Raw genomic sequence first — 57,671 nt, 5'->3', positions numbered from 1 at the left:
GAGTCATCGGCATGGCCTTGTTGCTGCTGGCGTTCGCATTCGGCTGGGTCAAACCGGCGGCGCTGCAACTGGGGGCCGGATTGCTGATGGCCGAGATGCTGCTGTTCTTTATTCCAGCGTTGATGAGCCTGCTCGACTACGGCGCGCTGTTACGCAATGACGGCTGGCGAATTCTGTTGGTGATCGGCGCCAGTACCCTGATGGTGATGCTGGTGACTGCGTTCACCGTAGAGCTGGCTGTGCGTCTGAGGCGGTCCCATGAAGCTTGAATGGATGCCGATGTTCTGGCTCGCCTTCACTCTGCTGGCGTACCTGTTCAGTCGCTGGATTTATCGGCGCACCGGGCGCTATCTGCTGTCGCCACTGATTCTGGTGCCGGCACTGCTGCTGGCGCTCGCCGTGCCGCTGCACACCGCGTATGCCGAATATTCGAGCAACACCCATTGGTTGATGCTGGTGCTCGGGCCGGTGACGGTCGCCTTCGCCGTGCCGATCTGGCAACAGCGGCGCTTGTTGGTGCGGCACTGGTCAGCGCTGTTGCTGGGTATGCTCGCCGGCAGCGCGGCGTCGATCGCCACCTCGTTCGGACTGGCCAGGGCGCTGGCGCTGGACACCTCAGTCACGATGTCGCTGGTGCCGCGCTCGATCACCACGCCATTCGCCATGCCGTTGGCGCAGGATCTGGGCGGTGTGCCCGAGCTCACCGCGGTGTTCGTGATGTTCACTGGCGTGTTCGGCGCGATGCTCGGCGGCGTGTTGCTCAAGTGGTTGCCGCTGCGCAGTGCGCTGGCGCGTGGTGCGTTGTTTGGGGTTGGCGCGCATGGGGCCGGGGTCAGTCGGGCGCATGAAGTGGGCGGTGAGGAAGGCTCGGTGGCGGGGCTGGTGATGGTGCTGACCGGGCTGCTCAATCTGTTCGCCGCGCCTTTGTTGGCGTCGTTGCTTTGACATGGATCCAAGCTGTTTGCATTGCTGACCCGCTCAGTCATCAAGCTGGCTGGCAATGCAACTACGTGAATTGTGGGAGCTGACTAGACTGCTGACACGTGCAAAACAATAAGAACGCAGAGGTGCATACAGTGAGCGTAGCCCCCGTCCAATCGTCCCTTGATGTCAAAGACCAGGTCAGTGCCGCGGAATGGCAGACCCGGGTCGATCTGGCCGCCTGCTATCGACTGGTGGCGCTGCATGGCTGGGATGACCTGATCTTCACCCACATTTCCGCCAAGGTTCCGGGCACCGAAGACTTCCTGATCAACCCGTTCGGGTTGATGTTCCATGAGATCACCGCCTCGAGCCTGGTCAAAGTCGATCAGGCCGGCAACAAGCTCATGGACAGTCCCTACGAAATCAATCCCGCCGGTTACACCATTCACAGCGCCGTGCACGAGGTACGGCACGATGTGGTTTGTGTGCTGCATACGCACACCGCGTCCGGTGTAGCCGTTTCCGCGCAAAAACAGGGTGTGTTGCCGATCAGCCAGCAGTCGCTGTTCGTGCTGTCGAGCCTGGCCTATCACGCCTACGAAGGCGTGGCGCTGAATCACGAAGAGAAGGCGCGCTTGCAGGCCGACCTGGGCGATAACAATTTCCTGATGCTGCACAACCATGGTCTGTTGACCTGTGGCGGCACCATCGCCGACACCTTTCTGATGATGTTCACCTTCCAGCGCGCCTGCGACATTCAGGTCATGGCGCAAACCGGCGGTGCTGAACTGATCGCCATCGAACCGCAAATCCTCGCGGGCGCCAAGGCGATGATCGCCGGCGTGACCAAAAGTGCTCAAGGCATGGGCGGCGCGCTGGCTTGGCCGGCACTGCTGCGCAAACTCGATAAACAAGACCCCGGATATAAACTCTAATGCCTCTTGCCGAGATTCCTCTGTGTGTCTGGCGCAAACGCAGCCGGACGTTTGTCTTTCGCGGCCAGTCGATCCGTTACTGGACGGCGGGGCAGGGTGAGCCGCTGCTGATGATCCACGGTTTCCCGACGGCCAGTTGGGACTGGCACTACCTGTGGCAGCCGCTGGCCCAGCGTTACCGAGTGATCGCCTGCGACATGCTCGGTTTCGGTGATTCGGCCAAACCGCTGAATCACAGCTACAGCCTGCTGGAACAGGCCGATCTGCAACAGGCGCTGTTGGCGCATCTTCAGGTCGAGCAACCGGTGCACCTGCTGGCCCACGATTATGGCGACAGCGTTGCCCAGGAACTGCTCGCCCGGCATTACGAAAATCGTATCGAGGTCGCCAGTTGTGTCTTTCTCAATGGCGGCCTGTTCCCGGAAACCCATAGACCGGTGTTGATGCAAAAGCTGCTGCTCAGTCCGGTGGGCTGGATGATCGGGCGTGCGTTTACCCGTGATGCATTGGTGAAAAGTTTTCGGCAGATTTTCGGCCCGCAGACCCGGCCCAGCGAAAGCGAACTGGATGATTTCTGGAGTCTGATCGAGACCCATCGCGGCCCGCGCATCCTGCACAAATTGATCGGCTATATCCCGGAGCGTCGGGTGCAACGTGACCGCTGGGTGTCGGCGATGCAACGTGGTGAGGTGCCGTTGCGAGTGATCGATGGCGAAGTCGATCCGATCTCCGGTGCGCACATGGTCGAGCGTTACCGCAAGCTGATTACCGATGCCGACACCGTACTGTTGCCGGGCATCGGCCACTATCCGCAGATCGAAGCGCCGGTGCAGGTGCTCAAACATTATCTGGCGTTTCGTGAGCGCCTGGAGTTGCCGCCGCGCAAGGTCGCGTGTTCCTGAAAGATCAAGAGATCGCAGCCTGCGCCAGTTCCTGCACCGATCTTCTGTAGGAGCTGCCGCAGGCTGCGATCTTTTGATTTTGCTGTTCATCATCCCCCAGCCTTATCGCCCACCATTCAGCCCCAGCCCTGTTCGTTGTGACCTAACGCCCCGTGCCTGACACTCGGGATTATTGTCCCTCAGGCCAGCTGGAGTTCCCGCGATGAATGAGTCCGTACGTTTCGAAGATAAAGTCGTGATCGTCACTGGGGCCGGTGGTGGCCTCGGTCGGGCGCACGCTTTGCTGTTCGCCCGGCACGGCGCCAGAGTGCTGGTCAACGACCTCGGCGGCTCGACCCAGGGAGAAGGTGCCAACGCTTCCGCCGCCGACCGTGTGGTGGCGGAAATTCGCGAAGCCGGCGGCATCGCCGAGGCCAACCACGATTCGGTCACTGACGGCGACAAACTGGTGCAAAACGCCCTCGATGTCTTTGGCCGTGTCGACGTGGTGGTGAACAACGCCGGGATCCTGCGCGACAAGACCTTTCACAAGATGGACGACGCCGACTGGGATCTGGTCTATCGCGTCCACGTCGAGGGCGCCTATAAAGTCACCCGCGCCGCCTGGCCGCACCTGCGCGAGCAAAGCTACGGTCGAGTGATCTTCACGGCTTCGACTTCGGGCATCTATGGCAACTTCGGCCAGTCCAACTATGGCATGGCCAAACTTGGCCTCTACGGGCTGACCCGAACCCTGGCCATCGAAGGACGCAAGAACAACATTCTGGTCAACGCCATCGCCCCCACCGGTGGCACGCGCATGACCGAAGGCCTGATCCCGCCGCAAGTGTTCGAACAGCTCAAACCGGAACTGGTCAGCCCGCTGGTGGTGTACCTGGCCAGCGAGCAGTGCCAGGAGACCTCCGGCCTGTTTGAAGTCGGTGGCGGCTGGATGGGCAAGGTGCGCTGGGAACGCAGCCTCGGCGCCGGGTTCGATCCCTGCAGCGGCTTCTCCCCGGAAGATGTCGCGGCGCACTGGCAACAGATCTGCGATTTCGAGGGCGCGGCGCATCCGAAGGACAATATTGAAGCGTTGAAGGAGATGATGGGGAATTTGCAGAAGTATTCGCTTTAACAGGAAAAATAACGAGCAGGCACAAAGTGTTTGCTCGTTTTTTTATTTATAAGTTTGAATCCGGGCTTTCCATTGGCAGCACGCCGTGCCTTGACGGTCGGCAATACGATCCTTGTCGCCAGGCGATGCTTGAGTCGTTCAAGTTACGACAAGGCCTGAATTCAAAGTCTGAACACTCCATAAATTAAAGCTTGTTTGATTGAGTGCGCTTTCGAATTTTCTTTAATCGCAGGGTTGCGTACTTCTACGCAATAAGAAGTGTTCGATGGGTTTTTCGGAGCTTTCTTTCAGGAGGGTACGCTTGCTTTTTGTCAGGCATAAAAAAGGCCGCTGCAAACGCAGCGGCCAAGGTAAGACGTTGGATCAAGGAGCTACAAATCAACGTCAGTGAACACCGGGGCAATCAATCCGAAGATTCGATTGATCTGAAAACGGTCAGCGATGGCGCGAGGGGCTCAGCAGCCAAGGCTTCCTGCTTCACGGCGCCTGCCGTGAAAGCCCGCTCAGAATAAGGGGTTCGATCCGAAGGAAAAATAGCGATTCCGGACATGCACTGTTACGGGGCATGCAACAGTCCAAAGACTCATTGAGGGCACTGCCCCTTCGTCAGAGGGCATCCGCGTGCAGTCCATGTCGTGGCACCACTGAGGGGCCGACGCTTATTTTGATCAATATATTGCCGCAGCAATGCTGTTTCTTTTGCACGATGTGAAGTTGTCGACCCTGGCGCATCGATTCAATGGGATGGCTGAATAACCAATACAGGGCAGAGGCACTAGACGTCAGTCGAGTGCGGTGTGGGTCAAATCACATTTATGTTTCGACATTAACGCTGTGTCATATGCGGTCATGTTCTCTGGATTTTGGTATTGGTTGTGAGGTTGGGAGTTGGTTTGTCCTTATTTAGATTGGGTTGCCAATTTTTGGAATTGGTTGATCGACTTCTCATAAGGGCATTTCAATGAACGTCATGAACACACATATTTCCACTCAAGACAGCACTGCGCCGACATGGCTGAGCCGTGTAGGGGCGGAAGAGAAACTTAAGTACTGCGAGCTGGAACAGCAGTGGGTCGATAGCCAGGTCGAGCTGGATCGGCAATTGGAGGACGCCGCAAGTTTGCGCGCTTTCGCCCGTTCACTGATGAGTCGGGAGTTGGAGCAGGACTTCGGCAACCCACTGGATCCCGATTTGATCGTCACTCACAGCCGTTATGTATTCCAGGCGGCGGGGCGCACGGTGATTCAGGAGGACAGGCGCTCGTTGACGGATCTGTTGCTGCAAGGCCTGCATGAGCCGGGCATGCGCGGGCGAATCAGCTTTTCCGGGGACGGACTGCCCGCGGGTCTGAACCAGCCATGGCTGGAAAAAATCGTCACCAGCAGTGTTCGCGCCGAATACGGTGTCCGCTTGCGCAAGGCGTACGAACGCCAGGGCGTGCTGGCAGCCTTGAACAGTCTCATCCGAGATCAATTGCTGCTGAGTGCTTTTGCCGCGAAGTGTCAGGGACATTTGAGTGACGCCAACTTGCAGCGGATTCAAAGAGCCGTCGCCGGGGACGCGGCGCTGACGATTGCCCCTTTGCAGCTGCGTGCGGACGTCCGCGCGCTCAAGGATCTGGTGGCCGTCGGCAGTCGCGGCGCGGGCGAGGATAGCTGGCTGCTGTATGCCCCGGGGTCGCCCGACGGTCGGGACTGGTATGAGAAACACACCTTCCGAATCCTCAATCTTGAAGTAGCGGCCTGGGCGGCCACCGAGCGTGGACGTGACTATCTGACCTGGCAGTCCCATGCCCTGGATCGCCAGCAAATCACTGGTTACCTCAAGCAGGCTTCTCAGCGCGGCGATGCCTGGATCGGCCTGACGCTCGCGCCCGCGCACTCTGGCGGTGCCGCAGTGCTCGATCCTCTGGTTTTCACCGAGCGCGCCTGGCGGGTGTCGCAGGAAGAAGGTCAGACGCCATACGGCTACCGCACGGCGGATGAAACGTTGCGTCAGGGCTTCACCCGGATCAACTGCGAACTCAAGGCGCTGCAGACCATCCAGATACGCCAGTGCGGTTTTGCATCCTATGAAAAGTTTTGCCGTGATCTGATCAAGGCGCGGGTAGAAGAAGTCTTGTTGCAACGGGGCCAGCAGGTTGCCATCGACCCGGACCTGATCGAGGTGCAGATCGACGAGCGACAGAGGATGACCTTGCATGAGTTGATCGTGGGTGAGGTCGCGTTTTATGCCGATCAAACGGGGCAGCCGCTATACCCGCGTTTCGTGCTGCTGGACGGGCACCCGCCGTTCACTGGGCTGGACATCCGTGACATCGCCAGTTGGTCGAGAACCTTGCGTCCGGGGGAACAATACATCGGTCAGCTACGCGCCGTTGACCTCAATCCAGCCAATTCCGAGGGGCTGCTCAAGCGAGGCATTGCACTGGCCATCCTGCAACGACGGATGCGGGTGGCGATCATGCAGGGACAGTTCAACGGGCAACTGCCGCAGGCGCACGTTGAGGCCTTGCTCGGGGTAGTCAACCTGTACGTCGAAAATGATCCGCGACAGATCACTCGGCAGGCCGACGCCTTCGGCAACGTCGGGCACAGTGTTCTGCATCAGTTGCATCTGTTGTTGCGGCCGGTAGTGGGGGTCTATGTGTTCAGGCTGCGTCTGCAGGGGCAGGTCGTCGAATACCTGTTTACCCCCGACGCTCCGGATGGCCGCGAGTTGCGACCGTTCAACGAGTTTGTCAGCGCGGTCAAGACACAAGGCCTGGGCGACTACCTGCATCAGCGGCTCTACGTGAAGCATCAGCTGCAGGTGGGGAGCTATCTGCGTGAGCTTGAAGAATCGTCCAGAGCCACGCAGGCCCCAACGCTCAATGGCAGGATTCACATCACCGATTTCAACGAGTGTTACGAAAGCGTTCTGCACAAGGTGATTGCCGATGTGGATGAGAAGACCCGAAGCCTCAAGGAAATCATCGGCGGTCTGCTGTTCGACGCGGTGGTCGCGGCGGCGGGAGCCATCAGTATTGTGTTCGCGCCCGTCGGCATCGCCCTCACGGCCGTGCTGTTCACCAAAGCGATGGTGCAAGGGTTCGAGGCTTATGGGTTGGGCGACCGGGCGCGCGCCATCGGGCATTTCAAGGACGCGCTGATCGAGTTGGCATCCCTGGGCAAGGCCGGGTTCACCAAGGCGTCGGTGACCCAAGTGCAGAAAAACGTCATCGGGCTGATAGGCGATGCTTACGTGATCGAGAAGCTGGTGGCCGAAGCGTCCGGTCAGACTCGATTGCCCAAACGCTTGCTGGAGGTGATTCAAGAGATCCTTGATGACCCGCAGAGCACCACCAGCAAAACCACCCTCGCCTGATTGCGAGGCATGGCCGGCGGCGCTTCAGGGATGGAGGTCGTCGGCCTGATAGCCCATTCGCCAACTGACGGCTCGCGCTGCCGCCAGCAAACGCTGGGCAGCCGGGCCGTTTTCATCGGCGTGGAACAGCGAAGTCGGGCCGACGATGGTGAGCACGGCGGCGATCTGCCCGACCGCGTTGAACACCGGCGCCGACAGCGCGTCCACACCGGGCATCAGCAAGCCATGCACATGATGCAGGCTGCGCGCGCGGATCTGTTCGCACAGATCCGAATAGGTTTTTCCATCGGCCAGCGGATGATTGGCGACGGCGGTTTCCTGCTCGCGCAATTCATCGGTTTCGCGATGTGGCAGGTAGGCGCTGAACACCAGCCCGGTGGACGAACTGAGCAGCGGTAATACCGAACCCAACTGCGTCACCACCGTCACCGCGCGCACCGCCGGCTCGATGTGCACCACGGTCGCGCCCTGATTGCCCCACACCGCGAGAAAACAGGTTTCGTTCAGTTCGTCGCGCAACTCGGACAGGGGCAGGGCGGCGACTTTGAGTACGTCCATACTGTTCAGGGCTGCAAGGCCCACGCGCAACGCTTCACGACCAAGGCCGTAATGGTTGGTGGCGGCGTTTTGCTCGGCGAAGCCGCTGGCGATCAGGGCCTGGAGATAGCGGTGCACCTTGCTGGCCGGCATCTGCACATGTTCGGCCAGACGCGACAGCGAGGTGGACGGCGACAACTCGGCCAAAGCCTTGAGAATGTCGGTGCCGACCTCGGCGGAGCGGACTTTCTGTTTGCCGTTACTGTCGCTGGTTTTTTCCATGGTGCGGCCGGGTTCCGAAACGAATGGGCGTCTTTATAGCTTGACGCTGGATAGCGAGCAAATTACGTTATGCGTAATCGAATTACGATAATAACAACCCCGGCGTGCGCAAACCTCTGAGCCAGAGCGATGGGCCACTGCCGACTCCCTGTTCAGGAGGCTCCATGAACCTCGATTCAAACGCGTCGGAGCTGGCGTACCAGTCCGGTTTCGGCAACGAATTCAGCAGTGAAGCGTTGCCCGGCGCCTTGCCCATCGGCCAGAACTCCCCGCAAAAAGCCCCCTACGGCCTCTACACCGAATTGCTCTCCGGCACCGCATTCACCATGACCCGCAGTGAAGCCCGGCGCACCTGGATGTATCGCATTCAGCCGTCGGCCAATCACCCGGCGTTCGTCAAACTGGAGCGGCAACTGGCCGGCGGTCCGCTGGGTGAAGTGACGCCCAATCGCCTGCGCTGGAATCCGCTGCAGATCCCCGCCGAGCCGACCGATTTCATCGACGGTCTGGTCGGCATGGTCGCCAATTCGGCGGCGGAAAAACCTGCCGGCATCAGCATCTATCACTACACCGCCAACCGTTCGATGGAGCGGGTGTTCTACAACGCCGACGGCGAACTGCTGCTGGTGCCGCAACTCGGGCGGCTGCGGATTGCCACCGAACTCGGTGTGCTCGAAGTCGCGCCGCTGGAAATCGCCGTGCTGCCGCGTGGCCTGAAATTCCGCGTCGAGCTGCTTGATCCGCAAGCGCGCGGGTACGTTGCCGAGAACCACGGCGCGCCGCTGCGCCTGCCGGATCTGGGGCCGATCGGCAGCAACGGTCTGGCCAATCCGCGGGACTTCCTCGCCCCGGTCGCCGCCTACGAAAACCTGCAGCAGCCGACCACGCTGGTGCAGAAATTCCTCGGTCAGTTGTGGGGCACCGAGCTCGATCATTCGCCGTTGAACGTGGTGGCCTGGCACGGCAACAACGTGCCGTACAAATACGACCTGCGCCGTTTCAATACCATCGGCACCGTGAGCTTCGATCACCCGGATCCGTCGATCTTCACCGTGCTGACTTCGCCGACCAGCGTGCACGGTCTGGCCAACCTCGACTTCGTGATCTTCCCGCCACGCTGGATGGTCGCCGAGAACACCTTCCGTCCACCGTGGTTCCACCGCAATCTGATGAACGAATTCATGGGCCTGATCCAGGGCGAGTACGACGCCAAGGCTGAAGGTTTCGTGCCCGGCGGTGCGTCCCTGCACAGCTGCATGAGCGCCCACGGCCCGGATGGCGAAACCTGCACCAAAGCGATCAACGCCGACCTCAAGCCTGCGAAGATCGACAACACCATGGCCTTCATGTTCGAGACCAGTCAGGTGCTGCGCCCAAGCCGCTTCGCCCTCGACTGCCCGCAACTGCAATCCAATTACGACGCCTGCTGGGCCACGCTGCCCGCCACGTTCGACCCGACACGGAGATAACCCATGACTCAGACTTCCATCACCCGCAGTTGGGTTGCTTCGGCCAACGGCCACGCGGATTTCCCGTTGCAGAACCTGCCGCTGGGGGTGTTCAGCCTCAATGGCGCGGCGCCGCGCGCAGGCGTGGCGATCGGCGAGCACATTTTCGATCTGCAAGTGGCGCTCGAAGCCGGGCTGTTCGACGGCGCGGCACGCAGCGCGGTCGAAGCCATGCACGGCGGTCTGCTGAACGCCTTCTTCGAGCTCGGTCGCGAAGCTCGCGTAGCCTTGCGCAGCCGCTTGCTGGAATTGTTCAGCGAGGGCAGCAGCCATCGCGGCGCCATCGAAGCCCAAGGCGCAAAACTGCTGCCACTGGCTGCCGATTGCCAGTTGCACCTGCCGGCGCGCATCAGCGATTACACCGACTTCTACGTGGGCATCGAGCACGCGCAGAACGTCGGCAAACTGTTCCGTCCGGACAACCCGCTGCTGCCAAACTACAAATACGTACCGATCGGTTATCACGGTCGCGCCTCCACGGTGCGCGCCTCCGGCACCGACGTGCGTCGTCCGAAAGGCCAGACCCTGACGGCCGGTGCGAGCGAGCCAACCTTCGGCCCTTGCGCACGTCTGGACTACGAACTGGAGCTGGGCATCTGGATCGGCCAGGGCAACGAAATGGGCGAGCCAATTGCCATCGGTGATGCCGCCGAACACATCGCCGGTTTCTGCCTGCTCAATGACTGGTCGGCCCGCGATATCCAGGCTTGGGAATACCAGCCGCTCGGCCCGTTCCTCTCCAAGAGCTTCATCACCAGTGTGTCGCCGTGGGTGGTGACGGCCGAAGCACTGGAGCCATTCCGCACCCGACAACCTGCGCGCCCGGAAGGTGATCCACAGCCGCTGCCATACCTGTTCGACAAACGCGATCAGGACGCTGGCGCATTCGATATTGAACTGGAAGTGCTGCTGCTCACCGAAGCCATGCGCGAGCAGAATCTGCCGGCCCATCGCCTGACTCTGAGCAACACCCGCTACATGTACTGGACCGTCGCGCAAATGGTCGCGCATCACAGCGTCAACGGCTGCCAGTTGCAGGCCGGTGACCTGTTCGGTTCGGGGACTTTGTCCGGCCCGCAAAGCGGTCAGTTCGGCAGCCTGCTGGAAATCACCGAAGGCGGTAAAAAGCCGATCGAACTGGCCTCCGGCGAAGTGCGCAAATTCCTTGAGGACGGCGACGAAATCATTCTGCGTGCGCGCTGCGCCCGTGACGGTTTCGCCTCGATCGGCTTCGGTGAATGCCGCGGCAAAGTGCTGGCGGCGCGCTGACAGGAGCGGATCATGGATCTCTACACCTATTACCGCTCGACCTCGTCATACCGGGTGCGCATTGCTCTGGCGCTGAAAGGGCTCGACTACACCGCGTTGCCGGTCAACCTGATCGCGCCGTCCGGGGGCGAGCATCGGCAGGCGGCGTATCTGGCGATCAATCCGCAGGGCCGGGTGCCGGCCTTGCGCACCGATGACGGCGAGTTGCTGATTCAGTCGCCGGCGATCATCGAGTACCTGGAAGAGCGTTATCCACAGTTGCCACTGCTGCCCGAAGACCTTGCCGCCCGTGCCCATGTGCGCGGCGTGGCGGCGGTGATCGGCTGCGATGTGCATCCGCTGCATAACGTCAGCGTGCTCAATCGCCTGCGCCAGTTGGGCCACGAAGAGCCGCAGGTGGTGGAGTGGATCGCGCACTGGATCAGTCAGGGGCTGGCGACCGTCGAGCAATTGATCGGTGACAGCGGTTTCTGTTTCGGCGAGTGGCCGTGTGTGGCTGACGTTTATCTGATTCCGCAGTTGTATGCGGCCGAGCGGTTCGGCGTGAGTCTTGAGGCTTATCCGCGGATTCGGCGGGTGGCGGGGTTGGCGGCTGAGCATCCGGCGTTCATCAAGGCGCATCCGGCCAACCAGCCGGATACACCGTAAGACCCTGTGGGAGCGGGCTTGCTCGCGAAAGCGAAGTGTCAGCTACGGGGATGTTGACTGACACACCGCTTTCGCGAGCAAGCCCGCTCCCACCTGTAGTCCGTGTTGCACCTAAAAAATCATAAAAACAAAACAGGTACCTTGCGATGCACAACCAGATTGCCAGCTTCCGCGCGGCACTCGACGCCCGTCCTGTGTCCCGCTATCAGTGGTTGCTCTTGATCCTGCTCGCCTTGCTGCTGGTCACCGACGGTTACGACGCCCAGGTGCTCGGTTACGTGGTGCCGGCCCTGGCCCAGGACTGGGGCCTGGAAAAAGCCGCGTTCGGGCCTGTTTTCAGTGCCAACCTGTTGGGCCTGACCCTTGGTTCGCTGGCCGTGACACCACTGGCCGACCGCTTCGGTGTGCGGCGAATCCTGCTCGCCTGCGTGTTGATCTACGCCAGCCTCACGGTGCTGATGGTGTTCGCCGATTCGCTGAATACCCTGATGATCGCGCGCTTCATCTGCGGCATCGGCATGGGCGGGGCGATGCCCAGTGCCATGGCCTTGATGTCGGAATACTCACCGCCGCGTCTGCGCACATTGATGGTGACACTGGCCGCTTGTGGGTTTTCGTTTGGCGGTGCGGCGGGTGGTTTTGTCGCCGCAGGCTTCATCGACCGCTTTGGCTGGCAAGCGGTGTTCCTCGCCGGTGGCGTCACGCCGCTGCTGCTGTTCCCGTTCCTGTGGTGGATGCTGCCCGAATCGCTGCCGCGTCTGCTGCGCGACCCTGCGCCCTATGCGCGGCTGCGTAAAGTCACCGCGCGGATGCTGCCGGACTGGCAACCGCCCGCCGCTTCGGTCGAACAGAACGAGCGCGAGCAGGGCAGCAAACTGACGGTGGTCGAGTTGTTCCGCAACGGTTATGCGCGACCGACCCTGCTGATCTGGGCGACGTTTTTTGTCAGCCTGATTCTGCTGTATTTCATGATCAGCTGGCTGCCGACGCTGTTGCTGGAAAGCGGCCTGAAACTCAATGAAGCCAACCTGGTGACTTCGATGTTCCTGTTCGCCGGCACCTTGGGCGCGGTGTGCATGGCCTGGTTTGCCGACCGTTTGCAACGCAAGGTGCGCTTGCTCTGCGCGGTGTTGGCCGGGGCGGCGCTGTGCACGATTCTGTTGGGTTTGAACCACGACAATCCACGCTATCTGGTGGCCTGCGTGTTTGCCGCCGGGTTCTGCATCATCGGCGGTCAACTGACGCTGAACGCCTTCGCCAGTAACTTCTACCCGGCCCATGTGCGGGCCACAGGCACTGGCTGGGCGTTGGGGGTAGGGCGCTTCGGTTCGATCCTCGGGCCGCTGTTCGGCAGCATGCTGCTGGCGATGCACATCCCGGTGGCGCAGATTTTCTTCTTCTGCGCGATTCCGGCGGTCATCGCGGCACTGCTGATCATCCAGGTGCGCTCACCCTCGGACGCCACACATCCCCCTGTGGGAGCGGGCTTGCTCGCGAAGAACGATAACGCGGTCTGACAGAAAAAACGGCGGCGCCTGTATCGCGAGCAGGCTCACTCCAACAAAAAAGCGTTTAGTGCACTACGGAGTTTGGGGGCAGGTGCCCAAGCCGTTCAGTCAGGCGCAGGCGCTGGACCGGATCGTCACTGAGCAGCAGCGCATGCTCCAGATCGAAGCGCTCGGCGTTCGGGCAGTCGAGGCGTTGGTACAGGCTGGCGCGGGCCAGATAATCGGCAGCGCTGGCGGTGCCCAGTTCCAGTACGCGTTCAGCGTCGATCAATGCGGCGATGTAATCCTCATGGGCCAGATGCAACTGACGCAGATTGCGTGACAGGCGCTGGAGCATCTGCTGCGGGGTGGCGGTGGCGAGATGATCGGCTTTGAGTTTGAGATGCGCGCCGTACTGACGCTGCAACAACTCGCGACAATCGTTGGGATACAGACGCCGGCCACCACACGGGTCGAGCAGATGATCGGCACCGGGCACCCGCAGCAGGAAATGCCCGGGGAAGTTGACCCCGACCAGCGGGATTTCCAGACCGCGCGCCAGTTCCAGAGCAATCAAGGACAGGGTCAGTGGCTGGCCGCGACGGGTCTGCAACACTTTGTGCAACAACGCGACCTGCGGGCGTAGCGGCAGAAAATCGTCCTGGGCGAACCCCAGATCATTCATCCGCCGCAGCAATGGCTGCGCCAGTTCGCTGACCGGCAGCATCGGCAAGCCGTAGCTGACGCGTTGCTGCAGCTCCTTGAAGTCTTGCTGCAGCGCTTCGACATCGAGGCCTTTTTCGTGCTCGGCAGCCATCCACAGCGCCGCGTCGAACAGCGCGGGCGGTGAACGGTGCAGACACTCGAAAAAACGTTGGCGCGGGCTCATTGCAATCTCCGGGGAATGCCTCGTTTTAGCCCCGTCCGCGCCATTCGTCCAGTACCGGTCAGGTTATGCCGCAAAGTCACCGTTGCCGCTGGCGCTTATTCCGGTGCGCTTCAGCAATTTTTGGGCGCAAGCCTATACTGGCGTCTACCAGAAGTGATTCGGGAGCCTGCCGATGTTCGCTCTCATGCAAAGCACTCGCCTGGAATCGCTGCACCTCAGCGTTGACCCGGTCACCGGGTTGAAGGCGGTCATTGCCATTCATAACAGTCGCCTCGGCCCTGCCCTGGGCGGATGCCGTTATCTTGCCTATCCCAACGACGAATCCGCGGTCGAGGACGCCATTCGCCTGGCGCAGGGCATGAGCTACAAGGCGGCACTGGCCGGGCTCGATCAGGGCGGCGGAGTGGCGGTGATCGTGCGCCCGGCGCATGTGGAAAACCGTGCCGCGCTGTTCGAAGCGTTTGGCCGTTGCATCGATCAGCTCGACGGTCGCTACATCACCGCCATCGACAGCGGTACCTCAGTGGCGGACATGGATTGCATCGCCCAACAGACGCAGCATGTCACCAGCACCACCTCGGCCGGCGATCCGGCACCGCATGCGGCGATGGGCGTGTTTACCGGGATTCGCGCTACCGCCATGGCGCGGCTGGGCAGCGACAACCTCGAAGGTTTGCGCGTGGCGATTCAAGGTCTGGGCAACGTCGGTTATGCACTGGCCGAGCAGCTGCATGCGGCAGGGGCCGAATTGCTGGTCAGTGATATCGATCACGGCAAGGTGCAACTGGCGATGGAGCAACTCAACGCGCATCCGATCGCCAACGACGCGTTGCTCAGCACACCCTGCGACATCCTTGCGCCGTGCGGGCTCGGTGGCGTGCTCAACAGCCATACGGTGACGCAACTTCGCTGCTCGGCGGTGGCTGGCTCGGCCAACAATCAACTGACGCATCTGGACGTGGCCGATCAACTGGAGCGGCGCGGGATTCTCTATGCACCAGATTACGTGATCAACGCGGGCGGGTTGATTTATGTCTCGCTCAAGCATCGCGGCGAAGAGTTGGGGACGATTACTGCGCACCTGTCGAAGATCAGTTCGCGGCTGACCGAAGTATTCGCCCATGCGCAGGCCGAGAAGCGTTCGCCGGCGCGGGTAGCGGATGAGTTGGCAGAGAAAGTCTTGTATCGCTGAAAAGCAAAAGATCGCAGCCTGCGCCAGCCCCTACAGGAAACGTATTCCAATGCAGGAGCTGGCGCAGGCTGCGATCTTTTCGATTCAAACGTTGTTACTTGGCAGCTTTCGCCGCTTTAACCGGCTTCACTGGAGCCTCTTCCGGCTCGGCCACTTCGGCTTTTTCGACGACTTCTGCCGGTGCATTGATCAGCTCCGACAGCGCATCAGGCTGGCTCTTGAACGCCTTGGCAAATACATCGCGGTTCTTCGCCATGTAGATCCCGACTTCTTCAACCTGCTGCTCGTTCAGCGACGGAACGGCTTTTTGCAACACTTCGGACAGCATCTCGGCCAGTTCGAGCATTTTGTCATGACGGTCAGCTTCGGCTTTATCCATGAACAAGCGCTCCAGATCTCGGCTGCTGCGGTATACCACTTCGACGGCCATTCACCACCTCACATGCCTTCACATTTAGTTGTCTTAGCGACTACTGTATTTATATACAGCGAAAGGATAAGCGAATCCCTGCGCTTTGGGTAGTGGCTTTTCAATGTAGACCGGATTCGGGATTTGTCAGTGGGATCGCAGTGCGGCCATTCGCGAGCAGGCTCGCTGCCACAATTGCTCGGGTCTGCGACCAAACGCCACGGCGCGGGTTTGGTGCTGGCTCGCCATGATGGCGTGGCCTCTTTTCTGCATGTAACTCAAGACGTGCAGAAAACCGTCACGTCCAACACGCATCATCCGCCCGAGTCGGGCTAAGGAACATCATCGTGAAAATAAACTGGGCCGAGAAACTGCGGCAAAACGTGCATCAACTGGCCGAGTCCCTGGGCAACCTGTTCGTCGAGACCTTCCACTATCTGGCGCTGTTTGCCATTGGTGCGGTGACCGCGTGGGCGGCGGTGATGGAATTTCTCGGCATGCTCGAAGAAGGCCACATCAAGATCGATGACATTCTGTTGCTGTTCATCTATCTGGAACTGGGGGCGATGGTCGGGATTTATTTCAAGACCAACCACATGCCGGTGCGCTTCCTGATCTACGTGGCGATCACTGCGTTGACGCGTCTGCTGATCTCCAACGTCTCGCACCATAACCCGCCGGACATGGGCATCATCTACCTGTGCGGAGGCATTCTGCTGCTGGCGTTCTCGATCCTGGTGGTGCGTTACGCTTCGTCGCAATTTCCGTCGGTGAAGATCGAGAAACCGCAACGCAAGCTCGGCGCCGGTTCCGGTGAGCACCCCGAGATCGAGAAGGGCGAGCTTTAAAGTCCCAGCGACGGCCGAGGCTGGCCGGTGCTCTGTTGCGGTGGCGGGGGCAGCCCGTCGCCGCTGGTCATCGCTTCAAGGATCGCCATGGCGCTGTGGCCCTGTTCGATGGCGATGCCGAACTGAATGCTTTGCACCAGCCGTTTGAGCCTTACCGGATCGTTGCGCTGTTCGGCGCTGATCATTCGTTTGGCGACGATCCGGCCGTTGTTGGACAGGGTCAGCATGATGCTGCCGTCCAGTCCCTGAATGCTCAGGTTGATCTGATAGTCCGGCGCGAAGGCATCGGTAATGATCTGAAAAGGGTTGTCCATGATGCGTCACCGCCTGATTGAACGTGCAGTTGTTGACCGGCCGTGATCGGGTTGGTTCGCCATACCGGACCATCGGCCATTCCGTGGCCTGTGGTGTTGCGTTTTGTAGGAGCTGCCGAAGGCTGCGATGTTTTGATCTGCGCTGTTTTGACTTCGGTCATGAAGATCAAAAGATCGCAGCCTCGTTGCACTCGACAGCTCCTACACAGCTCCTGCACAGGTCATAGCAAGGGCTGTGCCGGGAAAATTGTTGGACAATGGATACGGCACAAAAAAGGCGAGCACACGGCTCGCCTTTGTCATTTGTGGCCCGTTTCAGGGCAGAACCGAATAGATGATCGCCGACAGTGCAATCAGGCCGATCAGCACCACGAACACGTTGGACGCCTGACCCGAATACTGGCGCAAGGCTGGCACGCGGCGGATGGCGTACATCGGCATCAGGAACAACAGGCAGGCAATCACCGGTCCGCCGAGGGTTTCGATCATGCCCAGAATGCTCGGGTTGAAGGTCGCAACGGCCCAGCAACTGAGGATCATGAACAGCGCGGTCGCACGGTTCAGCCAGCTCGCCGACATCACCTTGCCACGACCGCGCAGGCTCTTGACGATCATGCCCTGAAAGCCTTCGCTGGCGCCGATGTAGTGGCCGAGGAAGGATTTGGTGATCGCCACCAGCGCGATCAGCGGCGCGGCGTAAGCGATGACCGGGGTCTGGAAGTGGTTGGCCAGTTACGACAGGATCGAAATGTTCTGCGCTTTCGCGGCCGCCAGATCCGCCGGCGACAGCGCCAGCACGCAGCTGAAGCAGAAGAACATCACCGTCACCACCATCATCCCGTGGGCCATGGCGAGGATACCGCTGCTTTTGCGTTCGGCCTCGGCGCCGTAGCGTTGCTTCTGGTCAACCGCGAACGCAGAGATGATTGGCGAGTGGTTGAACGAGAACACCATCACCGGGATCGCCAGCCACATCGTCTTGAGGAACGTCGACAGCGGCATCGCCTCCTTGGCACTGGCGAAGAACGCACCGTTCCAGTTCGGGATCAGGCTGAGGCCGAGCAACAGCAGCGCGGCGACGAAGGGATAGACCAGCACGCTCATGGCTTTGACGATCACGTTCTGCCCGCAACGGACGATGGCCATCAGGCCGAGGATCAGCGCCAGCGACAGAATCGCCCGGGGTGGCGGGGCGATGTGCAATTGGTGTTCGAGAAAACTGCTCAGGGTGTTGGTCAGCGCCACGCTGTACACCAGCAGAATCGGGAAGATCGCGAAGAAGTACAGCAGGGTGATCAGCTTGCCGGCAACGATGCCGAAGTGTTCTTCGACGACTTCGGTGATGTCGCCCGAACGCCCGGACAGCACGAAGCGGGTCAGGCCGCGGTGGGCGAAGAAAGTCATCGGGAACGCCAGCAGCGCCAGAATCAGCAACGGCCAGAAACCGCCGACACCGGCATTGATCGGCAGGAACAAGGTGCCGGCACCGATGGCAGTGCCGTACAGACCGAGCATCCAGGTGGTGTCGGATTTGCTCCAGCCCTTGTGGGCAACTTCGGTGTTGCGTGTGCGATCTACAGCGGGATTTTCGGCAGCAGGTGTACGTACATCGGTCATCGTTTTTGCCTCGTTATTATTTTTGCTCGGGCTCACGGTTGGCAGGTCGCGGGTGTCGGCCTGCCGGGGCGCTCAGGGAATGCGCGTCAGCATTCCACCCAGCTCACGGCCAGGCCGCCCCGTGAAGTCTCTTTGTATTTGTCGTGCATGTCGGCGCCGGTATCGCGCATGGTGCGGATCACCCGGTCGAGAGAAATGAAGTGTTTGCCGTCGCCGCGCAGGGCCATTTGCGTGGCGTTGATCGCCTTCACGGCGGCGATGGCGTTGCGCTCGATACACGGCACCTGCACCAGGCCGCCGACCGGGTCGCAGGTCAGGCCGAGGTTGTGTTCCAGGCCGATTTCAGCGGCGTTTTCCAGTTGCTCCGGGGTCGCGCCGAGCACTTCAGCGAGGCCTGCCGCGGCCATGGCGCAGGCCGAACCGACTTCGCCCTGGCAGCCGACTTCGGCGCCGGAGATCGAGGCATTTTTCTTACACAGAATGCCGACGGCGGCGGCGCCCATGAAGAACGCGACGACATCATCGTCAGACGCGTCCGGATTGAATTTCATGTAGTAGTGCAGCACCGCCGGAATGATCCCGGCCGCGCCATTGGTCGGCGCGGTGACCATGCGTCCGCCGGCAGCGTTCTCTTCGTTGACGGCGAGGGCGAACAGGTTGACCCACTCCATCGCCGACAGCGTCGAACTGATGACATTCGGCTTGCCGATTTCCAGCAGGCTGCGGTGCAATTTCGCGGCGCGGCGCGGCACGTTCAGCCCGCCGGGCAGGATGCCTTCGTGACGCAGGCCTTGCTCGACACACTCGCGCATCACCGACCAGATGTGCAGCAAGCCGTTACGGATTTCAGCGTCGCTGCGCCAGGCGCGTTCGTTGGCCATCATCAGTTCCGACACGCGCAAGTTGTGCTGCTTGCACAGGCTCAGCAGTTCGGCAGCGCTGGAAAAATCGTACGGCAGCACCACGTCGCCGGCCGGTGCCACACCGGACTCGGCTTCCGCGGCTTCGATGATGAAACCGCCGCCAATCGAGTAGTACGTCTGCGTGAACAGCTCGGCGCTTTCGCCGAAGGCTGTCAGCGACATGGCGTTGGGGTGGTAGGGCAGGCTTTCGTCCAGCAGCAGGAGATCACTCTGCCAGTTGAAGGAAATTTCTCTGTGACCGGCCAGAGACAGCAGACCAGTTTCGCGCAGTTGCTGGATGCGTGGGTCGATGGTCGCCGGATCAATGCTGTCCGGCCATTCGCCCATCAGGCCCATGACCGTGGCGCGGTCGGTGGCGTGGCCGACACCGGTGGCCGACAGCGAACCGTACAAGCGGATTTCCACGCGACGCACATCGTTGAGCAACCGTTGGTCGATCAGCGCCCGGGCGAAGGTTGCGGCGGCGCGCATCGGGCCGACGGTGTGGGAACTGGACGGACCGATGCCGACTTTGAATAGATCGAAAACACTGATAGCCATGCTAAACCCTTACAAGCAATGGAGTAGGAATCGCTGCCATTTTTTGTAGGACAAGCGCAATGTCGGCGATACTGCCTACCTCGGTCCTACGTGACCAACGAAACTTCCTAAGAAAGCCTTTAGCAGGACTAAACGATGAGTCGTCAATTGCATGCCCAGACCTACGTCTGGCTGCAGGTGTTTTCCTGTGCCGCGCGGCACCTGTCGTTCACCCGTTGTGCGGAAGAGCTGCACATCACTCCGGGGGCGGTCAGCCAGCAGATTCGCCAATTGGAAGAGCGACTGGGTTTTCGCCTGTTCCACCGACGAGCGCGGGGTGTCGAGTTGAGTGCGGAAGGCCAGCGACTGGCCATCACGGTCAACGAGGCCTATGGCAGCATCGATGCTGAATTGCGTCGTCTGGATGCCGGGATGATCAGCGGGATTTTGCGGGTGCGTTCGATTCCATCGTTCCTCAGCAAATGGCTGACCCCGCGTCTGCCGCGTCTGCAACAGCGCTATCCGGACATCCAGTTGCGTCTGGTGGCCGAGGACAGCAGCGTGCCGTTGCATGAGGGCGACTTTGATCTGGCGATTGACCTGAATGACGGCAGCTATCCGGGGCTGTTATCCACAGCCTTGCTCGACGAACAGATTTTCCCGGTGTGCGCGCCGAGCCTGTTGCGTGGACGTCCGCCACTGCATGGGCCGGTGGATCTGGTGCATTTTCCGTTGTTGCACGACATCACCGCGTGGCGCGGCAGTTATGAATATGCGGAATGGGAGTTCTATCTGAATGCGATTGGCTTCGAGGGCGCCGACGTGCGGCGTGGGCACACGTTCAATCGCAATCACTTGACCATCGAAGCGGCGATCGCCGGTATGGGTGTGGCAATTGCCCGGCGCACGCTGCTCAACGATGAGCTGGAGCGCGGGACGTTGATTGTGCCGTTCGGCCTGTCGGTGCCCAACCACAAACGCTACGTGCTGCTGTATGCGCCGGGGGCGTTGAGCCATCCGGGCGTGCGCGCGGTGCATGACTGGCTGGTGGAGGAGGCGGGGATTTTCCGCAGCTTGCACCCGTTGAATGACGGGCAATTGTGACCAAATCTTGCGGGGTAGCGAGGCAACCCAACTCCCGACCTTACCAGTGACTTGCCCGGTTGTCCGGCTTTTTTTGCGAATGAATATTTATCTTTTTTCAGGGGTTGAAATGTTCGGCGGTCGGGCCGATTGTTGTAACCAAGAGGTCAGGAAATTCAATTCGAGGCCTCTCGCGAGCTAGCTGAAATAAGGGATGAACTATGCAAATCCAAGTCAACAGCGATAACCATATTCAAAGCAGTAAACGACTGGAGGAGTGGGTACGTACAACTATTGAGAGCACGCTCGACCGTTATGAAGAAGACCTGACCCGTGTCGAAGTCCACCTGAGCGACGAGAACGGCGACAAACCAGGTCCTCATGACATGCGTTGCCAACTGGAAGCGCGGCCAAAAGGCCATCAACCGATTTCCGTCACCCATAAAGCCGATTCGCTGGAACAGGCGATCGATGGTGCAGCCGAAAAACTGGAACACGCGCTGGAGCACTTGTTTGGCAAACTGCGGGGCAAACCACGCGCCGCCATCGTGCCATTCAGCAAGGCGAATGACGCACTGCTGGAAGAAGAGTTTCTGGAGAACGAACAGGCAGCGATCAACAGTTGATGCGCTGATTTTTCAAGCCACCCCATGAGAACGGGCCTGCGCAAGCAGGCCCGTTTTTGTTTGTGTTGCTGAACAGTGTGGCGAGGGAGCAAGCTCCCTCGCCACAGTTTTTTTAGAAAGCTACAGAGGTTTGTACATACACCGTACGTGGTTCACCCACGTACTTGCCCTTGTTGTTGTCATCGAACGAGCGGGTGAAGTACTGGGTGTTGAAGATGTTCTTCACCCCCACCGCCACGTTCAGATCCGACAATTGCGGGCCGAAGTCGTAACCGGCGCGGCTGCTGAACAGCATGTAGCCGGGGATCTTGCCGGTGCTGCCGTCGGCGCTTTCTTTCGAGGTGTTGGCGTTGTCGGCGAACTGGTCGCTCTGGAAGCTGCTGTCGACGTTGAGTTTCCACGGCCCTTCGGTGTAACCGACGCCAATTGTGCCTTTGTGTTTCGAGGAAAACGGCACGCGATTGCCCTTGTTCGGTCCGTCTTCGCGGATGATCGCGTCGACATAGGCATAAGTGGCGTACACATCGAAACCGGCCAGTGCCGGGCTCAAGTCATCCAGTGTGTAGTTGACGCTGGTCTCGATGCCCTGATGACGGGTCTCGCCACGGGCGATCACCGAGTCGTTGGTCTGGTTGCTTTCGTACTGGTTGTCGAAGTTGATCAGGAACGCGCCGATCTCCGCGCGCAGTGCGCCGTTGTCATAACGGGTGCCGAGTTCCCAGGTGCGCGCCTTCTCCGGTTTCACCTCGCCGCTGCTCACGCGGTTGGGCATCTGACTGTACTGCACGCTGCCGAACGAACCTTCGGTGTTGGCGTACAGATTCCAGCTGTCGCTCAGGTGATACAGCACGTTCAGTGCCGGCAGCGCGGTGTTGTAGTCGCCCTTGTATTTGACGTCGGTCAGGTTGTTGGTCTGCTGCGACTCGATCATCTCGTAGCGCACGCCCGGGGTGATGGTCCATTTGCCGATGTCGATGCGATCGTCGACGAAGAACGCATTGGCTTCGGTGCCGCCGCGGGTGTCACGGTCGTTGCGGCTGTCGGTGGATGGGTATTGGTTGCTGCTGATCGGCGTGCGATAGCGCAATTCGTGGCCAGCCTCATTGATGTAGCGGTAGCCGACGCCGACTTCGTGGCTGGTCGGGCCGAGGTCGAAGCCTTGGGCGAAACGGGTTTCGAAACCGCGCACCCAATACTCGCGTGGTGACAGCGAGAGGAACGAGCCCTGATCCAGATAACCGCTGCGCAGGGTTTTGGTGAAGAAGGTGTTGGCGGTGAATTCGCGGCGATCTTCCTGATAGCGATAGCCGAAGTTGAACATCGTCCGACGGCCCCAGAACTGATCTTTCAGGCGTGTCGACTGATACGGATCGGCGTCGTAATCGGCAACGCTGAGGCCGCCGGGCATGTCGGCCTTGCCTTCGTAATACTGGGCCATGGCGTTGAAGCTGTTGGCCTCGTCGAGCTGGTATTTGCCCTTGAGGATCAGGTCGTCGATTTCGCTGTCGCTGTGTTCACGCCAGTCGCCGCCACGGGTGCCGGAGTACAGCAGCGCACCGCCCAGACCATTTTCGTTGGTGCCGCCGGCCAGCAGGTTGGCGCTGGTCTTGAAGCCGTCATGGCTCGACGACGGACTGGTTTCCGTCTGGAAACCACCCTTGACCGTCGGCGCGTCGGGAATGGCGCGGGTCACGAAGTTGACCACGCCACCGACGTTCTGCGGGCCGTAACGCACGGCGCCGCCGCCACGCACCACGTCCACGGCATCCATGTTGCCCATGCTGATCGGCGCGAACGACAACTGCGGTTGGCCGTAGGGTGCGAACGGTACGGGAATGCCGTCCATCAGCACGGTCGAGCGCGCGGCCAGGCGCGGATTGAGGCCGCGAATACCGAAGTTCAGCGCCATGTCGTGACTGCCGGTGCCGTTGTTTTCCGGAGCGTTGACCCCGGGGATGCGGTTGAGCACATCGCGCGCCTGAGTCGCGCCCTGCCGTTCAAAATCTTCGCGGCGGATCACGTCGCGGGCACCCGGGTGTTCGAACACGTTGACCTGCGCTGCATCACCGAGCCAGTCACCGACGACTTTCGAGGTGTCCAGCTCCAGCGCCGTGTCGCCGACCGGTTGCAGGCTGAAGGCATTGTTGCCCTCGGCGCGGGCTTGCAGGCCGGTGCCTTCGAGCAGCGCATCGAGACCTTGTTCGGCGCTGTAGCTGCCTTCGAGGCCACGGCTTTGCACACCGCTGGTGATTTGTGAGCCGAAGGAAATCAGCACGCCGGCCTCACGACCAAACTGGTTGAGGGCGTTTTCCAGCGACGACGGGGCGATGTGGTAAACCTTGGTTTCGGCGGCCATGACCGGCAGGGCGCTGAAGCTCAGGCTGGCGCCCAGTACGAGGTTGCGCAGACTGCGGGCCAGCGGCGTGAGGCGAGTGGGGTGCATGAAGGTTGATCCTGAGAAGGTTGAATCAAGGGGGCTTTCCTTCTCTGTCACGCCAGATCTGAAAAACGGCTCATTTATTTTTCGAGAGCAAAAGATCGCAGCCTGCGGCAGCTCCTACATTGACTCGGTGTACATCCTGTAGGAGCTGCCGCAGGCTGCGATCTTTTGATTTTGCTTCTAAGCCCGCGCCTCGACGCTCACCCAATAGCGGGTAAAGCGCCGCACTTTCACCGGCAGACTGATTTGCAGCAGATCAAAAATCCGCTCACTGTCGTCCAGTGGATAAGTCCCGGAGATCAGCAAATCGGCCACTTTCGCATCGCAATGCAACTGCCCGCGACGGTAACGGCCGAGCTCATCAAGAAAGTCGCCCAAGCGCATGTGCGCAGCGATCAGCATGCCGTCGGCCCAGGCGCCGCTGTTGGCGTCCAGTGGCTGGGCTGCGCTGATCGAGGTGGTGCTGAAACTCAACTGCCGGGCAACCGGCAACCACATCGGGGCGCGTCCGTGGGTGATCAATTCGACCTGGCCTTCGAACAACGCCACCTGCGTGCGATTGGCAAATTGCCGCACGTTGAGCCGGGCCGCGCTGGTTTTCAGCACACCTTGTGCTGTGCGCACTTCGAACGCCTGCGCGCTGCTGAGGAGGATCTCGCCTTCCAGCAAACGGATCAGCCGTTGTGCACTGTCCACATCCGCCGCACTCGCGGTGTTGAGCTGCAACTGGCTGTCTGCGCCCAGCGCAATTTTGCGGCGTTGGCCCACCGGGCTGCGGTAGTCGGCGAGCAGCGTCGGCAGCGGATTGTGCTCGCGCATGCCCCAGGTGACGGCGGAACCGGCACCGAGAAGCAGCAGCAATTTGAGCGCCTGACGGCGGCTGGAAGACTTCGGTCCGTTCAACGCGGCATGCGCCAATGGCGAAGCCACACCGCGCAAGCGCTGGTTGACCCGCTGCATGTGCTCCCACGCCCGACGATGTTCGCTGTGGGCGTCCAGCCAGTGTTGCCAGGCCTGTTGCTGACGCGGGGAGAGCGTGCCTTGCTGCATTTCCATCAGCCAGTACACGGCCTGTTCGGCCACTTGCGCAGAGAAATCCGGAACGCGGTTCACAGGGCGAAGTAGCAGCGCAGGGCGGCTTTTTGCAGATGACGTTTGACGGTGGCCACCGAAATGCCCAGCTCGGCGGCAATCTGCGGATAGGTCAGGCCATCGACCTGCGCCAGCAAAAACGCGCGTTTGACCGGTCGTGGCAAACCATCGAGCAATTGGTCCAGTTCGATCAGGGTTTGCAGGATGATCGCTTTGTCTTCTTCCGATGGCGCGAGCATTTCCGGCATCTGCGCCAGGGTGTCGAGGTAGGCGCGTTCCAGATCCTGACGACGGTAATGATTGAACAGCACGCGTTTGGCGAGGGTGGTGAGAAAGGCGCGCGGTTCGATGATCACCGCGGGTTCGCGGGCGCTGAGCACGCGAATGAACGTGTCTTGCGCCAGATCCGCTGCGCTGTCCGGGCAGCCGAGTTTGCGCCGCAACCAGCCGGTGAGCCAGCTGTGGTGGTCTTGGTAGAGCGATTCGACGGGATGGGCGGACGGCAACGGTATTACTCCGGGCGCATGATGGATGCGTTAGAGAACAAGAACTGTTCGCATTGTAGGGGCGGGCGAGGGTGTCCGGCAATCAGATGCTTTTGCGTATGAGAATATTTATCATTAATATTGCTCGCCTGTTGGTCCGGCCTCGTCGGTCGGACGTTTTTTCGTTTCAGGGTCGAAACATGAAAGGCAAACTCGCCTCACTTCCCATGTCCTATCGTCTGGCCGTCACCTCGCGGGTGCTGGCGGCGGTGTTCGGCGGCTATCTGGTCGCGGCGCTGGCCAGCGTGGCCCTGACGATGTGGTTACCGTTGAGCCGCGCCGAAGCTGTAGTGACTGGCATGACCATTTCCTTTCTGGTCTATCTGGTTGCGGTGCTGTGGTGTTTCGCTTGCCGCACGGCATGGTCGGCGTGGGTCGGATTGCTGGTGCCGAGCGTGATTCTGGCGACGGTGTCCGGGGCCGCACGTGGTTTGGGCTACGCATGAAAGAGGGCTTTCGCCAGTCGATGGCCTGGCTGCACACCTGGGCCGGACTGGTGTTCGGCTGGCTGCTGTTCGCGATTTTCCTGACCGGGACACTGGCCTATTTCAAGGACGAAACCACGCACTGGATGCAGCCGGAAATCCCTTTGCGCCCGCTCAACGCCGAAGCGAGCCTGACGCTGGCGCAAAACTATCTGCAACAACGGGCGCCGAATGCTTCACGCTGGCGGATCGGCCTGCCCAGCGCCCGCGACCCCGGCCTATCCGTCAGTTGGCAAGACACTCAAGCCAGCCCTGGCAAGCGCGGCAAGTTCACTGAAAAGACGCTCGACGCGCAAACCGGAGCCGAAGTAGAACCCCGGGAAAGCATGGGCGGTGAATTTTTCTACCGTTTCCATTTCCAACTGCAAATGCCCTATCCGTGGGGCCGCTGGCTGGCGACCAGCGCGGCGATGGTGATGTTCATCGCGTTGATCACCGGCATCATCACCCACAAGAAAATCTTCAAGGATTTCTTCACCTTCCGCCCGCGCAAGGGCCAGCGCACCTGGCTCGACGGCCACAACGCCGTGGGTGTGCTGGTTTTGCCGTTCCACCTGATGATCACCTACAGCAGCCTGGTGATTTTCATGGCGATGGTTATGCCGGCGAGCATTCTGGCGACTTACGGCAACAACCTCGGTGCGTTCTATGATGAGGTGTTTCCAGAAACGCCGTTGCCGGAGCGCGCCGGCCAGCCAGCGACTTTGCCGCCGCTGGCTGCGCTAATGACGCGCGCCAGTGAGCACTGGGGCGGCGGCCACGCGACACGGGTGACGGTCACTAACCCCGGCGATGCCAATGCCTCTGTGCAGTTTTCCCGTGCCAGTTCCGACAAGATCACCTACGAGTACGGTAGCGATGTGACCTTCAATGGCGTGACCGGGCAGTTGCTCGGCGCCACAGCGGACAAGCCGCTGCCGATGGCGATTGCCGGGAGTTTTTACGGTTTGCATATCGGCCGGTTCGCCGGCCCGGTACTGCGCTGGCTGTACTTCCTCTGCGGCCTGGCCGGTACGGCGATGATCGGCACCGGGCTGGTGATCTGGCTTGGCAAGCGCCAGCTCAAACACGCAAAAAGTGGCGTGATGCCGTTCGAGTTACGGCTGGTCGAAGTGCTGAACATTGCCAGCATGGCGGGATTGGTCAACGCGGTGGCGGTGTTCTTCTGGAGCAATCGTCTGTTGCCGCCGAGTCTCGGCGAGCGGGCCGATTGGGAGGTGAACGCCTTCTTCATCGCCTGGGGCTTGAGCGTGGTGCACGCACTGCTCAGGCCTGGACGCAAGGCTTGGGTCGAACAACTGGTGCTGGCAGCGCTGCTGTTCGTCACGGTGCCGTTGCTCAATGCGTTGACCACTTCGCATCACCTCGGCGTCACGCTGGCACAAGGTGACTGGGCGCTGGCAGCTTTTGACCTTACCTGTCTCGGCGCCGGTCTGTTTCTGACGTGGGCCGCCTGGAAGATGCAGCGCGCCGGGCATAGTGTGCGAGTGAAAAAAACGCCCCGCGAAAGGGCTCGGCCAATCGCGCTTGAGCAGGGGACAAACTGATGCTGCTGGCGTTGTTGCTGTGCTATGCCGGATTCACCGCGTTGTGCCTGTCGATGCCACGGCATCACGACGAACTGCTGGGGCGCAAACCTTCAGCCCGGCGTGGTCGGGGTCTGAAACTCTTCGGTTGGCTCATGCTGGGCCTGTCACTCTGGGCCACCGTGGCTGCCAACGGTTGGGGCTTGGGTCTGGTCGACTGGTTCGCGGTGCTGATGTGCAGTGCGCTGGCGTTGGTACTGCTGATGCCGTATCGACCGAAACTGGCCTTGGTGCTGGCCGCTTTGAGCCTGCTGGCAAGCCCGGTCGCCGCCTGGGCGCAGTGCTGACATGCTGATCGGTCATCCTCCGGAATCCCGCGACGACGAGCCACACGGCGCGCGTGCGCATTTTCTCCAAGTGTTCCTGTCGCAGCGCTCGCAGATGGAAGCACTGGTGAACCGGCGCGTCGGCTGCCGGGCCACGGCGGCAGATCTGGTGCAGGATCTGTTTCTGCGTTTCTGGCGGCGGCCACTGGTGCAGGTCGAAGAGCTCAGTACCTATCTTTTGCGTTGCGCCGGCAACATTGCCATCGATCATTTGCGCAGCGAAGGTACGCGGGTGCGAGTCAATGAGGGCTGGCAACCGGACGCGCCGGACAGCCACGGCAGCGAACCGCAAGCTGCGCTCGAAGCAGGCAATGATCTGCGCCATGTCGAAGCGGCGTTGCGCGCCTTGCCCGAACGCACTCGGCAGATCTTTCTGCTCAATCGCATCCACGGTCGCAAGTACGCAGAAATCGCCAAGGCCATGGGCTTGTCCCAAAGCGCGGTGGAAAAACATATGATGCGCGCCCTCGAGGCCTGCAAGGCCAGCCTGCGCGAACCCGCGCCACGTCTGCCAGGGAAAGCACCGTGAATCACACCGACCGCATCGTCCCGACGCCGGCTCAGGAACAGGCCGCACTCGCTTGGCTGAGTCTTCTGCATGACCGCCCGAGCAGCGGCGATCAACTGACCTTCAGCCAGTGGCTGCGCGCCGACCCGGCCCACGCCGAGGCCTACGCGCAGGCGCAAGTGCTGTGGGAGCTAAGCGAAAGTCCGGCGCGCACCCTGGCCGATGAAGATGCGTTTGCGTTGCAGGGTTACCTCAATGCGATGGATCGCCCGCGTCGCTCAGCGCTTGTGCGCTGGTCGGGCGCGCTGGCGCTGGCCGCGTGTCTGATGCTGATGATCAGTCTCGGCACGGGCTGGCAGCCGCAGCGCTGGGTCGATGATCTGGGCGCCGATTACGTTTCGGCGCCGGGCGAGATCCGCACCGTGACGCTGGCCGATCAATCGCAAGTCACGCTGGATGCCGACAGCGCCATCGCCGTGGATTTCAGCCAGGGCGAACGGCATGTGCAACTGCGTCGCGGTGCCGGTTTTTTCAGTGTCACGCATACCGGCGAGCCGTTCGTGGTCGAGGCCGAGAAAGGCCAGGCGCGGGTACTCGGCACGCAATTCGAAGTGCGTCTGCAACCTCGCGGTGCGCAGGTCACGGTGCTGTCCGGACGCGTTGGCGTGACAGCGGATCGCGGCGCGCCGCAGCAGATTCTGACGGCCGGCCAGCAAGTGGCCTACGGGCAGGGTACTGCGGAAAAACTGCACGCGGTGGACAGCGAAGCGCAACTGGCCTGGCGTCAGGGCTGGCTGAATTACTACAAGGCGTCACTGGCCGATGTGGTGCAGGATTTGCGGCGCTATTACCCGGGGCGGATCGTTGTACTCAACGATGAGCTGGCGGCGCGCAAGGTCAGCGGCAGTTTTCCGAGCAGGGATCCGCAGGCTGTGTTGAGTTCGCTGCAAGGGGTGATGGGGTTTGAGCAGCATCAGGTGTTGGGGCATCTGATTATTGTGCGCTGAGGCTGGCGGCGCCATCGCGAGCAGGCTCACTCCTACATTTGGAATGCGTTCCCCCTGTAGGAGTGAGCCTGCTCGCGATAGCGTTCTTTCAGACACCAAAAAATATTTTCAAAATTGTGGTGAGGTAAACCACAGGCCCATCCGTGTAGTGACTGAAACTGCGAGTCATTCGCATCCGTTGCGGTTCTACACAGGTCATTGAGCAATGAAGTCCAGGGCAAAATCGGGTTCGGTCAAACAGTGGTTGGGTGTTTCGGCATTGAGTTTTTGCGCATTGGCGCTGCTGCCGATGAGTGTGGCGCTCGCCGCTGAAACCGTCAGCAGCCCGGCGCAAAAGCAGTTCAGTTTTTCCCTGAGCGCCAAACCGCTGCCCCAGGCCCTGAGCGACTTCAGCCGTATCACCGGGCAAAGCGTGGTCTACACCGATGAAGCGCCGTACGGCCTCAACGCCCCGGCGGTCAGCGGCCAGATGAGTGCCGAACAGGCGCTGCAACGCTTGCTCAGCGGCTCCGGCATGACCTTCCGCCGCACCGACAGCCACACCTTCGCGCTCGAGCCGCAACCCATCGCGGGCGCCCTCAATCTCGGCGCCACCACTATCACCTCGATGCGCGACGACTCGATGAGCTACCAGCCGCCGCAAACCAGTTCGGTGATGCGCTCCTCGGCTTCGCTGCAGGAAATCCCGCAGACCGTCAACGTGATCCCGGCTCAGGTCATTCGCGATCAGACCCCGCGCAATCTCGACGATGCGCTGGCCAATATCAGCGGCATTACCCAGGCCAATACCTTGGGCAGCACTCAGGATTCGGTGATGATTCGCGGCTTTGGCGACAACCGCAACGGCTCGATCATGCGCGACGGCATGCCGATCGTGCAGGGTCGCGGGATGAACGAGACCGTTGATCGTGTCGAAGTGCTCAAGGGCCCGGCCTCACTGCTGTACGGGATTCAGGACCCGGGCGGCGTGGTCAATCTGGTCAGCAAGAAGCCGGAACTGACCCAATACAACGCTTTGACCCTGCGCGGCTCAACCTATGGCGACGGCAAGAATGGCAGCGGCGGCAGCTTCGACAGTACCGGTGCGCTGGGCGATTCCGGCCTCGCTTATCGCATGGTGCTGGATCACGAAGACGAAGATTACTGGCGCAACTTCGGCACCCATCGCGAGACGTTGATCGCGCCATCGCTGGCCTGGTATGGCGAGCGTACCAAGCTGCTGTTCTCCTACGAACACCGCGAGTTTCTCACGCCGTTCGACCGTGGCACGCTGATCGATCCGCGCACCAACCACCCGCTGGACATCTCGCGCAACGAGCGTCTGGACGAGCCGTTCAACGACATGGAAGGTCGTTCCGACCTGTACCACTTCGAGGCCGACCACGAACTCAACGACGACTGGAAAGCCCACTTCGGCTACAGCTGGAACCGCGAAACCTACGACGCCAGCCAGGTGCGCGTGACCGCCATCGACACCAAAAAAGGCACGCTGACCCGCAGCATGGACGGCACCCAAGGCGCGATCAGCACTGACCGCTTCGCCACCGCCAGCCTTGAAGGCAAGGTCAACGTGCTGGGCATGCAACATGACCTGGTGTTCGGCGTCGACGACGAGTACCGCAAGATCTACCGCGCCGACCTGATCCGCCAGAAAAGCCTGAGCACCTTCAGCTACGTCAACCCGGTCTACGGTCGCGAAGTCGAAGGCACCACCGTCAGCCCGGCGGACAGTGCGCAGACCGATCTGCTGCGCAGCGATTCGGTGTTCCTGCAGGACTCGATCCACCTCAATGACCAGTGGATTCTGGTCGCCGGCGGGCGCTTCCAGGAATACGACCAGTACGCCGGCAAAGGCGTGCCGTTCAAGGCCAACACCGACAGCAATGGGCAGAAATTCGTCCCTCGCGCCGGTCTGGTGTATCGCTACACCGACGAGTTGTCGTTCTACGGCAGCTACACCGAATCGTTCAAACCCAACTCGACCATTGCCCCGCTCAGCGGCAGCAGCACCGTGCTCGACGGCAGCATCGCGCCGGAAGAGGCCAAGTCGTGGGAACTGGGTGCGCGTCTGGATATGCCGGGGCGCATCACCGGCAATATCGCGCTGTTCGACATCAAGAAGCGCAACGTGCTGGTCTCAAATTCTGAAGGCCCGACCACCATTTACAGCGCGGCTGGCGAAGTGCGTTCCCGGGGTCTGGAACTGGACCTGACCGGGCAGTTGACCGATCGCTGGAGCCTGATCGGCGCCTATGCCTACACCGATGCCGAGGTCACCGAAGACCCGGACTACAAAGGCAATCGCTTGCAAAACGTGGCGAAGAACAGCGGCTCGTTGTCGGCGGTGTATGACTTCGGCAGCGTGATCGGTGGCGATCAACTGCGGGTCGGCGCCGGGGCGCGGTATGTCGGCGAACGCGCGGGCAACGCGGTGAATGATTTCGACCTGCCGAGCTACACCGTGGCCGATGCGTTCGCCACTTATGACACCAAGCTTGAGGGGCAGAAGGTCAAGTTTCAGCTCAACGTGAAGAACCTGTTCGACCGCACCTACTACACCTCGGCGGCGAGCCGGTTCTTTGTGTCGATGGGCGATTCGCGGCAGATTTCGTTGTCGAGCACGTTGGAATTCTGATCCGCAACCGCGTCATCGTTCTTCGCGAGCAAGCCCGCTCCCACAGGTTCTCGGTTGAGACACAAATGTCTTGAACGGCCGCAGACCTGGTGGGAGCGGGCTTGCTCGCGAAGAGGCCCGAACAGGCAATAAAAACCCGGCTCTAACGCAAAAACGCCTGCCGATATTCCCCCGGCGTCCCACCCAATACCTGCCGAAACCGGTTGGTGAAATGACTGGCACTGGCAAACCCGCACGCCAGCGCAATCTCCCCCAACGGCAACGCCGTGCCGCGCAACAACTCCCGCGCCCGGCTCAAGCGGCGCGCCAGCACGTACTGATGCGGCGGCAAGCCAAAGCTCACGCGAAACATTCGGGCAAAGTGGTATTCCGACAACGCACACAATCCGGCCAGTTGCCCGAGGCTGATCGGCTCGGCCAACTGATTGTCGATGAACTCGACCAACTGCCGACGCTGATGCGGCGCCAGTCCACCCTTGAGGCGCAACCCCTGACGGGCGCCGACCTGGCTGAGCAAGGTATGGCTGATCAATTCATGGGCAATGCTGCTGGTCAGCACGCGCTCGGCAGGCTCTTCCCAATTCAGCGTCAGTAACTGGCGAAAACGTCGCGCTTGCTGCGGATCTTCCAGAAAGGTCTGCTCGTGCAGTTGCATCTCCCTCGGCTCGCGATCAAGCAGCGTCACGCAACCGAGGGCAAATTGTTCTGCGCTGAAATACAGGTGAGCGAGGCGGATATCACCGTTGATCACCCAGCCGGATTCGTGATCCGCCGGCAGGATGCACAGCTTGTCCGGCCCACCCTTGTGCCCCGGTTGCCCGCGACGAAAAGTGCCGGTGCCGCCGGCGATGTAGCAGGACAGGGTGTGATGGCTCGGCGCTTCGTATTCCTGGGCGTCGTGGTGGTTGGTCCACAGGGCCGCAGACAAGCCGTCACCGAGCTCGGCGCTGTGCACAAGGCGTGCGTTCGGCGAGCGGTTGAGGGCTTGAAAGACTTGCAGGGTATCGATAGCGGCCATGTTCGGTTCTCTCCAACGCCTTGCATCCTACTCCGTAGACGTCGCGCTGCCAGCCTGTCGGGCGACAAAAGCGCAAGAATCTGCAAGCGCCCCGTTCGTTGCTGCCGCACCCTGAATCGCTGTTAAACGTAAAACCTGTGGCGAGGGAGCTTGCTCCCGCCGAGTGCGCAGCACTCATGAACGGGGCCGCTTCGCAGCCCAGCGCGAGCAAGCTCGCTCGCCACAGAGTGTCCCGTGTCCTCAGGAGTCTCGTCATGAACCTTTCGCTGTATCTGCTGACCGTGCTGATCTGGGGCACCACCTGGATTGCCCTGAAATGGCAACTGGGCGTGGTGGCGATTCCGGTGTCCATCGTCTATCGCTTTGGCCTCGCTGCGTTGGTGCTGTTCGTATTGCTGCTGCTCAGTCGGCGACTGCAACCGATGAATCGGCGCGGGCATCTGATTTGCGTGGCGCAGGGTTTGTGCCTGTTTTGCGTCAACTTCATGTGCTTCCTGACGGCCAGCCAGTGGATTCCCAGCGGACTGGTCGCGGTGGTGTTTTCCACGGCCACTTTGTGGAACGCACTCAATGCACGGGTATTCTTCGGTCAGCGCATCGCCCGTAACGTGCTGATGGGCGGCGCGCTCGGCCTGTTCGGTCTGGGGATGCTGTTCTGGCCGGAACTGGCCGGCCATCACGCCAGCCCTGAAACGTTGCTCGGTCTTGGTCTGGCGCTGTGCGGCACCCTGTGTTTTTCGGCGGGCAACATGCTCTCGAGCCTGCAGCAGAAGGCCGGTCTGAAACCGTTGACCACCAATGCCTGGGGCATGGCCTACGGCGCGGCGATGTTGTCGGTGTGGTGCCTGGTGAAAGGGATTCCGTTCGACATGGACTGGTCGCCGCGTTACGTCGGGGCGTTACTGTATCTGGTGATCCCGGGTTCGGTGATTGGCTTCACCGCCTACCTGACGCTGGTCGGGCGCATGGGGCCGGAGCGCGCAGCCTATTGCACGGTATTGTTCCCGGTGGTGGCGTTGAACGTCTCGGCGTTTGCCGAAGGGTATCAATGGACTGCGCCGGCGCTGGTCGGACTGGTGTTGGTCATGCTCGGGAACATTCTGGTGTTCCGCAGACCTCGTGCAATACAGGTGCCGGCTCAGGGAAAGTTGGCCTGATGGTGAATTGAGTCGGGCGCTGTTTCAGCGCTCGACTCTTATGACGATATAAATCAGCAGCGGAAATATGACGTCGACAATGTGTCGGGCCCAGTCCTTGGCGTTCCAGGTTTGTGAAGTATCCATGTCAAACCATTCAACGCCGATTACTTGCAGGCACAAGTAGTAGATAAACAGCGCGATCAATAAACCGATGATTGAAAACCGCTTTGCTTCGTGAAATTTTTCTTTCGAAGCATTTATGTTTTTCAACAGATGATAAGTGCCTAACAGGCAAAACGCGGTGTAGGTCACTTCCAGCGTGATAATGAGCCAGTAGATCCGATGGTGAAGCATGGGGGAGGTGATCGCGCGATAGCGGATGCTGAGGTTGTGTTGGGTAGTGTCCATGCTCAGAACATGCCCGACATACTCATAGTTTGAAGCATAGTCAGTGAAGTTGCTGTACATCACCAGCAAGCCAAAAAAACTGATATAGCCCATCAGTATGACTTTGCTGAAGCGGATGATTTTATCCGTGGTCAGAGTGTTCAAGTGAGTGTTCTCCATGATATTTATCGAGAAGTCGACAAGTCAGGAGAGTTTATAGCGGGTGTTTTTATTTCGGTGCAGGGTTGGATTTCAAAACATGTGCGGGGAAAAACTTGTCGGGCAAGTATCTTTTGATACTTGCCCGATGTTTTTTAACCGCGCCAGACCTGTGGGTTCACCAGATCCTGTGGACGCTCGCCGAGCAAAGCGCTGCGCAAGTTGGCCATTGCGCGATTGGCCATGGCTTCGCGGGTTTCATTCGTAGCGGAGCCGATGTGCGGCAATGTCACTGCGTTTTTCAGCTGAAACAGCGGCGATTCGGCCAGCGGTTCTTTCTCGTAGACGTCCAGACCGGCGCCGCGGATGCGGTTGTTTTGCAGGGCTTCGATCAGCGCCGGTTCGTCGACCACCGGGCCACGGGAGATGTTGACCAGGATCGCGTCCGGTTTCATCAGCGCCAGTTCGCGGTGGCTGATCAGGTGGCGGGTCTTGTCGCTGAGCGGTACTACCAGGCAGACGAAGTCGGCTTCGGCCAGCAGTTGGTCGAGGCTGCGAAACTGTGCGCCGAGTTGCTGTTCCAGCTCAGTCTTGCGACTGTTGCCGCTGTAGAGGATCGGCATGTTGAAGCCCAGGCGTCCGCGGCGGGCGACGGCGGCGCCGATGTTGCCCATGCCGACGATGCCCAGGGTCTTGCCGTGCACGTCGCAACCGAACAGCGGGGCGCCGACACTGGCCTGCCACTGGCCAGCCTTGGTCCAGGCGTCGAGTTCGGCGACGCGGCGGGCGCTGCTCATGATCAGGGCGAAGGCGAGGTCGGCGGTGCTTTCGGTGAGCACGTCCGGGGTGTTGGTGAGCATGATTCCGCGTTCATTGAAGTAGGCGAGGTCGTAGTTGTCGTAGCCGACCGACACGCTTGAGACCACTTCCAGTTTTGTCGCGGTTTCGAGTTGGGCCTTGCCGAGTTTGCGGCCGACGCCGATCAGGCCGTGGGCGTGGGGGAGGGCTTCGTTGAATTGGGCGTTGATGTCGCCGTTCTTGGGGTTGGGGACGATGACGTCGAACTCTTGCTGGAGGCGTTCGATCATGGGGGGGGTGATGCGGCTGAAGGCCAGGACTGTTTTTTTCATCGCTATGGGCTCGGCTTCGGGGCTTTATTGCCAAGCAAGCTAACATTTCTGTTTTGGGTTGTCTTGGCGGCCTTTGGGCCGACCATGCTCTTGGGGTTTTGGGTGTTTATCCGTTGCTTTGGGGGTTGCGGCTGGCGGTTTCGCCCTTACGGCGAGTCACTTTTCCAGACGCCGAAAAGTAACCAAAAGGCTTGGCCCCGGCGTTCGGCCCTCGCTTAGGCTCGGGTTCCTTCGCTGCGGGATTCATCCGGGGGCATCGCCTCCGGTTTGCTTCGCTGCACCTCCTCTCGATGCATTTGGCTTCGCCAAACGGTCGCTGCGCTCCCACCCCCGGATAAATCCCTCCACTCAGCCTGCCGATGGGGCCGGCACGGCAAGATCAAGAGCCGCAGCCGAGCTTGCGCTCATCCTGTTGAGTGGTGAAAAGCATGTGGTCGGCTTTTGCTTTTCTGTAGGAGTGAGCCTGCTCGCGTTGGCGGCCTGACAGCCGACCAATCTCCAACTGATTCACCCAATCCAATTGTAGGAGTGAGCCTGCTCGCGATGGCGGCCTACGAGCCGACCAAATCTCCAACTGACCACACCCATTCCAACTGTGGGAACTGGCCTGCCAGCGACGGCGGCCTGTCAGCCGACCACTCTCCAACTGACCACACCCATTCCAACTGTAGGAGCCAGCCTGCTGGCGATGGCGGCCTGTCAGCCGACCACTCTCCAACTGAACACACCCATTCCAACTGTAGGAGCCAGCCTGCTGGCGATGGCGGCCTACGAGCCGACCAATCCCCAACTGTCCACACCCAATCCAACTGTGGGAGCGGGCTTGCTCGCGAAAGCGGTGTGTCAGTCACCGCAAGTGTTGGATGTGCTGATGCTTTCGCGAGCAAGCCCGCTCCCACAATGGCTCAGCTGTGTGCCGCAGATTGGGTGATTTCCACATGATCCAGCACCCGCTTCACCGACAGTTCAGCCAGCATGATGATCTGCTGAATCGCCAGTATCGTCTGCCGCTGAGGTCAGTTGGCGACTCGCACTTCAACCAGACTCCCACTCATTCATAAGCCGCCAGTTCCACCTGATGCAGGCGCAGAGTTCTTGAGTGATGTTCTTATAACAATAAGACTTTTTCGATATCGCGGTTTATTTCTAATAGATATATAAACCTGTTAATTCTGACAGGTGTCACGAAGGACTGATTACGGCAGTCTTCTGTTTCGTAATCTTGCGATGGTCAGTTGTTGATAAAGGAACTTTTTATGATAAATGAATTTTTTCTACCTTCAGAAGAACAAGAGGGCGTGGAGGGTACAGCAGATGTACTCGTTTATAGTCTTTTTCCATTCAATGGAAAGGTTGAAACCTTCATCACGAATGATGAGTTCGTGGTTGTTATTGCAAAGCAGGATTTTCCTAGAGAGCGATCCGCGGGCCTGCAGTGCCGGTTTAAGGCTGATATCCGTAATGGGGAGCATCCGTACAATGAGAAATTGGAGATGAGCATTATTTACATACTGAGCGAGAAGGTCCCAGGGGGAGGGACAAGATCTAGACCGTATCCGGCTGTTTATGGGAGTGGAACTGTAGATGTGAATTTCGACCTTGTTAAAGGTACGTTAGCGCTTGGATTTAAACTGAAAGTTCAAAACGATCCATCAGAGCCACGGTTGGATGCGAATGGTTCATTCAAAAAAGTCTCAGGTCTTAAGCATGTCAAGATGTAACAGATTTGTTTTTACCCAGTACAGGCTTTGCTGACTGCCATTGTCCAGAGGGACTTCCGCGTTGATCAATAGACGTGGAGGTTCCGTTCTGGACAGAGGCACTAGCGCCAGTTTCAGGTCGCCACCCGAGCACCCGCCAGGCTCCCACTCAATTCATAAGCCGCCAGTTCCGCCTGATGCGCCGCCAATATCTCTGGCAGCGACCCGCGCAAATACTCGACCCACGTCTTGATCTTCGCATCCAGGTATTGCCGCGAAGGGTAGATCGCATACAGGTTGAGTTCCTGCGAGCGGTAGTTGGGCATGACGCGCACCAGCGTGCCGTTGCGCAGTCCTTCGATGGCGGCGTAGACCGGCAGGACGCCGACGCCCATGCCGCTGATGATTGCGGTTTTCATCGCGTCGGCGGAGTTCACCAGGAATGGCGAGCTGTTGATGGTGACCATTTCCTGGCCTTCGGGGCCGTCGAAGGCCCATTTTTCCAGGGGGATCACCGGGCTCACCAGACGCAGGCAGGCGTGGTTCAGCAGGTCGCTGGGTTTTTGCGCGCAGCCGTTGGCTTTCACGTAGGCCGGGGAGGCGCAGACGATGCTGTAGGTGATGCCCAGGCGTTGCGAGACGAAGCCCGAATCCGGTAGTTCGCGGGCCAGCACGATGGACACGTCGTAGCCTTCGTCGAGCAGGTCCGGCACACGGTTGGCCATGGTCAGGTCGAAGGTCACGTCGGGGTGGGTCTTGCGGTAGCGGGCGATGGCGTCGATCACGAAGTGCTGGCCGATGCCGGTCATGGTGTGCACTTTCAACTGGCCGGCGGGGCGGGCGTGGGCTTCGCTGGCCTCGGCTTCGGCTTCTTCGACATAGGCCAGGATCTGCTCGCAGCGCAGCAGGTAGCGCTTGCCGGCCTCGGTCAGGGCGATGCGCCGGGTCGTGCGATTGAGCAGGCGGGTTTGCAGGTGGGCTTCCAGGTTGGAGACCGCGCGCGAGACGTTGGCCGTGGTGGTGTCGAGTTGCACGGCGGCGGCGGTGAAGCTGCCGGCTTCGGCCACACAACTGAAGGCGCGCATGTTTTGCAATGTGTCCATGGGGTGCTCTCAAGGGAGATGGCAAATTGTGACACGAAGTTTCAGGGGCTGAGACCCCCGACCAAGGGATTATCTCGTTAACGGTAACAAAGATTCACAGGAATCCCAGCTTATCGCCACCAAGGTGCCCACCTAGAATTGCGCCGTTGTGGGAGCGGGCTTGCTCGCGAAAGCGATTTCATCTTCAACGCGGCGTCTTCTGACAGAGCGCTTTCGCGAGCAAGCCCGCTCCCACAGGGCCTCGGTTCTTCCCCTTTTTCAGGAATTCGCAGCTGTGCCGCGTCGCATCAACAGAGCGCTTTTGCCGCTCAGTGTTCTGGCTTTTACCCTGGGTCTCAGCGGCTGCATCTCAACGCAAGGAATTGCCCCGCATAGCAAGGCATTGGAAGCCTCCGCACTGGCCACTGACGACGCCATCGCCCACGCCGCCAAAGACGCCAACTGGCCCACCGCACAATGGTGGCAAGCCTACGGCGACCCGCAACTCAATCACTGGATCGACCTCGCCGTGCAGGGCAGTCCGAGCATGGCCATGGCCGCTGCTCGGGTGCGGCAGGCCAAGGCGCTGGCCGGTGTCGCCGAAGCGGCCGAGTCGTTGCAGATCAATGGCGAGTCGACACTCAAGCGCCACAACTGGCCGACTGACCCGTTCTACGGCCCGGGCGAGCTGTCCAATACCACCACCTGGGACAACAACGCCGCGCTCGGTTTCAGCTATGCCCTCGACCTCTGGGGCCGCGAAAGCAATGCCAGCGAACGCGCGGTGGATCTGGCGCACATGAGCGCCGCCGAAGCGCGGCTGGCGCAGCTGGAATTGCAGAACAACCTCGTGCGCGCCTACATCGAACTGTCGCTGCATTACGCCCAGCGCGACATCGTCGCCGCGACGCTGAAGCAGCAACAGCAGATTCTCGAGCTGGCGCAGAAGCGCCTGAACGGCGGAATCGGCACGCACTTCGAAGTCAGTCAGGCCGAAACGCCGCTGCCGGAAACCCATCGGCAACTCGATGCGTTGGACGAAGCAATCGCCCTCAGCCGCAACCAGATCGCCGCGCTGGCGGGCAAAGGCCCAGGCGCGGGTGCGCAGTTGCAGCGGCCGACGCTGGCGCTGGGGGCAGCATTGAAACTGCCGTCGGCATTGCCCGCCGAGTTGCTCGGTCAGCGCCCGGACGTGGTTGCCAGTCGCTGGCAAGTGGCGGCGCAGGCACGCGGGATCGATGTGGCGCACGCCGGTTTCTATCCCAACGTCGATCTGGTCGGCAGCCTCGGCTACATGGCGACCGGTGGCGGGGCGCTGGAGTTTTTGACTGGCAAGAAGCTCAACTACAACGTCGGCCCGGCGATCTCGCTGCCGATCTTCGACGGTGGGCGTTTGCGCAGCGAGTTGGGCGAAGCGTCCGCCGGTTATGACATCGCCGTGGCGCATTACAACCAGACCCTGGTCAATGCGCTGAAGAACATCTCCGACCAGTTGATCCGCCGCGAGTCGATGGACAAGCAGCAAGCCTTCGCCGCCGAGTCGGTGGCCACTGCGCAGAAGACTTACGACATCGCGATGATCGCCTATCAGCGTGGCCTTACCGATTACCTCAACGTGCTCAATGCGCAGACCTTGCTGTTCAAGCAACAGCAAGTGCAGCAGCAGGTGCAGGCGGCGCGGTTGAGTGCGCATGCGGAGTTGGTGACGGCGTTGGGTGGCGGCCTCGGGGCCGGCAATGACGTGCCCACTGCCGAGCAAACAGCAGCCCCGAAAACCCCGGCCCTCCTGCGGTGAACACACAATCCACTACACAAAACCTTTGTGGTGAGGGGATTCATCCCCGATGGGCTGCGGAGCAGCCCCAAGAAAAGCAAATGCGGTGTGCCAGGCAGAATTGGCTTGCAGGTTTCGGGGCCGCTTCGCAGCCCATCGGGGATAAATCCCCTCACCACAGAGTTTGTGTTCATCACAAAAATTGTTAAGTCCTCAATCATTGAGCAAGACCAAATGACTCCCTTGCCCGCACCTCTACGCTGGCTCTACTCCCTGGAATGGCGTCGGGGTTTGTTTGACTGGGCGCGCAGTGATGGCGTGACCTGGGTCTACATCTTCAAGGTATTGCTCGCCGCGTTCCTCACACTGTGGCTGGCGATGCGCCTGGAGTTGCCGCAGCCGCGTACGGCGATGATCACCGTGTTCATCGTCATGCAGCCGCAGAGCGGCCATGTGTTCGCCAAGAGTTTCTATCGTTTCCTCGGCACCCTGGCCGGGTCGGCGATGATGGTTACGCTGATCTCGCTGTTCGCGCAGAACACCGAACTGTTCCTCGGTTCTCTGGCGATCTGGGTCGGCATCTGCTCGGCGGGTGCGGCGCGTTGCCGTAACTTTCGCGCTTACGGTTTTGTCCTCGCCGGCTACACCGCGGCGATGGTCGGGTTGCCCGCGCTGGCGCATCCGGACGGTGCGTTCCTGGCCGCCGTCTGGCGCGTGCTGGAGATCTCGCTGGGGATTCTCTGCTCGACGGTAGTCAGCGCCGCGATCCTGCCGCAAACCGCCAGCGCGGCGATGCGCAACGCCCTGTATCAGCGCTTCGGCGTGTTCGCGTTGTTCGTTACCGATGGCCTGCGCGGACGCAGCAAAGCCGAGTCGTTCGAAGCGAGCAACGTGCGTTTCATCGCCGAAGCCGTGGGCCTCGAAGGGCTGCGCAGCGTGACCGTTTTCGAAGACCCGCACATGCGTCGGCGCAACGGTCGCCTCAGTCGTTTGAACAGCGAGTTCATGGGCATCACCACCCGCTTCAACGCCCTGCATCAGTTGCTGGAACGCTTGCGCGTGAACGACGAAGAACACGTGGTGGCGGCGATCAGACCGGGCCTGCAGGATCTGGCCGAAGTGCTCGACGGCTTCAGTGGCCGCGCCCTGACCAGCCCGGACGCCGCACGCCTGGCGACGGCACTTGCGACGTACAAGGAAGGCCTGCCGGCGCGGGTGCGCAGCCTGCGTGCAACCTTTCAGGAGACTGACCCTAGCGACGCCGAGCAACTGGATTTTCACACCGCGTACGAACTGCTCTATCGCTTCGTCGATGACTTGCACAGTTATGCACAGACCCACGCCTCGCTGGCCGATCACCGCCACGAGCGTGAGCGCTGGGACGAGCCGTTCACCCCGCAAACCAACTGGTGGGCCGCGGCGGCTTCGGGGATTCGCGCCTCGTTCATCCTGATGGTGCTGGGCAGCTATTGGGTCGCCACCGCGTGGCCGAGCGGTGCGACCATGACCCTGATTGCTGCCGCGACCGTGGGCCTTTCTGCCGCCACGCCGAACCCGAAACGCATGGCTTTTCAAATGGCCTGCGGTACGTTTCTCGGAGCGCTGATCGGCTTCGTCGAGATGTTTTTCATCTTCCCGTGGATCGACGGTTTTCCGCTGCTGTGCGTGATGCTCGCGCCAGTGATCGTGCTCGGCTCGTTCCTCGCTTCGCGACCGCAATACGCAGGTGTCGGTCTCGGTTTGTTGATCTTCTTCAGCACCGGTTCGGTGCCGGACAACCTGACCATTTACAACCCCTACACCTTCATCAACGACTACATCGCCATGGTCATGGGCATGCTGGTCTGCGCCGCTGCCGGCGCAATCATTCTGCCGCCCAACAGCCGCTGGTTGTGGAAGCGCCTGGAGCAGGATCTGCGCGGCCAGGTTGTCTACGCGATCAGCGGCAAACTCAAGGGCCTGGCGTCGAGTTTCGAGAGTCGTACCCGCGATTTGCTGCATCAGGCTTACGGTCTCGCTGCCGGGCAGCCGACCGTGCAGAAGAACCTGCTGCGCTGGATGTTCGTGGTGCTCGAAGTCGGCCACGCGATCATCGAGTTGCGCAAGGAACAGGCGATCCTCCCGGTGCATCCGGCCTATGCCGAATCGCAGCCGTGGCGTCAGGCAATTCGGGTGATGGGTCGGGCGCTGGTGCGACTGTTTCTGCAACCGAACCCGAGCAATCTGGAGCGCGCACTGGTGGCGGTCGATCACGCGATCAGTCGGGTCGCCGCGACCGACGAGCCGTTTGCGCCGCACTTCGACACGTCCGCGTTACGCCGGGTGAAGAGCTATCTGCACTTCATCCGCACCTCGTTGCTCGACCCGCAATCACCACTCGCTGCCTATGCCGTCGCCAAGCCCGAAGGACTTGCCCATGCCTCGTGAAATCGCCTTCCACGGCGTGTACATGCCGACCATGACCCTGATGTTCTTTGTCGCTGCGGCGCTGGCCTGGGCGCTGGACCGGTTCCTGTCGGGGTTCGACCTGTACCGTTTTTTCTGGCACCCGGCGCTGCTGCGTCTGAGCCTGTTTACCTGTCTGTTCGGCGCCATGGCGCTGACTGTCTACCGTTGAGAACGTTCTGATGAAAAAGTTTTTCAGCCTGCTCGCGACCCTGCTGGTGCTGGCCATGGCACTGTGGATCGGCCGGACCCTGTGGGAGCACTACATGAATACCCCGTGGACCCGTGACGGCCGGGTGCGGGCGGACATCATCAACGTCGCCGCCGACGTCACCGGGGAAGTGGTCGACGTACCGGTGCGCGACAACCAGTTGGTGAAGAAGGGTGACCTGCTGATGCAGATCGACCCCGAGCATTACCGTCTCGCGGTGAAGCAGGCGCAGTCGCTGGTGGCTTCGCGCAAGGCGACGTGGGAGATGCGCAAGGTCAACGCGCACCGCCGCGCCGACCTCGACAATCTGGTGATCTCCAAGGAAAACCGCGACGACGCCAGCAACATCGCCGACGCCGCGCTGGCCGATTACCAACACGCGCAAGCGCAACTGGAAGCCGCCGAACTCAACCTCAAACGCACCGAAGTGCGCGCGGCGGTGGACGGCTACGTGACCAACCTCAATGTGCATCGCGGCGACTACGCGCGCATCGGTGAAGCGAAAATGGCCGTGGTCGACATGAACTCGTTCTGGGTCTACGGCTTCTTCGAAGAGACCAAGCTGCCGCACGTGCGCGTGGGCGACAAGGCCGACATGCAACTGATGAGCGGCGAAGTGTTGAAGGGCCACGTGGAGAGCATTTCCCGCGGCATCTACGACCGCGACAACCCGGAAAGCCGCGAGCTGATCGCCGACGTGAACCCGACGTTCAACTGGGTACGACTGGCGCAGCGGGTGCCGGTGCGCATTCACATCGATGAAGTGCCGGAGGGTGTGTTGTTGGCGGCGGGGATTACTTGCACGGTGGTGGTGAAGCAGGACACAGGAGAGTAAACCTGTGGCGAGGGAGCTTGCTCCCGCTCGGCTGCGTAGCAGTCGTAAAAGCTGACTGCGCGGTGTGCCTGACAGGGTTGGGGGCAGGTATCGGGGCTGCTGCGCAGCCCAGCGGGAGCAAGCTCCCTCGCCACAAAGAGATCGCATCAGCCTTGGCAAAACGTCTCCTGCAAATGCCGCCACAGCACCCGCCCGGCCTCGGTCTTTTCAAACACCACCGTCGATCGGCGATCGGTGCGCAACCCGCTCGCATCGCTCTGCTGCTCGCGGTAACTCAGCGTCGCGCCATGCGCATGCAGCGCAATCCCGCGCAGCTCACTGAGCTCGATTCTGAAGCCGGCCTTCTTCCCGCCCGCCGACTGAAACAATGCGCGCAAGGCTTCGATATCCAGCGTCCGGCCCAGCGGCGTGACCATGGAAAAATCCGCCGAGAACCGGCTCAGCAAACGCGCAAGTTCCGCCGAATCCTGCTCCACGGCAAACCAGCGTTCGATGACCAGGTGGGCCTGGATCACTTCATCAAAATATTCGTTGTAGTCAATCATGTGGATTTTTCCTGAAGGGGAGGTGAGCTCAAAAGGGCGAGCACTTTGGAGGCATCGAAACGCAGCACCGCGACCATCGGCAACAGCGTGAGCAGCGCGGCGGCGAGAAAGCAGTAGCGGAAACCGTTGCCGCCCAAAGCGCCCAAGAGCGAACTGAGCAGCGCCGCGCCGAGGCAGAAACCGAGCTGGCGATTGATGTTCCACAACGCACTGGAGTGGCCCATTTTTTCCGGCGCGATGCCGACAAACGCCAGGCTCTGCGCGGTCACGCTGCACAGGCTGCCGCCCAGACCCATCAAGGCATAGGCAATGATCAGCGGCGCGGCGGCGGGTTGTTCGATGCGCATCAGCATGACAATCCCCAGGCACTGCAAAAGCATCCCGGCGATCAGCAACGGCTTGGGGCCGATGCGGTTGAAACTGCGTTTGCCGAGCATGATCGCCACACCCGAGGCGGCCGCCCAGGACAGCATCAGCGCACCGGTTTGCGCCGCGCCGAAACCGAGGTCGTGCAGGTACAACACGGCAATCATGTTGGTACCGGTAAACACCCCGGGCACGAACAGGTAGATCAGCATCGCCAGGCGCAGCGACGGACTGTTGATCAGTTGCAGGTCGAGCACCGCGTCGGGTTTGTGCCAGCCGTCACGCAGGTACAGCCATAAGGTCAGGACGCCGAGCAGCAGCACCCCGGCGGCGAGGTGACGGGTAGCGGCGGCACTCGCCAGGCTCACGGCAATCAACAACAGACTCAGGGCTGATACGGCCAGCAGCAGACCGAGTAGATCCAGCGTGGGGCGTTCAAGGGTGGCCTGATCCGCGTTCAACCAGAGCAGACCCAATCCGAAAGCCAGCAGCGCCATGGGCATGTTCAGGTAGAAAATCCAGCGCCATGACAACGCCTCGACGATCAGGCCGCCCGCCGCCGGCGACAGGGCCGGCACCAGCAGCGCGACCATCAGCACCACGCCGGTGAGGTGTGCGCGTTGTGTCGCTGGATACTGCCGATACGCCAAGGCCTGACCGATTGGCAACAGCAAGCCGCCACCGAGTCCTTGCAGCAGGCGCCAGCCGATCAGGCTTTCAATCGACCCGGCCTGGGCCACCAGACCGGAGGCGATGCCGAACACCAGCAACGAGCCGAGAATCAGCCGCCGCTCGCCCAGCCGCGCCGCCAGCCACACGCTCAGCGGAATGATCAGCGTCAGCCCGAGCATGTAGGCGTTGGTGATCCACGCCAGTTGCGTCACGGATGCCTGTAATTCCCGGGCGATATCCGGGTAGGCGATGCTCGCGGCGAACATGTTCAGCAGGTCGAGGGCAAACCCGAACAGATACACCAGCGCGACTTTCGAGCGATAGGCCATGGCAGCTTCCCTGTGATGAGACGTGCAGGGTAGGGGGCTTCAGGCGTTAGGAAAACGCTGGTTTGCCTGCTAGTTTGTCAAAATAATTTTGACAAGGGGTGCGTGGGACATGGTCAGCCTGGACCGTTTTGACACTTTCAAAGCCGTGGTCGAGGCCGGCTCGTTGACCGCGGCCGCCGATACTCTGGGCCAGACCCGGGCGGTGGTGAGCTTCAATCTCAAGCGCCTGGAAGAAGAACTGGGTGTCACCTTGCTCACCCGCAACACCCGGCAACTGGCCCTGACCGATGCCGGCGAGCGTTTTTATCGACGCTGTCTGCGCACCCTTGACGAAGCGCGACTGGCGATCGAGGAAGCGCGCTCCGAGCATTCGCAACTCAAGGGCACGTTGCGCATCACCACCACCGTGGAATTCGCCCTGGCCCAAGTGGTGCCGGCGCTGGAGGTGTTCCGTCAGCAACAGCCGCAACTGAACATTCATCTGTCGACGTCCTCGACCCATGCCGATCTGATCTCTGAACGCTTTGACATGGCGATTCGTCTGGGGCGCATGCACGACTCCAATCTGCGCGCGGTGCAGTTATCGACGTTCGAGGTGTTTGCGGTGGCGGCGCCGCAGCTGGTCGAGCGCTTCGCGCCGGTTGCCACACTGGCGACGCTGGAGTCGATGCCGAGGCTGGGCCACGGCCGAGTCCCGGAAATGACCGTGACCGACCCGACCGGGACCGAGCATTTCTACCAGCCAAAACCAGGGACCACCGCCATCGTCGCCGACAATTCGGCGACGCTCAGGGCGTTTGCGCTGACCGGGCAAGGCGTGGCGATTTTGCCGCAATGGCTGATTCAGGAGGATCTGGCAGCCGGGCGACTGGTACGGTTGCTGGCCGATTACCGTTTTGCTCAGCAGGGTGTTTACGCGCTGTATCCGGATACCCGGCATTTGCCGCTGAAGGTGCGGGCGTTTATTGATTTCATGAAGGGCTGGGGGGGAAGGAGCAAACTATCCGCACCGACGTGAACCCGGCTTGATAATCGCGAGCACGCGCCCATCCCCGAAATGTCGAGGATGGGCATCGATGATCAACCGAAAAATCCCCAAAGATTGCCGTATGGGCCGCCGACTCCGGTGACGTTACCGGCAAATATGAATTTCTCATCGGCGCGTGGTTGCAGGAAAATCGACGCGGGCATGGCCGACGTATCCCTGCTCAGAAAGCCATTTGTGCCAAATTCTTTGTCAAGGTCGCCAGTGCCAAGAAAACGAGCGATGTGGGTTTCCAGGTCACTGCCCGCTACGGTGATTCTGTTCTCGCTGTCGATGAAACCTGCGCACCAGTTGTCTCCTGTGTGCTTTTCAAGAAGGGTCAGTAACGGTTCGCCTCGGTTGAAATGAGGGTTTGGCTTGCCGTTTTCATCCATTTTGACCAGGAGCCCGTGCATGCTTTGCCCGGCTCGCCTTGAGTGACCCAGACCGAAAAAACCTCCTTCCGCTGTTTTCACCAGACCCTGCACGGTGCTGTCGCTGTGTGTGAGGTTCAGCATGTGGACTCCGGGCGTGCTGGGGTTGCCGTAGCTTTTATCCATGCTGCCGTCAGGGTTGAGACGGGCAAAGTAACCCTGCGTTCTTTCTGCACGAGTGGCGCTGCCGGCGATCAGGATCTTCCCGGAGTCGAGCAGGTGCATTGCCGAAATCGATGTCGCGGAGACCGTAGCGTGAAGTTTGATGTCGAGGCGTCCATCGCTGGCGAAATGCTTGTCCGGTTGTCCCTTTTCAGTCACGCGATACAGCACGGCATGAGTTCTTTCCGGGGCGCCCATGACGTGATAGGTCGCACCGACGACGATCATGCCATCCACTTGCACTGCCACATTGCCTGTGTCTGAGAGGCAATTCTCCGTCGGTAGATTTCGCAGGATCAGTTTGCCCTGGGTCGCAAAGTCCAGGTCCTGCACGCCGTTTTCGTTGAAACGTCCCAACACCAGGTGCACGGGCGGAGACTCGGTGTCGTCATCTATAGTGGTTCCGCCCTGCATATAGATCCATGACCCATGCATCGCCACTTTGCCGCCTAATGCGTCAAACCGCTTATAGAACTTGTTGAAGGTGAAGCCTTTGCTCGCAAAGGTCGGATCCAGCCTGCCATCTTCATTCAGGCGTGCCAGCCCATAGTAGGACGAGGTGTAGAGTACGGCCTCGTCGGCCTCGTCGGCCTCGTCGTCATGGGAGACAGTGATGCCGAGGAGGAGTTTTCCCGTGGGCAACCGGTAAAGGCCTTTGATTTGTCGATCATTCCCGTTTGTGTGCGGCAAAATCGCGAGGGTCACAACGCCCTTTTCACCAAAGCTCGGATCAATGTCGCCAGGTTTGCGCTCGAAAGTACTCATTATTTTCACCGATTGATGTACTGATGCTCGCGAGTGTGAGCGTCTTGCATCGAGTCTGCTCTGCTTGTGAAATCAGCGTCTACTGTCAGAGTTGACAGGTGGTGAAGGGCCGTGGGCGGGAGTAAGGTGAGTGCCCGAGGCGCACGTTGCTCAGGCTTTGTGTCTTCTGGAAATCAGCGTGGAGCGTGACTGTCGAGGCTGAATCAAAGCTTCCCGCGCAACCCGAACCGCTTCTTCAACGTCGATTCCAGCAACCCCTTCGGCAACAACGTCGCCAGCAACGGCAACGCCCGACTGCCGTTACCAATGCGGATCAAGCGTGGCGGTGTGTCCCGCTGCACAGCCTTGAGCAGTTCAGCCGCAAACTCGGTAGCCGGGGTCGGCTTGTCCTGCGAGGCCTTGGCCCGCGCGCGAATCCCCTCACGCAACGGAAACCACGGCGACTGCTCGTTGATCAACTGCTCGGCTTCGTGCCCGGCATTCTTGGCGAAGCTCGACTGAATCGCCCCCGGCTGGACCTCCATCACGCGAATGCCGAACGGCGCCAGTTCCATGCGCAAGGCATCGCTCAGCGCATGCACCGCCGCTTTCGACGCACAGTAGGCGCCGGCGAACGGCGTCACCAGCACGCCCGAAACACTGCCGATGTTCACCACCAGCCCCTTGGCCCGGCGCAGCACCGGGAACAGTGCGCGAGTGACGCCGACAATCGAGAACACGTTGGTCTCGAACTGGCGCTGCATGGCCGGCACGCCGCCATCGAGCAGCGGCCCCATGGCGCCATAACCGGCGTTGTTGATCAGCACGTCGAGGCCACCGTGTTGCTGGTTGATGCGTTCCGCGAGTTGTTCCAGCGCCACGCTGTCATTGACGTCCAGCGGGATCGCGGTGAACCCGGCGGTGGTCAGCGCCGCGACGTCGTCACTCTTGCGCGCAGTGGCCCAGACTTCGTAACCGGCGCCTTTGAAGGCGTCGGCGAGGGCGCGGCCAATGCCGCTGGAGCAACCGGTAATCAACGCAACGGGCATGGCGCATTCCTTGTGCAAAAAGTGGGGGAGGGGATCAGTCGGAGAAACTGCCTTGCAAGCGCTCGGCGCGAAACTCCAGGGTTTGCGGGCGATAACCGGGACGCAGCGGTGGCATCGGCAGGCAGTCTTCCCAGTCGCCGCCGGCCTGCAGTTCGCCGGGGCCGCGATAGCGCGGGGCGGTGTATTGGTTGTCGGCCAGATTGACCGTGTCACCGGGCGCGTAGGCTGCAATGCGCCAGCGCAGTTCGGTCAGCGGCACGTTGTTGCCGTTTTTCATTTTCAGTTGCAGCGGTCGATCCGCGGGGCACTGTTCAGGCGCATAGACAATGCGCATCTCCAGACGCGCCAGTTGCTTGAGTTCGCGGTTGTCCAGCCACACCACCCAGACCGCGACCAAACCCAGACCAACGGCAGCCGCGACGGACACCGGCACGGCCTTGGCCGGATAGCGCAACAACAGGATCAGCCAGGTGATGACCAGCAAAACGCCGATGAACATGTTTGAACGCTCCTTGAACTCATGAGCACCATCCTACCGAAGGGGCGCAGGAATGGATATTCGCCGAGCAAAGCGTGACGCCATTGGTCGGGACTGTAATTTCTGACAGTTGTTGAACATGCGTTGTGCCTGCTCAAATTCCGGAGGTTCGAACAACGCCGCTCGCACGGGGAGGGACTTTTCATGAGCTTGCACATCAATACGCCGAGGGTGTCTGTGTTCGACCCGCGCGGTTTGTTGGTTCGCACGGTCGACTATTGTCGAGCTATCGAGGACGGCCCTGTCGACCCCCGGATCAACCGCATCCTTCATGACCCGGCGGGGCATGCGGTTAAACAGTGGGATCCGCGGCTTTGGCTGTCGCAGGTCGGCGATCCGCTGACGCCGGCCAATCTGACACGAGTGTTTACCTTGGGCGCCTCGGTGATTCGTTCGGACAGTGTCGATACCGGCACGCAAATCGAGTTGAAGGGGCTCGCCACGCAAACGGTATTCAGTTGGGACAGCCGTCAGACGCGACGCGACATTGAGTACGATGCCTTGCTTCGACCCGTTGCGATATTCGAACAAGGGGCAAGCGAGGCGCGGCGTTGCGGCGAGCGATTGACCTACGGTCATCCCGGCAGCGGCGATCTGGCGCAAAATCATTACGGTCAACTGATCCGTCATGATCACCCGGCCGGCAGCGTACTGTTCAACCGATTTGCAATTAGCGGCGAATGTACCGAGGACACCCGCCACTTCACTCAGGATCCGTTGGCACCTGACTGGCCTAAGTCGGAGGCGGATCGTCAGCGGCTGCTGGAGCCAGGCGCCGGTGCGACATCGCGCTGGCGCCATGGTGCGCTGGGGGATGTGCTGGAACAGACGGATGCCCGAGAAAACCGGCATACATTCGCGCTGACCGTCGATGGCCACTTGCGCGAGCGCCGCTTGCAGTTGAAGGGGGAACCCGAGCAGACCCTGGTCAGGGACATCCACTACAACGCGCAAGGCAATGTCACGCAGGAAACCGCCGGCAACGGTGTACAAACCACCCGGACGTATAGCCCCGAAGACAATCGCCTGTTGGTTCAGCGGACTGAAGACGCTGATGGTCTTGTGCTGCAACATTTGAGTTATGGATACGACCGGGTAGGCAATGTCCTGAGTACCGAAGACAAGTCACTGCCGATCCGTTACTTCGCCAACCAGCGCATCGACCCGGTCAGTCGCTTTGTCTACGACAGTCTTTACCAGTTGACCAAGGCGTCCGGTTGGGAGGCCGGCGCAGTCAATCGTGGCCCGCAATCGATGGGCCGCATCGATCCGGGGGCGGTCAGCAACTATCAACAGACTTACGAATATGATCCCGGCGGCAACCTGTGCAACCTGATTCATGTCGGTGCACAAAGCCACGGGCGCAAACTGCAGCCGGCGCGTTATAGCAACCGCTCTTTGCCTTACGTGGACGTCATTCCCGGTGAGGCAGAAATCGAAGCTGCCTACGACCGCAGAGGCAACCTGCTGACGCTGGAGTCAGGGCGGGTACTGAACTGGAACCTGCGCAATCAACTGCAAACGGTCTGTCCGGTGGAGCGTGCCTCAGGTATCAATGATCATGAGGTCTATCTGTACGATGGTGGCAGCCAGCGGGTACGCAAGGTCCGTTCGTTGCGAACTGGCGTCCGAAGCCTGATTGCCGACGTACGCTATTTGCCCGGGCTGGAGTTGCGCACCGATAACGGTACCGGCGAACGGTTGCAGATCATCGTTACCGACAACGCTCGAGTACAGCATTGGGAGAGCCCGCCGCCTTCGGGAGTCAACAATCGATGGCGATACCAACATATCGATCACTTGGGTTCGGTTAGTCTGGAAACCGCCGGTGACGGTACGTTGATTGGTCGGGAGAAGTATCACCCGTTCGGTACCAGCGCTTGGCAGAACGGCGAACTCAGCTACAAATTCGTCCGTTATTCAGGCAAGGAGCGTGATGCGACCGGACTTGATTACTACGGTCACCGCTACTACATCTCCTGGTTGCAAAAATGGAGCAGTCCGGACCCGGCGGGGGAAGTGGATGGTTTGAACCTGTACCGGATGGTCAGAAATAACCCCGGTACGTTGATCGATGCAGATGGACGCAGGCCGCAGCTTCCAGAGCAATCCGGTCCTCCAGGACCGCCAGCATTGCCCCCCCCGCCGCCACCTGTCTCAGGCATACCTCCCCCTTTACCGGGAGCAGCCTCCCGACCATTGACCACTAAAAAATGGGTCATTAAAGAAGATCCGGCATTGTATAAACAACAAGGGGGTGAATATCCTTATTATTCTTCATTCACAATTGCTCTTCAGAAGCTCAATATTGAGCACTATAGTTCAATTGACGATATAAAGCAGTTTGTAGATGTATGGCGGGAAGTTGGACGAAATATGACTCCTCCCGCCAGGAATATCGATAATGACAAAGCTTTGGAAGTTCAGGGTGTTTTAGGGAAAATAGATGAAGAATGGCCAAGTTATCATCGTGCGGATGTAAAGGAGCTTTTCCGAGGAGACACAACAGCCATATTGAATAGCTACCCATGGCTTGCCGAGTTTGTAGAGAGCGTCGGAGACGATGCTACAGAAAGCATACTGAATGTAAACATCCGCTCTCAGTTGATAATGTCAACATCCAAAGACCCAGGCATGGGCTACGTGTCCGGTAAATCCATAATGTGGCACTTTGAGGTGGAACCTGGACATGCAGGTGTTTCTGAGGGGTTGTATGCATCCGAGGGAGAAGTAACGTTTCCAATGTATAACAAAGTTAAAGTAGTTTCCGTGCAACACATTCCAAAAGGAAGGTCCTACATGGATAACACCGCACGATTCGGGACGGCACATAGATACGTGATAAAAGCAAAAATGTTACCCCGTTAATTATCAGAACAAGCGTTGGATGAATGTGAACAGGCCAAAAAAGCCCCCGCCCAACCCACTGCGGATGGGGACGCAGCGGGCTGGACGGGGGCTTCTTATTGCGGGGTGATCACTGCGCGATGGTTTTCACCGACACGCCGCGTTCGATCGGGGTGGAACGACCGTAGATGTCCTCGAAACGCTCGATATCGTCTTCGCCGAGGTAGCTGCCCGATTGCACTTCGATGATTTCCAGCGGGATCTTGCCCGGGTTGCGCAGGCGGTGCACCGAGGCGATCGGGATGTAAGTCGACTGGTTTTCGCAGAGCAGGAACACGTTGTCATCGCAGGTCACTTCGGCGGTGCCGCTGACCACGATCCAGTGCTCGGCGCGGTGGTGGTGCATCTGCAGCGACAGGCATGCGCCCGGTTTGACCGAGATGTGCTTGACCTGGAAACGCCCGCCCATGTCCACCGAGTCGTAGGAACCCCACGGACGATAGACCTCGCAATGGTTCTGGGTTTCGCTACGGCCCTGCTCGTTGAGGGTGTTGACCATCTGCTTGACGCCCTGAACCTTGTCCTTGTGCGCGATCATCATCGCGTCCTTGGTCTCGACCACGACGATGTTTTCCAGACCGATCACCGACACCAGTTTGCCGTTGCCGTGGATCATGCAGTTTTTGCTGTCCTGGATCACCACGTCGCCTTTGCTGACGTTGCCGTTGGCATCCTTCTCGTTGACTTCCCACAGCGACGACCAGCAACCGACATCGCTCCAGCCGGCGCTCAGCGGCACCACGCAGGCGCGCTGGGTTTTTTCCATGACGGAGTAGTCGATGGAATTGTCCGGGCAGCAAGCGAAGGTGGCTTCGTCCAGGGTGACGGTGTCGGCGTCCTGCAGGCTGCGCTCGAGGGTCAGCAGGCAGGTGTCGTAGATGTCCGGATCGTGCTTTTTCAGCTCTTCGAGGAAGCGGCTGGCGCGGAACAGGAACATGCCGCTGTTCCAGTAGTAGCCGCCGGATTCGACGTATTCGGTGGCGCGTTTGACGTCAGGTTTTTCGACGAAGTGCGAGACACGGCTGACGCCTTCCGGCAGCAGCGAATCGCCGGTGGATTTGATGTAGCCGTAACCGGTTTCCGGTTTGGTCGCCGGCACGCCGAACAGCACCATTTCGCCGTTTTCGGCGGCGACGGTGGCCAGGGCCAATGCGCGTTGCAGGGCTTTCTGGTCTTCCAGCACGTGGTCGGCCGGCAGCACCAGCATCAGTTCGTCACGCCCTTCGTTGACCAGCATCATCGCGGTCAGCGCCACGGCTGGCGCGGTGTTGCGGCCGAACGGCTCCATCAGGATGCGCTGGCATTCGAGGTTCCGGTTGGCCAACTGTTCGTTGACGATGAAGCGGTGATCCTTGTTGCAGACCACGATGGGTGTGTCCATGCCTTCGAACACCAGACGCTCCAGGGTTTGCTGGAACAGTGTGTGTTCACCGGTCAGGGCGAGGAATTGTTTAGGGAATTGCTTGCGCGAAAGCGGCCAAAGACGTGAACCGCTACCACCTGACAAGATCACCGGAATCATATTGTTTACTCCATAAAATCGATTGGTTAGAGGCCCTGTGGGAGCGAGCCTGCTCGCGAAAGCGGTACATCAGTCGACATTGATGTTGGATGTCGGACCGTATTCGCGAGCAGGCTCGCTCCCACAGGGTTACTGCGTCAGTTCATGAAATGGATTAGCGGGTCGACACCGGGCGTTTCACCCAGACTGGCGACAGGCTGCTGCCGGAACCGGTGACGTACAGCACCGCTGCCTCACCACGCTCCAGAGCGACCGGTTTCACGTCGCCGACTTTCTTGTCGCCTTCGTACAGCGCCAGGCTGACTTTCACCGGGTTGATTTCACGTTCGCCACGGCCCTTGGCCGCCACGTTCGGCACCACGTCGGTCTTGCCGTCGGCGGTCTTCAGGGTCAGCGGCTTGTCGCTGAGGTTCTGCACGCGCACCAGGGATTTCTGCTTGTTCTTGAACGGCGGCTCTTCGATCAGTTGCGGCGCGCCGGAAGCGTTGTTGACCAGGGTGTAGTAGTGGTCACCGGCAAGTTTCACCGGCAAGGTCTGGCTGCCGACCTTGGCGCTGTAATCGCCGCCCGGCATGAAGCTGAAGTCGCTGCTGGCCAGTGGCGCAACGTCGCTCAGATTGGTGCTGCCGACAGTGGCGCTGACTTCAGCGTTGCTGGCGTTATAGACACGCACAAAGGTCGAGCCTTTCGGTGCAGTCGGACCGTACAGCGCGGCGTCACCACCGGCGAAAGCCTGGACCGACAGCACGCTGAGACCGGCAACCAGTGCAATGCGTTTTGCGAGACGACGAGGAGTAGTAGTGAAAGTCATGGTGTACCTCTCTTTCAGTTTTGCGCCCGGTCGGGCGTCTCGGATTTAGTGTTTACAGCTACGTTTTGTTGGCGAGCACCGGCTTGTTTGAGCTCTGCGACCCACTGCGGGTCGGCGTCGCCGATTTCGTTGTTCACAGGCAGATATCGTTCAGGAAACTCCCAGATCAGCACCTGTGGCGGGCTGTTCTTGAAGTCATCGCTTTTCAGGTAGCTGAGCATCGGCAGGATCGGGCCGTGGCCGTCTTCGGCGTAGTTGACGACGTCGCTGTGCAGCGCTTGTTTCAGCGCACCGACGAAGTTCCAGTTGGGGTTGGCGCTGTAGCTGGTGCCGATCAGTGCGACCGGTACTTCGCTGCTGGCGAACAGCGCGTCGTCACCGGCAGGTTGCTCGGCGGCCACGGTGTTGCGCTTCTGCAGCGGCTCTTGCGCCGGCATCAGGTTTTCAAACAGCGGATCCAGTGGCAGGAACAGACGCAGGTCGCCCTTGTGCGTGACCTTCTCCGCTGGCGTGGTGACAAAGCGCTGCGGCTCGCCGCTGAGCGGGAACTTGTCGGCGATGGTTTTCGCCAGGGTGTTGGCAGCGATCTCGGCGCCTTCCGGGGTCCAGTGGGTGTCGGTGCGCAGGAACACTTGCTGACCGTTGTGCTTGGCCTGTTGCAGCGGGCCAAGCAGGTCCGGGGCGAGGATCTTGTCCGCCGCGACACGGGCGTGGAAGTCCTGATAGAGGTTGGCGTGGATGCTCGCCGGTTTCACTTCACCCAGGTGTTCCGGGTACAGACGAACCTTGGCCGGCACGATCGCCATCACCAGTTTCACGCCTTTGGCTTTGAGGGTCTGGCGCACGCCTTCGACCAGCGCGTAGTTGCCTTGCAGGTTCAGCTCTTCGTTGACGATCGGGTTGAATTCCTCGTCGCTGTACAGCCACTGATCGCGACCGAGCACCACGCCCGGACGACCTTCGTTGAACAGTTTGAAATCCAGTGCCGCCCAGAGATTGGTGCCCAGACGCTTGATCGGAAACTGATCGTCGTAGTGGGTTTCCACGGCTTTGGTCCAGCGACCGTTAAGCACGGTCGCATCGGCGTTGGTGCTGAAGCCGAAGAAGCTGCGCACCGACCACAGACCGAGCACCAGCAGGGTCAGCAGAAACAGCGCGATGTAGACGATGCGTAATGAGCGGGTCATGTCAGATCCCTCAGAACTGGAAGTAAAGGAACGGCGAGAAGCTTTGCGCCGAGAGTTTGAGAATCGAGGCGATGAACAGCAGCAGGATCAGCCCGCGCATCACGTAGCGTGACCAGTCCGCGGTCCAGTAGGCCGGTTGCACCTGGGCTTCGACGCCGACGGTGTAGCCAGGCTCGTGGATGCTCGCCGGGTTTTCGCCAGGCGCGGCTTTGATCATGCCCGGGGTCGTGGTGGCAGGGCCGTTGGCCTCGACGTTGACTTCAGGTTTGCTCTTCACCGGAGGCTGGTTGGTGTACAGATCACGCAGACCGAAGAACGCCAGGGTTGCGTACGCCACCACCAGAGTTGCCACTTGCAGACCGGTGAGGCTGGCACGGTTGAGTTCCGACAGCGACCAGTCGCTGAAGCTGAACATCGCGCCGTACATGCGCCCGGCGACGTGCAGGTTTTCGGCACGGAAGATCACCCAGCCCATCACCACCAGCAGGAAGGTCAACGCCCAGCGGATCGGGTTGAGGCTGCGCGGCGCGGTGTTGATGCCGAGCATTTTTTCGATCGCCAGCCACATGCCGTGCCAGGCGCCCCAAACGATGTAAGTGATGTTCGCGCCGTGCCACAGACCACCCAGCAGCATGGTCAGGAACAGGTTGCGATAGGTCATCAGCGTGCCTTTACGGTTACCGCCGAGGGTGATGTACAGGTAGTCACGCAGCCAGGTCGACAGGCTGATGTGCCAGCGACGCCAGAACTCGGTAATCGACTGGCTGATGTACGGCTGCTTGAAGTTTTCCATGAAGCGGAAACCCATCATCAGGCCCAGACCGATGGCCATGTCGCTGTAACCGGAGAAGTCGAAATACAGCTGCGCGGTGTACGCCAGCGCGCCGAGCCAGGCATCACCGGTGGTCGGGTTTTGCAGGGCGAAGCAGTGATCGGCGACCACCGCGAGGGTGTCAGCAATGAAGACCTTCTTGATGAAACCCTGCATGAACCGCGTGCAGCCCTCGGAGAACTTGTCGAGGGTGTGGGTGCGGTTGTTGAACTGGTCAGCGAGGTCGCGGAAACGCAGAACCGGGCCGGCAATCAGGTGCGGGAAAATCGCCACGAACGCCGCGAAGTCGATCAGGTTGCGCGTAGCCGGTGTGTCGCCGCGATACACGTCGATGATGTAGCTGATCGACTCGAAGATGTAGAACGAGATGCCGATCGGCAGCAGCACGTGGGTCAGAATGAACGGCTCCAAACCGAACGAGCTCATGATCGCGTTGATGCTGTCCACGCCGAAGTTGGCGTATTTGAAGTAGCCGAGGATGCACAGGTCGACTGCCACGCCGAGCAGCAGCCAGCGCTGTGCCGGTTTGGTACGCACGCCGGCAGCACCGACTTTCAGGCCGATCCAGTAATTCCACAGGGTGACGCCGGCGAACAGCGCCAGGAAGTCCACCCGCCACCACGCGTAGAACACGTAGCTGGCGATCAGCAGC

General features: G+C 60.4%; 48 protein-coding genes and 2 pseudogenes (2 of these 50 cut by a window edge). 28 read left to right on the top strand and 22 right to left on the bottom strand.

The genetic code is table 11. The features are described 5' to 3' along the window. From M0814_RS17460 to M0814_RS17435, 6 genes are all read left to right on the top strand, one after another. On the top strand, window positions 1–269 hold the 3' portion of the coding sequence (locus tag M0814_RS17460) for a CidA/LrgA family protein (RefSeq protein ID WP_103485811.1). It extends 118 nt beyond the left edge of the window; only the last 269 of its 387 coding nucleotides appear in the window; the start codon falls outside the window, past its left edge; the stop codon is at window positions 267–269. Next, window positions 259–945 carry an LrgB family protein gene (locus tag M0814_RS17455; protein WP_103485812.1) on the top strand — a complete coding sequence of 229 codons (687 nt, stop codon included), beginning with the start codon at window positions 259–261 and terminating at the stop codon, window positions 943–945. The genes M0814_RS17460 and M0814_RS17455 overlap by 11 nt, the downstream gene beginning before the upstream one ends. Window positions 946–1,076: 131 nt before the next feature. After that, on the top strand, window positions 1,077–1,859 hold the full coding sequence (locus M0814_RS17450) for a class II aldolase/adducin family protein (RefSeq protein ID WP_103485813.1): 783 nt from the start codon (window positions 1,077–1,079) through the stop codon (window positions 1,857–1,859). After that, window positions 1,859–2,761 carry an alpha/beta hydrolase gene (locus tag M0814_RS17445; protein ID WP_103485814.1) on the top strand — a complete coding sequence of 301 codons (903 nt, stop codon included), beginning with the start codon at window positions 1,859–1,861 and terminating at the stop codon, window positions 2,759–2,761. Before M0814_RS17450 ends, M0814_RS17445 begins: the two co-directional genes overlap by 1 nt. 202 nt (window positions 2,762–2,963) lie before the next feature. Further along, window positions 2,964–3,875, top strand: coding sequence for an SDR family oxidoreductase (locus M0814_RS17440; RefSeq protein WP_103485815.1), 912 nt, complete (start codon window positions 2,964–2,966; stop codon window positions 3,873–3,875). 970 nt (window positions 3,876–4,845) lie between these two features. Further along, window positions 4,846–7,242 carry a DUF6543 domain-containing protein gene (locus M0814_RS17435; protein WP_247868511.1) on the top strand — a complete coding sequence of 799 codons (2,397 nt, stop codon included), beginning with the start codon at window positions 4,846–4,848 and terminating at the stop codon, window positions 7,240–7,242. A 24-nt stretch (window positions 7,243–7,266) separates the two neighbouring features. Here M0814_RS17435 and M0814_RS17430 read toward each other — a convergent pair whose 3' ends face one another. Next, on the bottom strand, window positions 7,267–8,061 hold the full coding sequence (locus M0814_RS17430) for an IclR family transcriptional regulator (RefSeq protein WP_103485817.1): 795 nt from the start codon (window positions 8,059–8,061) through the stop codon (window positions 7,267–7,269). Window positions 8,062–8,225: 164 nt separating this feature from the next. Here M0814_RS17430 and hmgA point away from each other — a divergent pair, with 164 nt between their 5' ends. The 4 genes from hmgA (at window position 8,226) to M0814_RS17410 (ending at window position 13,003) form a co-directional block, all read left to right on the top strand. Continuing rightward, the gene (gene hmgA / locus M0814_RS17425) at window positions 8,226–9,530 is read left to right on the top strand and encodes a homogentisate 1,2-dioxygenase (protein WP_003221762.1); all 1,305 of its coding nucleotides are present in this window, start codon (window positions 8,226–8,228) and stop codon (window positions 9,528–9,530) included. Between the two features lie 3 nt (window positions 9,531–9,533). Beyond that, on the top strand, window positions 9,534–10,838 hold the full coding sequence (gene fahA / locus M0814_RS17420; protein WP_103485818.1) for a fumarylacetoacetase: 1,305 nt from the start codon (window positions 9,534–9,536) through the stop codon (window positions 10,836–10,838). A 12-nt stretch (window positions 10,839–10,850) separates the two neighbouring features. Then, window positions 10,851–11,486, top strand: a complete 636-nt coding sequence (maiA, locus tag M0814_RS17415) for a maleylacetoacetate isomerase (protein ID WP_103485819.1) — start codon at window positions 10,851–10,853, stop codon at window positions 11,484–11,486. A gap of 146 nt (window positions 11,487–11,632) precedes the next feature. Beyond that, window positions 11,633–13,003 carry an aromatic acid/H+ symport family MFS transporter gene (locus M0814_RS17410; protein ID WP_103485821.1) on the top strand — a complete coding sequence of 457 codons (1,371 nt, stop codon included), beginning with the start codon at window positions 11,633–11,635 and terminating at the stop codon, window positions 13,001–13,003. A 55-nt stretch (window positions 13,004–13,058) separates the two neighbouring features. Here M0814_RS17410 and M0814_RS17405 read toward each other — a convergent pair whose 3' ends face one another. After that, window positions 13,059–13,862, bottom strand: coding sequence for a tetratricopeptide repeat protein (locus M0814_RS17405; RefSeq protein WP_103485822.1), 804 nt, complete (start codon window positions 13,860–13,862; stop codon window positions 13,059–13,061). 172 nt (window positions 13,863–14,034) lie between these two features. On the opposite strand from M0814_RS17405, the gene M0814_RS17400 reads away from it, so the two are divergent. After that, on the top strand, window positions 14,035–15,054 hold the full coding sequence (locus tag M0814_RS17400; protein WP_103485823.1) for a Glu/Leu/Phe/Val dehydrogenase dimerization domain-containing protein: 1,020 nt from the start codon (window positions 14,035–14,037) through the stop codon (window positions 15,052–15,054). Between the two features lie 190 nt (window positions 15,055–15,244). Here the strand turns inward: M0814_RS17400 and M0814_RS17395 are convergent. Beyond that, window positions 15,245–15,484 (bottom strand): annotated as a pseudogene (locus M0814_RS17395) (YebG family protein); the annotation flags it as partial. A gap of 326 nt (window positions 15,485–15,810) precedes the next feature. On the opposite strand from M0814_RS17395, the gene M0814_RS17390 reads away from it, so the two are divergent. Beyond that, on the top strand, window positions 15,811–16,311 hold the full coding sequence (locus M0814_RS17390) for a phosphate-starvation-inducible PsiE family protein (protein ID WP_003221775.1): 501 nt from the start codon (window positions 15,811–15,813) through the stop codon (window positions 16,309–16,311). On the opposite strand, the gene M0814_RS17385 is transcribed toward M0814_RS17390, so the two are convergent. The 3 genes and pseudogenes from M0814_RS17385 to M0814_RS17375 form a co-directional block, all read right to left on the bottom strand. After that, the gene (locus M0814_RS17385) at window positions 16,308–16,625 is read right to left on the bottom strand and encodes a DUF3509 domain-containing protein (RefSeq protein ID WP_003221777.1); all 318 of its coding nucleotides are present in this window, start codon (window positions 16,623–16,625) and stop codon (window positions 16,308–16,310) included. The genes M0814_RS17390 and M0814_RS17385 overlap by 4 nt on opposite strands. Window positions 16,626–16,940: 315 nt before the next feature. Next, a pseudogene (locus tag M0814_RS17380) lies at window positions 16,941–18,242 on the bottom strand (serine/threonine transporter). A gap of 86 nt (window positions 18,243–18,328) precedes the next feature. Continuing rightward, window positions 18,329–19,705, bottom strand: a complete 1,377-nt coding sequence (locus M0814_RS17375) for an L-serine ammonia-lyase (RefSeq protein WP_003221781.1) — start codon at window positions 19,703–19,705, stop codon at window positions 18,329–18,331. 135 nt (window positions 19,706–19,840) lie between these two features. Here M0814_RS17375 and M0814_RS17370 point away from each other — a divergent pair, with 135 nt between their 5' ends. Next, a complete protein-coding gene (locus M0814_RS17370; protein ID WP_103369604.1) occupies window positions 19,841–20,788 on the top strand; it encodes a LysR substrate-binding domain-containing protein in 948 nt (315 codons plus the stop codon). Window positions 20,789–20,988: 200 nt separating this feature from the next. Beyond that, window positions 20,989–21,393, top strand: a complete 405-nt coding sequence (locus M0814_RS17365; RefSeq protein ID WP_003221782.1) for an HPF/RaiA family ribosome-associated protein — start codon at window positions 20,989–20,991, stop codon at window positions 21,391–21,393. 112 nt (window positions 21,394–21,505) lie between these two features. Here the strand turns inward: M0814_RS17365 and fecA are convergent, their stop codons facing one another. From fecA to M0814_RS17350, 3 genes are all read right to left on the bottom strand, one after another. Next, a complete protein-coding gene (gene fecA / locus M0814_RS17360; protein WP_103485824.1) occupies window positions 21,506–23,836 on the bottom strand; it encodes a TonB-dependent Fe(3+) dicitrate receptor FecA in 2,331 nt (776 codons plus the stop codon). A 177-nt stretch (window positions 23,837–24,013) separates the two neighbouring features. After that, a complete protein-coding gene (locus M0814_RS17355) occupies window positions 24,014–24,946 on the bottom strand; it encodes a FecR family protein (RefSeq protein WP_103485825.1) in 933 nt (310 codons plus the stop codon). Further along, window positions 24,943–25,431: a sigma-70 family RNA polymerase sigma factor gene (locus M0814_RS17350; RefSeq protein WP_103485826.1), complete on the bottom strand. Its 489-nt coding sequence runs from the start codon at window positions 25,429–25,431 to the stop codon at window positions 24,943–24,945. The genes M0814_RS17355 and M0814_RS17350 overlap by 4 nt, the downstream gene beginning before the upstream one ends. Window positions 25,432–25,610: 179 nt before the next feature. Here M0814_RS17350 and M0814_RS17345 point away from each other — a divergent pair, with 179 nt between their 5' ends. The 6 genes from M0814_RS17345 to M0814_RS17320 all read left to right on the top strand — a co-directional run bounded on the left by M0814_RS17345 (window position 25,611) and on the right by M0814_RS17320 (window position 32,017). Further along, window positions 25,611–25,916, top strand: a complete 306-nt coding sequence (locus M0814_RS17345; protein ID WP_007967542.1) for a DUF3649 domain-containing protein — start codon at window positions 25,611–25,613, stop codon at window positions 25,914–25,916. Further along, window positions 25,913–27,502, top strand: coding sequence for a PepSY-associated TM helix domain-containing protein (locus M0814_RS17340; protein ID WP_103485827.1), 1,590 nt, complete (start codon window positions 25,913–25,915; stop codon window positions 27,500–27,502). Before M0814_RS17345 ends, M0814_RS17340 begins: the two co-directional genes overlap by 4 nt. Next, entirely contained in the window at window positions 27,502–27,828 is a 327-nt protein-coding gene (locus M0814_RS17335; RefSeq protein WP_103485828.1) for a DUF3325 domain-containing protein, read from the top strand. Before M0814_RS17340 ends, M0814_RS17335 begins: the two co-directional genes overlap by 1 nt. A 1-nt stretch (window position 27,829) precedes the next feature. Further along, the gene (locus M0814_RS17330; RefSeq protein WP_103485829.1) at window positions 27,830–28,396 is read left to right on the top strand and encodes an RNA polymerase sigma factor; all 567 of its coding nucleotides are present in this window, start codon (window positions 27,830–27,832) and stop codon (window positions 28,394–28,396) included. Further along, window positions 28,393–29,382, top strand: coding sequence for a FecR family protein (locus M0814_RS17325; RefSeq protein WP_103485830.1), 990 nt, complete (start codon window positions 28,393–28,395; stop codon window positions 29,380–29,382). The genes M0814_RS17330 and M0814_RS17325 overlap by 4 nt, the downstream gene beginning before the upstream one ends. A 205-nt stretch (window positions 29,383–29,587) precedes the next feature. Further along, window positions 29,588–32,017, top strand: coding sequence for a TonB-dependent receptor (locus M0814_RS17320; RefSeq protein ID WP_103485831.1), 2,430 nt, complete (start codon window positions 29,588–29,590; stop codon window positions 32,015–32,017). 142 nt (window positions 32,018–32,159) lie between these two features. On the opposite strand, the gene M0814_RS17315 is transcribed toward M0814_RS17320, so the two are convergent. After that, the gene (locus M0814_RS17315) at window positions 32,160–33,035 is read right to left on the bottom strand and encodes an AraC family transcriptional regulator (protein ID WP_103485832.1); all 876 of its coding nucleotides are present in this window, start codon (window positions 33,033–33,035) and stop codon (window positions 32,160–32,162) included. 254 nt (window positions 33,036–33,289) lie between these two features. On the opposite strand from M0814_RS17315, the gene M0814_RS17310 reads away from it, so the two are divergent. Beyond that, window positions 33,290–34,192: a DMT family transporter gene (locus M0814_RS17310; protein WP_103485833.1), complete on the top strand. Its 903-nt coding sequence runs from the start codon at window positions 33,290–33,292 to the stop codon at window positions 34,190–34,192. Window positions 34,193–34,216: 24 nt separating this feature from the next. Here M0814_RS17310 and M0814_RS17305 read toward each other — a convergent pair whose 3' ends face one another. Together M0814_RS17305 and M0814_RS17300 are read right to left on the bottom strand one after the other, a co-directional pair. Then, window positions 34,217–34,726 carry a DUF2165 domain-containing protein gene (locus tag M0814_RS17305; protein WP_003221807.1) on the bottom strand — a complete coding sequence of 170 codons (510 nt, stop codon included), beginning with the start codon at window positions 34,724–34,726 and terminating at the stop codon, window positions 34,217–34,219. Between the two features lie 149 nt (window positions 34,727–34,875). Then, window positions 34,876–35,850, bottom strand: coding sequence for a D-glycerate dehydrogenase (locus M0814_RS17300; protein ID WP_103485834.1), 975 nt, complete (start codon window positions 35,848–35,850; stop codon window positions 34,876–34,878). Window positions 35,851–37,106: 1,256 nt separating this feature from the next. On the opposite strand from M0814_RS17300, the gene M0814_RS17295 reads away from it, so the two are divergent. Then, entirely contained in the window at window positions 37,107–37,571 is a 465-nt protein-coding gene (locus M0814_RS17295) for a hypothetical protein (RefSeq protein WP_103484110.1), read from the top strand. Window positions 37,572–37,684: 113 nt separating this feature from the next. On the opposite strand, the gene M0814_RS17290 is transcribed toward M0814_RS17295, so the two are convergent. After that, a complete protein-coding gene (locus M0814_RS17290; RefSeq protein ID WP_045122300.1) occupies window positions 37,685–38,653 on the bottom strand; it encodes a LysR family transcriptional regulator in 969 nt (322 codons plus the stop codon). Window positions 38,654–38,927: 274 nt separating this feature from the next. Here M0814_RS17290 and M0814_RS17285 point away from each other — a divergent pair, with 274 nt between their 5' ends. From M0814_RS17285 to M0814_RS17270, 4 genes are all read left to right on the top strand, one after another. After that, window positions 38,928–40,427 (top strand): efflux transporter outer membrane subunit, encoded by a 1,500-nt coding sequence (locus M0814_RS17285; protein ID WP_103484109.1) that lies wholly within the window; start codon window positions 38,928–38,930, stop codon window positions 40,425–40,427. Between the two features lie 213 nt (window positions 40,428–40,640). Further along, window positions 40,641–42,833, top strand: a complete 2,193-nt coding sequence (locus tag M0814_RS17280; protein WP_103484108.1) for an FUSC family protein — start codon at window positions 40,641–40,643, stop codon at window positions 42,831–42,833. Continuing rightward, window positions 42,823–43,023: a DUF1656 domain-containing protein gene (locus M0814_RS17275; protein WP_003221811.1), complete on the top strand. Its 201-nt coding sequence runs from the start codon at window positions 42,823–42,825 to the stop codon at window positions 43,021–43,023. The genes M0814_RS17280 and M0814_RS17275 overlap by 11 nt, the downstream gene beginning before the upstream one ends. A 10-nt stretch (window positions 43,024–43,033) precedes the next feature. Further along, window positions 43,034–43,897 (top strand): HlyD family secretion protein, encoded by an 864-nt coding sequence (locus tag M0814_RS17270; RefSeq protein WP_103484107.1) that lies wholly within the window; start codon window positions 43,034–43,036, stop codon window positions 43,895–43,897. Between the two features lie 146 nt (window positions 43,898–44,043). On the opposite strand, the gene M0814_RS17265 is transcribed toward M0814_RS17270, so the two are convergent. Together M0814_RS17265 and M0814_RS17260 are read right to left on the bottom strand one after the other, a co-directional pair. Next, window positions 44,044–44,442, bottom strand: coding sequence for a DUF4440 domain-containing protein (locus M0814_RS17265; RefSeq protein ID WP_103484106.1), 399 nt, complete (start codon window positions 44,440–44,442; stop codon window positions 44,044–44,046). Then, the gene (locus M0814_RS17260; RefSeq protein WP_103484105.1) at window positions 44,439–45,809 is read right to left on the bottom strand and encodes an MFS transporter; all 1,371 of its coding nucleotides are present in this window, start codon (window positions 45,807–45,809) and stop codon (window positions 44,439–44,441) included. The genes M0814_RS17265 and M0814_RS17260 overlap by 4 nt, the downstream gene beginning before the upstream one ends. A 109-nt stretch (window positions 45,810–45,918) precedes the next feature. Between M0814_RS17260 and M0814_RS17255 the strand changes: the two genes are divergently transcribed. Continuing rightward, window positions 45,919–46,827, top strand: a complete 909-nt coding sequence (locus M0814_RS17255) for a LysR family transcriptional regulator (RefSeq protein ID WP_112997819.1) — start codon at window positions 45,919–45,921, stop codon at window positions 46,825–46,827. Between the two features lie 62 nt (window positions 46,828–46,889). Here M0814_RS17255 and M0814_RS17250 read toward each other — a convergent pair whose 3' ends face one another. From M0814_RS17250 to M0814_RS17240, 3 genes are all read right to left on the bottom strand, one after another. Beyond that, entirely contained in the window at window positions 46,890–48,194 is a 1,305-nt protein-coding gene (locus tag M0814_RS17250; protein WP_103486482.1) for a hypothetical protein, read from the bottom strand. 203 nt (window positions 48,195–48,397) lie between these two features. After that, complete coding sequence (locus tag M0814_RS17245; RefSeq protein ID WP_103486483.1) at window positions 48,398–49,222, bottom strand: SDR family oxidoreductase; 825 nt, start codon at window positions 49,220–49,222, stop codon at window positions 48,398–48,400. 34 nt (window positions 49,223–49,256) lie between these two features. Next, the gene (locus tag M0814_RS17240; protein ID WP_103486484.1) at window positions 49,257–49,721 is read right to left on the bottom strand and encodes a multidrug transporter; all 465 of its coding nucleotides are present in this window, start codon (window positions 49,719–49,721) and stop codon (window positions 49,257–49,259) included. A 183-nt stretch (window positions 49,722–49,904) separates the two neighbouring features. Here M0814_RS17240 and M0814_RS17235 point away from each other — a divergent pair, with 183 nt between their 5' ends. After that, a complete protein-coding gene (locus M0814_RS17235; protein ID WP_103486485.1) occupies window positions 49,905–52,628 on the top strand; it encodes an RHS repeat-associated core domain-containing protein in 2,724 nt (907 codons plus the stop codon). 109 nt (window positions 52,629–52,737) lie between these two features. Here M0814_RS17235 and M0814_RS17230 read toward each other — a convergent pair whose 3' ends face one another. The 4 genes from M0814_RS17230 to M0814_RS17215 form a co-directional block, all read right to left on the bottom strand. Further along, a complete protein-coding gene (locus M0814_RS17230) occupies window positions 52,738–54,189 on the bottom strand; it encodes a mannose-1-phosphate guanylyltransferase/mannose-6-phosphate isomerase (protein ID WP_103486486.1) in 1,452 nt (483 codons plus the stop codon). 154 nt (window positions 54,190–54,343) lie between these two features. Then, window positions 54,344–55,000, bottom strand: coding sequence for an alginate O-acetyltransferase AlgF (locus M0814_RS17225; RefSeq protein WP_003221835.1), 657 nt, complete (start codon window positions 54,998–55,000; stop codon window positions 54,344–54,346). 14 nt (window positions 55,001–55,014) lie between these two features. Then, window positions 55,015–56,187 (bottom strand): alginate O-acetyltransferase, encoded by a 1,173-nt coding sequence (locus tag M0814_RS17220; RefSeq protein ID WP_103486487.1) that lies wholly within the window; start codon window positions 56,185–56,187, stop codon window positions 55,015–55,017. Between the two features lie 10 nt (window positions 56,188–56,197). After that, window positions 56,198–57,671, bottom strand: partial view of an MBOAT family protein gene (locus tag M0814_RS17215; protein WP_103486488.1) — the 3' portion only. Its footprint extends 92 nt past the window's final position; 1,474 of the gene's 1,566 nt are visible here — the last part of the coding sequence; its start codon lies off the right edge, out of view; it ends in the stop codon at window positions 56,198–56,200.

Origin of the sequence: Pseudomonas sp. MWU12-2020 (genome assembly GCF_023100605.1) — a bacterium.
Lineage (GTDB): Bacteria > Pseudomonadota > Gammaproteobacteria > Pseudomonadales > Pseudomonadaceae > Aquipseudomonas > Aquipseudomonas fluorescens_H.
This window is presented reverse-complemented; position numbering and strand designations above follow the sequence as displayed.

Excerpts from the sequence above, each read along its gene's own strand:
- hmgA (WP_003221762.1), top strand. The coding sequence starts at position 8,226 with ATGAACCTCGATTCAAACGCGTCGGAGCTGGCGTACCAGTCCGGTTTC.
- M0814_RS17225 (WP_003221835.1), bottom strand. The coding sequence starts at position 55,000 with ATGACTTTCACTACTACTCCTCGTCGTCTCGCAAAACGCATTGCACTG.
- M0814_RS17300 (WP_103485834.1), bottom strand. The coding sequence starts at position 35,850 with ATGAAAAAAACAGTCCTGGCCTTCAGCCGCATCACCCCCCCCATGATC.
- M0814_RS17275 (WP_003221811.1), top strand. The coding sequence starts at position 42,823 with ATGCCTCGTGAAATCGCCTTCCACGGCGTGTACATGCCGACCATGACC.
- M0814_RS17440 (WP_103485815.1), top strand. The coding sequence starts at position 2,964 with ATGAATGAGTCCGTACGTTTCGAAGATAAAGTCGTGATCGTCACTGGG.
- M0814_RS17385 (WP_003221777.1), bottom strand. The coding sequence starts at position 16,625 with ATGGACAACCCTTTTCAGATCATTACCGATGCCTTCGCGCCGGACTAT.
- M0814_RS17365 (WP_003221782.1), top strand. The coding sequence starts at position 20,989 with ATGCAAATCCAAGTCAACAGCGATAACCATATTCAAAGCAGTAAACGA.
- M0814_RS17340 (WP_103485827.1), top strand. The coding sequence starts at position 25,913 with ATGAAAGAGGGCTTTCGCCAGTCGATGGCCTGGCTGCACACCTGGGCC.
- M0814_RS17255 (WP_112997819.1), top strand. The coding sequence starts at position 45,919 with ATGGTCAGCCTGGACCGTTTTGACACTTTCAAAGCCGTGGTCGAGGCC.
- M0814_RS17220 (WP_103486487.1), bottom strand. The coding sequence starts at position 56,187 with ATGACCCGCTCATTACGCATCGTCTACATCGCGCTGTTTCTGCTGACC.
- M0814_RS17430 (WP_103485817.1), bottom strand. The coding sequence starts at position 8,061 with ATGGAAAAAACCAGCGACAGTAACGGCAAACAGAAAGTCCGCTCCGCC.
- M0814_RS17270 (WP_103484107.1), top strand. The coding sequence starts at position 43,034 with ATGAAAAAGTTTTTCAGCCTGCTCGCGACCCTGCTGGTGCTGGCCATG.
- M0814_RS17370 (WP_103369604.1), top strand. The coding sequence starts at position 19,841 with ATGAGTCGTCAATTGCATGCCCAGACCTACGTCTGGCTGCAGGTGTTT.
- M0814_RS17400 (WP_103485823.1), top strand. The coding sequence starts at position 14,035 with ATGTTCGCTCTCATGCAAAGCACTCGCCTGGAATCGCTGCACCTCAGC.
- M0814_RS17335 (WP_103485828.1), top strand. The coding sequence starts at position 27,502 with ATGCTGCTGGCGTTGTTGCTGTGCTATGCCGGATTCACCGCGTTGTGC.
- M0814_RS17245 (WP_103486483.1), bottom strand. The coding sequence starts at position 49,222 with ATGCCCGTTGCGTTGATTACCGGTTGCTCCAGCGGCATTGGCCGCGCC.
- M0814_RS17435 (WP_247868511.1), top strand. The coding sequence starts at position 4,846 with ATGAACACACATATTTCCACTCAAGACAGCACTGCGCCGACATGGCTG.
- M0814_RS17445 (WP_103485814.1), top strand. The coding sequence starts at position 1,859 with ATGCCTCTTGCCGAGATTCCTCTGTGTGTCTGGCGCAAACGCAGCCGG.
- M0814_RS17230 (WP_103486486.1), bottom strand. The coding sequence starts at position 54,189 with ATGATTCCGGTGATCTTGTCAGGTGGTAGCGGTTCACGTCTTTGGCCG.
- M0814_RS17280 (WP_103484108.1), top strand. The coding sequence starts at position 40,641 with ATGACTCCCTTGCCCGCACCTCTACGCTGGCTCTACTCCCTGGAATGG.
- M0814_RS17295 (WP_103484110.1), top strand. The coding sequence starts at position 37,107 with ATGATAAATGAATTTTTTCTACCTTCAGAAGAACAAGAGGGCGTGGAG.
- M0814_RS17250 (WP_103486482.1), bottom strand. The coding sequence starts at position 48,194 with ATGAGTACTTTCGAGCGCAAACCTGGCGACATTGATCCGAGCTTTGGT.
- M0814_RS17260 (WP_103484105.1), bottom strand. The coding sequence starts at position 45,809 with ATGGCCTATCGCTCGAAAGTCGCGCTGGTGTATCTGTTCGGGTTTGCC.
- M0814_RS17345 (WP_007967542.1), top strand. The coding sequence starts at position 25,611 with ATGAAAGGCAAACTCGCCTCACTTCCCATGTCCTATCGTCTGGCCGTC.
- M0814_RS17405 (WP_103485822.1), bottom strand. The coding sequence starts at position 13,862 with ATGAGCCCGCGCCAACGTTTTTTCGAGTGTCTGCACCGTTCACCGCCC.
- M0814_RS17265 (WP_103484106.1), bottom strand. The coding sequence starts at position 44,442 with ATGATTGACTACAACGAATATTTTGATGAAGTGATCCAGGCCCACCTG.
- M0814_RS17240 (WP_103486484.1), bottom strand. The coding sequence starts at position 49,721 with ATGTTCATCGGCGTTTTGCTGGTCATCACCTGGCTGATCCTGTTGTTG.
- M0814_RS17320 (WP_103485831.1), top strand. The coding sequence starts at position 29,588 with ATGAAGTCCAGGGCAAAATCGGGTTCGGTCAAACAGTGGTTGGGTGTT.
- M0814_RS17310 (WP_103485833.1), top strand. The coding sequence starts at position 33,290 with ATGAACCTTTCGCTGTATCTGCTGACCGTGCTGATCTGGGGCACCACC.
- fecA (WP_103485824.1), bottom strand. The coding sequence starts at position 23,836 with ATGCACCCCACTCGCCTCACGCCGCTGGCCCGCAGTCTGCGCAACCTC.
- M0814_RS17290 (WP_045122300.1), bottom strand. The coding sequence starts at position 38,653 with ATGGACACATTGCAAAACATGCGCGCCTTCAGTTGTGTGGCCGAAGCC.
- M0814_RS17455 (WP_103485812.1), top strand. The coding sequence starts at position 259 with ATGAAGCTTGAATGGATGCCGATGTTCTGGCTCGCCTTCACTCTGCTG.
- maiA (WP_103485819.1), top strand. The coding sequence starts at position 10,851 with ATGGATCTCTACACCTATTACCGCTCGACCTCGTCATACCGGGTGCGC.
- fahA (WP_103485818.1), top strand. The coding sequence starts at position 9,534 with ATGACTCAGACTTCCATCACCCGCAGTTGGGTTGCTTCGGCCAACGGC.
- M0814_RS17315 (WP_103485832.1), bottom strand. The coding sequence starts at position 33,035 with ATGGCCGCTATCGATACCCTGCAAGTCTTTCAAGCCCTCAACCGCTCG.
- M0814_RS17375 (WP_003221781.1), bottom strand. The coding sequence starts at position 19,705 with ATGGCTATCAGTGTTTTCGATCTATTCAAAGTCGGCATCGGTCCGTCC.
- M0814_RS17235 (WP_103486485.1), top strand. The coding sequence starts at position 49,905 with ATGAGCTTGCACATCAATACGCCGAGGGTGTCTGTGTTCGACCCGCGC.
- M0814_RS17410 (WP_103485821.1), top strand. The coding sequence starts at position 11,633 with ATGCACAACCAGATTGCCAGCTTCCGCGCGGCACTCGACGCCCGTCCT.
- M0814_RS17330 (WP_103485829.1), top strand. The coding sequence starts at position 27,830 with ATGCTGATCGGTCATCCTCCGGAATCCCGCGACGACGAGCCACACGGC.